The 57,671-nt window shown below is 70.5% G+C and carries 36 protein-coding genes (2 of these 36 cut by a window edge); 18 read left to right on the top strand and 18 right to left on the bottom strand.

Annotated elements, in window-relative coordinates; genetic code table 11:
* From KOI35_RS42865 to KOI35_RS42850, 4 genes are all read right to left on the bottom strand, one after another.
* The coding region annotated (locus KOI35_RS42865) for a WXG100 family type VII secretion target (protein WP_215795486.1) crosses the window boundary (this coding region is incomplete at its 3' end): on the bottom strand, positions 1-5,059 show 5,059 of its 5,066 nt. Its footprint begins 7 nt before the window's first position.
* 21 nt (positions 5,060-5,080) lie between these two features.
* Complete coding sequence (locus tag KOI35_RS42860; RefSeq protein WP_215795485.1) at positions 5,081-5,869, bottom strand: hypothetical protein; 789 nt, start codon at positions 5,867-5,869, stop codon at positions 5,081-5,083.
* 67 nt (positions 5,870-5,936) lie between these two features.
* The gene (locus KOI35_RS42855; protein WP_215795484.1) at positions 5,937-6,239 is read right to left on the bottom strand and encodes a WXG100 family type VII secretion target; all 303 of its coding nucleotides are present in this window, start codon (positions 6,237-6,239) and stop codon (positions 5,937-5,939) included.
* 29 nt (positions 6,240-6,268) lie between these two features.
* On the bottom strand, positions 6,269-6,589 hold the full coding sequence (locus KOI35_RS42850) for a WXG100 family type VII secretion target (protein WP_215795483.1): 321 nt from the start codon (positions 6,587-6,589) through the stop codon (positions 6,269-6,271).
* 292 nt (positions 6,590-6,881) lie between these two features.
* Between KOI35_RS42850 and KOI35_RS42845 the strand changes: the two genes are divergently transcribed.
* Both KOI35_RS42845 and KOI35_RS42840 read left to right on the top strand, forming a co-directional pair.
* Positions 6,882-7,298 carry a YbaB/EbfC family nucleoid-associated protein gene (locus KOI35_RS42845; protein ID WP_215795482.1) on the top strand — a complete coding sequence of 139 codons (417 nt, stop codon included), beginning with the start codon at positions 6,882-6,884 and terminating at the stop codon, positions 7,296-7,298.
* Positions 7,295-8,209, top strand: coding sequence for a hypothetical protein (locus tag KOI35_RS42840; RefSeq protein WP_215795481.1), 915 nt, complete (start codon positions 7,295-7,297; stop codon positions 8,207-8,209). The genes KOI35_RS42845 and KOI35_RS42840 overlap by 4 nt, the downstream gene beginning before the upstream one ends.
* Positions 8,210-8,341: 132 nt before the next feature.
* On the opposite strand, the gene KOI35_RS42835 is transcribed toward KOI35_RS42840, so the two are convergent.
* Both KOI35_RS42835 and KOI35_RS42830 read right to left on the bottom strand, forming a co-directional pair.
* Positions 8,342-8,659, bottom strand: coding sequence for a hypothetical protein (locus tag KOI35_RS42835; RefSeq protein ID WP_215795498.1), 318 nt, complete (start codon positions 8,657-8,659; stop codon positions 8,342-8,344).
* Positions 8,660-10,606: 1,947 nt separating this feature from the next.
* Complete coding sequence (locus KOI35_RS42830) at positions 10,607-11,737, bottom strand: hypothetical protein (RefSeq protein WP_215795480.1); 1,131 nt, start codon at positions 11,735-11,737, stop codon at positions 10,607-10,609.
* A 478-nt stretch (positions 11,738-12,215) separates the two neighbouring features.
* Here KOI35_RS42830 and KOI35_RS42825 point away from each other — a divergent pair, with 478 nt between their 5' ends.
* From KOI35_RS42825 to KOI35_RS42805, 5 genes are all read left to right on the top strand, one after another.
* Entirely contained in the window at positions 12,216-24,764 is a 12,549-nt protein-coding gene (locus KOI35_RS42825) for an aldo/keto reductase (protein ID WP_215795479.1), read from the top strand.
* A 58-nt stretch (positions 24,765-24,822) separates the two neighbouring features.
* Positions 24,823-25,878, top strand: a complete 1,056-nt coding sequence (locus KOI35_RS42820; RefSeq protein ID WP_215795478.1) for a hypothetical protein — start codon at positions 24,823-24,825, stop codon at positions 25,876-25,878.
* A gap of 1 nt (position 25,879) precedes the next feature.
* Positions 25,880-26,893 (top strand): hypothetical protein, encoded by a 1,014-nt coding sequence (locus tag KOI35_RS42815; protein ID WP_215795477.1) that lies wholly within the window; start codon positions 25,880-25,882, stop codon positions 26,891-26,893.
* Positions 26,890-27,774, top strand: coding sequence for a GlcNAc-transferase family protein (locus tag KOI35_RS42810; RefSeq protein ID WP_215795476.1), 885 nt, complete (start codon positions 26,890-26,892; stop codon positions 27,772-27,774). Before KOI35_RS42815 ends, KOI35_RS42810 begins: the two co-directional genes overlap by 4 nt.
* A 109-nt stretch (positions 27,775-27,883) precedes the next feature.
* Entirely contained in the window at positions 27,884-29,053 is a 1,170-nt protein-coding gene (locus tag KOI35_RS42805) for an AbfB domain-containing protein (protein WP_215795475.1), read from the top strand.
* Between the two features lie 255 nt (positions 29,054-29,308).
* Here KOI35_RS42805 and KOI35_RS42800 read toward each other — a convergent pair whose 3' ends face one another.
* From KOI35_RS42800 to KOI35_RS42790, 3 genes are read right to left on the bottom strand one after another with little or no spacing between them, the layout of a single operon-like run.
* Positions 29,309-30,070, bottom strand: coding sequence for an amino acid ABC transporter ATP-binding protein (locus KOI35_RS42800; protein WP_215795474.1), 762 nt, complete (start codon positions 30,068-30,070; stop codon positions 29,309-29,311).
* Between the two features lie 5 nt (positions 30,071-30,075).
* Positions 30,076-30,897, bottom strand: coding sequence for an amino acid ABC transporter permease (locus tag KOI35_RS42795; RefSeq protein ID WP_246614691.1), 822 nt, complete (start codon positions 30,895-30,897; stop codon positions 30,076-30,078).
* The gene (locus KOI35_RS42790; protein ID WP_215795473.1) at positions 30,870-31,676 is read right to left on the bottom strand and encodes a transporter substrate-binding domain-containing protein; all 807 of its coding nucleotides are present in this window, start codon (positions 31,674-31,676) and stop codon (positions 30,870-30,872) included. Before KOI35_RS42790 ends, KOI35_RS42795 begins: the two co-directional genes overlap by 28 nt.
* Before the next feature lie 304 nt (positions 31,677-31,980).
* Between KOI35_RS42790 and KOI35_RS42785 the strand changes: the two genes are divergently transcribed.
* Entirely contained in the window at positions 31,981-33,555 is a 1,575-nt protein-coding gene (locus KOI35_RS42785; protein ID WP_215795472.1) for a lysyl oxidase family protein, read from the top strand.
* Between the two features lie 8 nt (positions 33,556-33,563).
* Here the strand turns inward: KOI35_RS42785 and KOI35_RS42780 are convergent, their stop codons facing one another.
* Both KOI35_RS42780 and KOI35_RS42775 read right to left on the bottom strand, forming a co-directional pair.
* On the bottom strand, positions 33,564-35,033 hold the full coding sequence (locus tag KOI35_RS42780) for a GGDEF domain-containing protein (RefSeq protein ID WP_215795471.1): 1,470 nt from the start codon (positions 35,031-35,033) through the stop codon (positions 33,564-33,566).
* A 117-nt stretch (positions 35,034-35,150) separates the two neighbouring features.
* Positions 35,151-37,778 (bottom strand): patatin-like phospholipase family protein, encoded by a 2,628-nt coding sequence (locus KOI35_RS42775; protein WP_215795470.1) that lies wholly within the window; start codon positions 37,776-37,778, stop codon positions 35,151-35,153.
* A gap of 67 nt (positions 37,779-37,845) precedes the next feature.
* Between KOI35_RS42775 and KOI35_RS42770 the strand changes: the two genes are divergently transcribed.
* Together KOI35_RS42770 and KOI35_RS42765 are read left to right on the top strand one after the other, a co-directional pair.
* Complete coding sequence (locus KOI35_RS42770; RefSeq protein WP_215795469.1) at positions 37,846-40,356, top strand: tetratricopeptide repeat protein; 2,511 nt, start codon at positions 37,846-37,848, stop codon at positions 40,354-40,356.
* Positions 40,357-40,373: 17 nt separating this feature from the next.
* Positions 40,374-42,260: a phosphorylase family protein gene (locus KOI35_RS42765; RefSeq protein ID WP_215795468.1), complete on the top strand. Its 1,887-nt coding sequence runs from the start codon at positions 40,374-40,376 to the stop codon at positions 42,258-42,260.
* 55 nt (positions 42,261-42,315) lie between these two features.
* Here KOI35_RS42765 and KOI35_RS42760 read toward each other — a convergent pair whose 3' ends face one another.
* From KOI35_RS42760 to KOI35_RS42750, 3 genes are all read right to left on the bottom strand, one after another.
* Positions 42,316-43,512: an alpha/beta hydrolase family protein gene (locus tag KOI35_RS42760; protein ID WP_246614690.1), complete on the bottom strand. Its 1,197-nt coding sequence runs from the start codon at positions 43,510-43,512 to the stop codon at positions 42,316-42,318.
* 81 nt (positions 43,513-43,593) lie between these two features.
* A complete protein-coding gene (locus KOI35_RS42755; RefSeq protein WP_215795467.1) occupies positions 43,594-45,039 on the bottom strand; it encodes an RtcB family protein in 1,446 nt (481 codons plus the stop codon).
* 214 nt (positions 45,040-45,253) lie between these two features.
* Positions 45,254-45,694 (bottom strand): MarR family winged helix-turn-helix transcriptional regulator, encoded by a 441-nt coding sequence (locus KOI35_RS42750; protein ID WP_215795466.1) that lies wholly within the window; start codon positions 45,692-45,694, stop codon positions 45,254-45,256.
* An 83-nt stretch (positions 45,695-45,777) separates the two neighbouring features.
* On the opposite strand from KOI35_RS42750, the gene KOI35_RS42745 reads away from it, so the two are divergent.
* The 3 genes from KOI35_RS42745 to istB all read left to right on the top strand — a co-directional run bounded on the left by KOI35_RS42745 (position 45,778) and on the right by istB (position 49,273).
* The gene (locus KOI35_RS42745; RefSeq protein WP_215795465.1) at positions 45,778-46,869 is read left to right on the top strand and encodes an NAD(P)/FAD-dependent oxidoreductase; all 1,092 of its coding nucleotides are present in this window, start codon (positions 45,778-45,780) and stop codon (positions 46,867-46,869) included.
* Between the two features lie 383 nt (positions 46,870-47,252).
* Entirely contained in the window at positions 47,253-48,479 is a 1,227-nt protein-coding gene (gene istA, locus KOI35_RS42740; RefSeq protein ID WP_215795464.1) for an IS21 family transposase, read from the top strand.
* Entirely contained in the window at positions 48,479-49,273 is a 795-nt protein-coding gene (istB, locus tag KOI35_RS42735; protein WP_215795463.1) for an IS21-like element helper ATPase IstB, read from the top strand. The genes istA and istB overlap by 1 nt, the downstream gene beginning before the upstream one ends.
* Before the next feature lie 448 nt (positions 49,274-49,721).
* Here the strand turns inward: istB and KOI35_RS42730 are convergent, their stop codons facing one another.
* Both KOI35_RS42730 and KOI35_RS42725 read right to left on the bottom strand, forming a co-directional pair.
* Positions 49,722-50,372, bottom strand: a complete 651-nt coding sequence (locus KOI35_RS42730; RefSeq protein WP_215795462.1) for a transaldolase family protein — start codon at positions 50,370-50,372, stop codon at positions 49,722-49,724.
* Between the two features lie 20 nt (positions 50,373-50,392).
* Entirely contained in the window at positions 50,393-51,154 is a 762-nt protein-coding gene (locus KOI35_RS42725; protein WP_215795461.1) for an SDR family oxidoreductase, read from the bottom strand.
* Between the two features lie 88 nt (positions 51,155-51,242).
* Between KOI35_RS42725 and KOI35_RS42720 the strand changes: the two genes are divergently transcribed.
* The gene (locus KOI35_RS42720; protein WP_215795460.1) at positions 51,243-52,148 is read left to right on the top strand and encodes a sugar-binding transcriptional regulator; all 906 of its coding nucleotides are present in this window, start codon (positions 51,243-51,245) and stop codon (positions 52,146-52,148) included.
* Here KOI35_RS42720 and KOI35_RS42715 read toward each other — a convergent pair.
* On the bottom strand, positions 52,137-52,805 hold the full coding sequence (locus tag KOI35_RS42715) for a TetR/AcrR family transcriptional regulator (RefSeq protein ID WP_308121406.1): 669 nt from the start codon (positions 52,803-52,805) through the stop codon (positions 52,137-52,139). The two genes, KOI35_RS42720 and KOI35_RS42715, sit on opposite strands and share 12 nt — an antisense overlap.
* Positions 52,806-52,885: 80 nt before the next feature.
* On the opposite strand from KOI35_RS42715, the gene KOI35_RS42710 reads away from it, so the two are divergent.
* The 4 genes from KOI35_RS42710 to KOI35_RS42695 all read left to right on the top strand — a co-directional run bounded on the left by KOI35_RS42710 (position 52,886) and on the right by KOI35_RS42695 (position 56,890).
* Positions 52,886-53,797 (top strand): SDR family NAD(P)-dependent oxidoreductase, encoded by a 912-nt coding sequence (locus KOI35_RS42710; RefSeq protein ID WP_215795459.1) that lies wholly within the window; start codon positions 52,886-52,888, stop codon positions 53,795-53,797.
* Between the two features lie 19 nt (positions 53,798-53,816).
* The gene (locus KOI35_RS42705; RefSeq protein ID WP_215795458.1) at positions 53,817-54,842 is read left to right on the top strand and encodes a medium chain dehydrogenase/reductase family protein; all 1,026 of its coding nucleotides are present in this window, start codon (positions 53,817-53,819) and stop codon (positions 54,840-54,842) included.
* A gap of 10 nt (positions 54,843-54,852) precedes the next feature.
* Positions 54,853-55,461, top strand: a complete 609-nt coding sequence (locus KOI35_RS42700; protein ID WP_215795457.1) for a TetR/AcrR family transcriptional regulator — start codon at positions 54,853-54,855, stop codon at positions 55,459-55,461.
* Positions 55,462-55,558: 97 nt separating this feature from the next.
* Positions 55,559-56,890, top strand: a complete 1,332-nt coding sequence (locus tag KOI35_RS42695; RefSeq protein WP_246614712.1) for a M14 family zinc carboxypeptidase — start codon at positions 55,559-55,561, stop codon at positions 56,888-56,890.
* A gap of 60 nt (positions 56,891-56,950) precedes the next feature.
* Here the strand turns inward: KOI35_RS42695 and KOI35_RS42690 are convergent, their stop codons facing one another.
* A protein-coding gene (locus KOI35_RS42690) for an MFS transporter (protein WP_215795455.1) crosses the window boundary here: on the bottom strand, positions 56,951-57,671 show its 3' portion. 416 nt of this gene lie beyond the right edge of the window; only the last 721 of its 1,137 coding nucleotides appear in the window; its start codon lies off the right edge, out of view — the gene reads right to left on this strand; the stop codon is at positions 56,951-56,953.

Here is a 57,671-nt window from a genome sequence, read left to right as displayed (position 1 = left end):
GGATCGGTGCCTGAGACTCGGCCGAGATCGGTGCCTGAGGCTCAGCCGGGATCGGTGCCTGAGACTCGGCCGAGATCGGTGCCTGAGGCTCAGCCGGGATCGGTGCCTGAGACTCGGCCGGGGCAGGAGTCTGGGGACTAGTAGTGGTGGCCGTGTCGGAACCAGCCGAGGTGGGCGGCTCGGACCCCGCCGACGGCGACGCCTGGGGCTCGACCGAGACAGGCGCCTCATAACCAGCCGGGGCAGTCACCTGAGGCACGGACACGTCGGAACCGACCGGGGCCAGCGGCTCAGACCCCGCCGACGCCGACGCCTGGGGCTCAGCCGAGACAGGCCCCTCGTGACCAGCTGGAGCAGCCGGTTCGGTGGGCGCGCCCACTTCGGATCCCGTCGGCGCAGGCGAATCCGCTACGCCTGACACGGACGGCTCGGGGCCGGTCCCGGGAGGCGGCAGCGCCGAACCGTCCGAGGCCGCCGAACCGGAGGACACAGCCGGAGTATCGGCACCGGAGGGCTCAGGCGCCCACGACGCAAAGATGTTCTCCGGCGCGGGCGCAGCGGGCTGGCCAGGAGCCGTGAGGTCACCCGCCGGTTGTGAGGACTCACTTACGTCTGCAGGAGGCGCAGACTCGCCGACGTCCGCGGGATGTGAGGACTCACTTACGTCCACAGCCAGCGCAGGTCCAGCAGCATCCCCAAGAAGTGAGGACTCACTAACGTCCACAGCCAGCGCAGGTCCAGCAGCATCCCCAGGGAGCGAGGACTCACTAACGTACACAGCCAGCGCAGATCCACCGGCATCCCCGGGAAGTGAGGACTCACTTACGTCCGCGGGGAGGGCAGGCTCCCCGCCATGCGTCAGAAGCGAGGACTCGCTGGCGGACGTTGCGAGTGAGGACTCACTAACGAAGGACTCCGGGGCAACAGGGGCCGGCATTGCCGTCTCCGGGACTATGGGCGTTGAGGGTTGGGGCTCCGGCGCTGCGGGCGACACGTCTTGTGTGGGCTCGGCAAAGGTGGGCGGCGACCCGAAGTTGTCGGACGTGGACGGGACGGCCGTCACAGGGTCCGACACGACGAACCAGGAGTCAGATGTGGGCGGTGCGGGCTCTGCGCTCACACCGCCATAGGCCTGGCTGCCGTCCGGCGACTGTCCGAAACCCGCGCTGTCGAGGCCTGCGGGATCGCCCGGCTCAATACCGCCCGCTGCCGCCTCCAAGCCCACGCCGTCGACCGACCCGCTGCCAGCCGTGCCGTCCAGGCCTGCAGGATCGCCCGGCTCAATGCCGCCCGCTGCCGCGTCCAAGCTGACGCCGTCGACCGTCCCGCTGCCGGCCGTGCCGTCCAGGCCTGCGCCGCCGGTGGGGGTGCCTCCGGTCGACGCGGGATTGTCGGCGGCGGTAGTCGGCTGCCAGTCGGTGTTGTCGGCGTCGACCAGGCCGGATGCCTCGGAACGGTCGGGACCGCTCGGGTCGCCTGGGCCGGCTGTGCTGCCGGGGATGCCTGGCATTCCGGGCATCATCGGTGGCATGCCGGGACCGCTGGCCGGGGCTGGCGTGGTTCCGGTCGGCTCGGTTCCGGTGTCGGGCAGGTCGACCTCGTCGACCGGGTCCATCGAGGGGCCGTCGGTGACGCCGAAGTCGTTGCCACCCAGCCATTCCGGGACGGTCAGGCCGGCGCCGCCTGCTGCTGTACCGGCCGGTGCGGCCGGACTCTCCAACTGCGCCCCGGACGGGCTCCAATCGGCCCCGTCGGCTCCGATCAGGCCGCTGGCATCGGGTGTGTCCGGGATGCCGGGACCACCGCCCGCGCCCATAGGGCCGGCCCCTGGTCCTTGACTTGGCATCATCGGCATGCCGGCCGGCGGCACGCTCGAGGCCGGCCCGCCCGTTTCACCAGCTCCGGTCAGGTCAGAGCCGCCCTCCGGGGCGCCCGGCAGCTGAACGCCACCGTCGGGCACTTCAGCGCCACTGCCCCAACCACCCGACCCGTCACCGACGCCGCCGGGCACATCAACGCCACCCTCCGGAAGACCAGGCACAGAAACGCCATCGTCGGGAAGGCCCGGCACAGCCACGCCGCCCTCCGGAAGGCCCGGCGCCGAAACACCGCCGTCGGGCAGGCCTGGCACGTTCAAGCCGCCCTCGGGCAAGCCGGGGATATCGATACCGTTGTCCGAGATGCTCGGTCCGGAGCCGTCCCAGCTCGGCAGGTCCGGCGCGGTGATGCCGTTACCGGGCGAGGACGAGCCGGGGACCAGCAGGCCTGAGCCGCCGGCCTCGGTGCCGGACGGGGCGTTCGGCAGGTCGAGGTCTACGCCGGACGGCTTCCAGGTGTCGGCATCGCCGGACACCAGGCCCTGGGCGTCGGGGGAGTCGGGCAGCGCCGAACCGCCGCCCAAGCCACCGCCGCCGGTGCCGGGCATCCCGGGCATCATGGGGACGCCCGCGCCGGGGATCGCCGTGCCCGGGACCGTCGCTTCGCTCGACGAACCGGGGCCGGTCGGCAGCACCGGCTCGGTCAAGCCGACACCACCGGCGGAGGCGCCACCGGGCGCGGACGGGCTGTCCACACCGCCCGCTCCGGACGGATTCCAGTCGTCCGCGTCACCGGTGACGAGACCGCCGGCGTCGGGCGCGTCGGGAAGACCAATGCCGCCGCCCAGGCCGCCACCACCGGCACCGGCACCGGCACCGGGCATGCCGGGCATCATCGGGGCACCCGGCAAAGCCGTACCGCTCGGGGGTCCGGACACGGCCGGCAACTGCGGGTCGGTCAGGCCGAAACCACCGGCCGACGCACCGCCCGGCGCGGCCGGACCGTCGACACCGCCCGCACCGGACGGGCTCCAGTCGTTCGCGTCACCGGTGACAAGCCCGCCCGCATCCGGCGCGTCCGGAATGCCGACGCCGCCCGTGCCCAGACCACCGGCACCGGGCGCGCCGGGCATCATCGGCATGCCACCGCCCAGACCGGCCCCACCAGGCAACACACCCTGCGGCGCCTCCGGCGAACCCACCGACGGAACCGACGACTGCCAGTCACCCGAGTCACCGGTGACAAGACCACCGGCGTCCGGTGCATCCGGAATACCCACGCCGCCCGCGCCCAGACCACCGGCACCGGGCGCACCCGGCATCATCGGCATGCCACCGCCCAGACCGGCCCCACCAGGCAACACACCCTGCGGCGCCTCCGGCGAACCCACCGACGGAACCGACGACTGCCAATCACCCGAGTCACCGGTGACAAGACCACCGGCGTCCGGTGCATCCGGAATACCCACGCCGCCCGCGCCCAGACCACCGGCAGCGGGCGCACCCGGCATCATCGGCATGCCACCGCCCAGGCCGGCCCCACCGGGGAGCATGCCCTGCGGCGCTTCCGGCGAACCCACTGACGGGATCGACGACTGCCAGTCACCCGCGTCACCGGTGACAAGACCACCGGCGTCGGGCGAGTCCGGGATACCGGCGCCACCCGCGCCGAGACCGCCACCACCGGGAGCGCCCGGCATCATCGGCATGCCACCGCCCAGGCCGGCCCCTCCGGAACCGATGCCGCCGGGCGCGCTGGGCGATCCGATGATGGGGGCGGCGCCGTCCCAGTCGTTCTGGTCGCCTTCGAGGAGGCCGTTCGCGTCGGGGGCGTCGGGGATGCCCGAGGCGTTCAGGCCGCCGGCCCCGCCACCGGGGGCGCCGCCGATCGGCATGCCGCCGGGCGAGTTGAGGCCGGGAACGTCGACACCGGCACCGTTACCGCCCAGCCCGCCGGCCGTGGGTGGAGCGGGCACGGTCGGGGGCTCGACACTGCCGACGCCCCCGCCCGCACCGCCGGGCGTGCTGACCTGCGGCGGGACGACGGCTTTGTTCTGAGTACCGAGATTCTGCGTACCGAAGCCGCCCGCACCCGGAACGTTCGGCACCACGGGGGGCACGAACGAGCCGTTGCCACCGGAACCGTTCGCGCCGGGACCGTCCAGGCCGGGAAGACCGCCGCCAAGACCGCCAGGGCCACCACCCAGACCGCCACCGCCAGTCGGCAGTGACAAGCCGGTCGGCGGCGGGGTCACCTCGGGCGCGGTGAAGGCGTTCGTGGCCGGCCCGTTGCCGCCGCCCGGATTGAAGGCCGGCGTCGACACGTTCGGGGTGGACAGATTGGGCGTGGACAGGTTCGGCGTGGAGAGATTGGGGGTCGACAGGTTAGGCGTGGAGAGGTTGGGCGTCGAGATGTTCGGGGTGCTGATGTTCGGCGTACTGATGTTGGGTGTGCTGATGTTCGGGGTCGAGATGTTGGGCGGCGTGGTGATCGGCGGGGCGCTGAACGAGGGGCTGGTGAAGTTCGGCGTGGTGAAGTTGGGCGTGGTCAGCTCGGGGGTGCCGGTGCCGTCCGGTGGCACCACCGAGCTGTAGGTGAAGTCGTACTGCCCGGCCACCGTGCCGACGACCTGCGACATCTGGCGCGCCATCGGCTTCTCGAACTGGGTACCACTGATCGGCACCATCTTCCCGCTGCCGTCGCCGACGCCGTTCTGTGCGGCGATGCTGGCCCACGACGAGTCGAGGTAGTGCATGGTCTGCTGCGCCCACGACAGGTAGTTGGCGCTGGTGTAGAGCTGGTTCGGGATCGAGTTGATGTTGTTGGTGCCGGCCGCGCCCGCGATCCGCTCGGACTGGTTGCCCAGCCAGTCGGCGAAGTGCTGCATCTTGGCCAGGAAGGCCTCGGCGGCCTGGCCCTGCCACGCCCGGTCGGCACCGGCGACGGCGTCGGACTGACGGCGTACGAAATCCTCGAGGTAGGTCAGCGTCTCCTGGGCGCGCTGGAAGGCGACCGCGGCGTCCATCACCGACTGGGGGCTGACCAGGCTGGCCGCCTCGGTCTGGCCCGCCTCGGTGGCCAGCGCGGCGCCGCCGGTCACCGCGGCGAGGAGCTTGCGCCAGCCACGCTCCTCCTCGGCCCAGGCTTCGTAGTCGAGGAGGTTGCTGGTGTCGATGGTCTGAGGACGGAAGGTCGCTTCTTCCTCGGCTGAGTTCTGCCACGCTTCGTTGTCGTCCGACATGTCTCCGCCCTCAAAACCGTGTTACTGGTTTCCGCCGGTGGTGGTACCGCTGCTCTGCCCGTAGTCGGCCAAGCCGTCGATCTTGCCCCAGGCGTTGCCCATGTTGTCGCCGAGCTGGGTGGTTGTCATCTCGTTGAATTCCTCGGCGTTGTCGTAGCTGTCCGCGATCTTGAGGAGTCCCTCCTTGACCGCGAGCAGCGCCTCGTGCGAGGCGAGCAGCAGGCCCATGGCGTCGCCGCGCAGGCCGGCGTCGTTGGAGTTGACGCCCTCGATCTTCTGGCGCAGCACCTCGGCCTTGGCGAAACCACCGGGCAGCATGGCGATGTCGCCGAGCTGCTTGCGGGCGGTGAGGATGAGGTTGGAGCCGCCGTCGTCGAGCCCGACGATCGCGCCGATCTGGTTGGCCACGTGGCGCAGCGCCTCGGTGCTGACCGCCAGCTCCTGGTTGGGGTTGTTGCCGCCCGAGTACTCGGTGTCCTCCGGGTGCTCGAACGTGTTCTCCGGCATGTCGTACGGCGGGTTGTCCTCGTCGTACGGCGTGACCGTGACGTTGTCCTCCTGGGTGACGTCCTTGTTGTGCTGCTCGACGATGGCCTTCCACTCGTCGTGCTGGATGACGTCGTCGGTGTACCAGTCGACCAGCGCCTGCTCGTCGTCGTCCCAGTCGATGTCACCGTCGTAGTCGGTGCGCCAACGCTCGATGACCGAGCGGGCCCAGCCGTTCTCGAAGCCGTGCTCGGCGTCGTATTTGGGCAGGATGCCGACCGCGTCGACCGCCTCGGGGTTGGCATAGCTGAAGTCGATGCTCATCGGGCCGGTTTCCCTTCATCGGTGGAGGACGGCCGGCCGCCGAGACGACGGCCGGCGTACGCCGTGATCAGCCGCCGCGGACGTCGTTCCAGATCTGCGCGTGACGCTGCTCGGTGGTGCCGTAGTTGTCGGAGATCTGGAGCAGCGTGACCCGGGCCTGGTCCAGGTAGACGGTCATCTGGTCGGCCGACTGGTTCCAGGCCGCCTTCGACACGTAGTACTGCTGCTGGGCGGCACCGGTCCACTCGGCCAGGCTGGCCTCGACGGTCTGCTCCATCTGGGCCAGCGCCGACTTGATGCGCTGGTTGATGGCGTTCATGTCGTAGAGCACGGCGTCGGCCTGCTGGAAATTGAACGTGTAGTTCGACATCAAAACCTCCTTTGAGTACGCGAAAAAGGTCAGACGCCGGGAAGTGCGGCGCCGAACGAGTTGGCCGTGTTGGCCGCGTCGTCCTCGGCCTGGATGTAGCCCTTGGTGGTCACGCCCATCACGTCGAGCATGTTGATGAGCTCGTTGATGACCCGCTGGAAGGCGCCCTCCCAGCTGTCCATGGCCTGGTTGAAGCCGGCCGAGGCCTGACCCGTCCAGGACCCCTGCAGCGTGGCCATCTGGCTGTTCACGGCCTGCAGCGAGCCGGTGAACTCGGTGGCCTTGTCGGAGAACTCCTGGGCTGCACGCTGCATGCCCTCTTCGGTGGTTTGCACCTGTGGCATCGTCACGGCAGAAACTCCTCACGTCGGGTGCCGGTGGTCGGGTCGTGCACCCGGGCGGGGAACCACCACGCGGGCACAAGAGTTTTGAATCATCGGCCTCCTCCCCGGCAAGGACGGCACGTGACCGGATGTCCGAAAGACGGGCAAGAGTGCACTCGTTCGCCCGATCCGTGACCGGTCAGGGACGGGTAGGGAAAGGCGTCTGCACGAAAGTCCCCCGGAACCGTGACAAGTCTTCCGCGCCGCGAGCTCACCGATCTTCACTGAACGCCGACTCTTCGCCGGCGTGGAGGTGGGCATGGACTTCAACGAGCGCATCGAAAGCTTGTTCGAGGAGTACCAGCGTCAGCGCAACAGCCTCACCGAGATGCAGCAGAAGATGCGGGCGCTGACCGCCACCGCCACCTCACCCCGCCGTGAGGTGACCGTCACGGTCGGCCAGAACGGGGTGCTCACCGACATCAAGTTTCCGACCTCGGCCCACAAACGCCTCACGCCGGCCGACCTGACCGAGGTCATCCTGGCCGCGTACGGGGAAGCCAAAGAGGACGTGACGGGTCAGGCGGCGGCCGTGCTGGCCCCGATGCTGCCCGAGGGCACGGACGCGCGGGCACTTGTCGACGGTTCCGCGGGGACGGACGCCTATCTTCCGGCCGAGCCGAGGATGGCTACGAGCGTACGGGAAATGCTCGGTCTTGGTCGGACACCGCGATGACCCAGCCGCGGGGACGCCTTTACGTCAACCCGGACGGTGTCGTCTCGGTCGGTGACGCGTACGGCGAGCATGTGCAGATCTATGACACCTACCTGGCCAACCTGGTGTCGTTGCGCGAGCGCTACTCCAAGGCGTGGGGCAACGACGACATGGGGCAGCAGTTCTCGACCAAGTTCCTGGCCGGCCTGGACAACCTCGAAAGCCTGATCGGCGGGGTCAAGGGCACGTTGCAGTACACCGCGGAAGGGCTGCAGTCGTTCGGTAAGGCGTATGCGGAGGCGGACGAGAGCGCGAAAGAGGTCGGGCGGCAGATGCAGGGCGACTTCGAGGAGTCGTTCGCGCCGAAGGCCCGTCGTGCGGTGGCGGCCCCTCCTGCACCGGTCGAGGGTGCGGAGGGAGAACCCCTACAGGCTTTACGCCGTACGCGGGTAGCCGCTCTGCCTTTGGAAAGCTCGCCCGACGAGGGCCAACCCCTTATGCGCGCCATGCGGTCGACGCGGATGGCCGTCGAGGCGCCCGAACTGGAGCCCACGCACACTTTTGCGCGAAGTGTGCGTGCCGAGGCCGCCTCGCCCATGATGCCGGCCATTTCGAGCATGATGCTCAAACCCGAGTACACAACCGCGCTCGTCGGCGGTGAGGCGTTGCCGGAGGGTTACCGGTTGCAGGCCCTTAACCCCTTTCCCGACGGTACGACCCGTGTCGACGCCAACCTCTACGAGTCGATAACCCCTCTTTCCGGTACGACGGTGACCACGCCCGACGGTCAGCCGATCGAACCCGACGGACGGCAACTGTTCGTCGTCAAGGACAACCCGGCCGCCGACGCGACGCAGCCCGGATACCAGCCGCTGGTGCTGAGCTACGCGCCGGACGGGACCCCGAGCCCGCTGATTCCGGGCGATGCCTGACTTCCACATCCCCAACGACCCCGAGTGGCAGTGGGCGTACGACCTCATCCTGTACGGGGTCGGTGAGGAGTTCCCGGAGGCCGACCCGACCGCGTTGCGGGCCATGGGCGAGGAGCTGTACGGGTTCACCAGTCAGCTGCTGAACGGCCTGGGCGCCACCGCCAACCTCGGCAACGCGCTGAGCGGCAGCCTGAGCGGTCCCGCGGCGACGGCGTTCGCGCAGTTCCAGGGCGACATCACCAAGAACGTGCCGACCGGCGCGCAGATCTCCACCTCGCTCGGCGACGCCGCGTACAAGTTCGCCCTGGACTCGGAGTCGACCCAGTACAACATCGTCATCGCCGCGTTCACCCAGGTCGTCGAGATCGCGATCGCGATGTCCACCGGCTTCGGCGCGGCGGCGGTCCCCGGCCTGATCAAGATCGGCCAGGAGATCGTCAGCGCGCTCATCAACTTCCTGCGCTCCCGCCTGCAGAACATGCTCATGCGCATCATGTGGGAGGGCATCCAGGAGGGCCTCGAGGAGCTGTGGCAGAGCGCGGCGGCCCAGCTGATGCAGATCGCCGAGGGAAACCGCAAGGACGGCTTCGACTACAAGGACCTGGCGATGTCGTTCGCCGGCGGCGTCTTCATCGGCGCCGGCGTGGCCGGCATGCACCAGATCGGCGGCAAGTTCTACCCGAAGATCAACAAGAACGTCTACAGCCGGGAAACCCTGTCCGGCCTGTCGGAAACCCTGTTCGAGGGCCTGTTCTCGATGATGGTGGGCGGGGGCGGCTTCAACCCGTTCGCCACGTTCTCGTCCTCGATCATCGGCGGGATGGCCCACCATTACGCGACGGAGTTCGGCAATCAGTTCGGGCCGACGCCGGATCCGAGTGCGCTGAAGCCGCCGCCGGAGTTGAACACGGGTGCCGGGCCGGGCAGCCCGACGCCGAAGGGCATCGAGGGACCTGACGTTCCGTCCGGTGCGGGGCCGGTGGGTGCGGGACCGACCGGGGCAGGGCCCACGGGTGCAGGGCCGACCGGGGCAGGGCCGACCGGTGTCGGACCTGCGGGCCCTGCGCCGGTCGTAGCGAGCCCGAGCGGCACGACCGCGCCCAGCGGTCTCAACACTCCGCCCGGGAGTGTGCCGGGCGGAGCCCAGACGCCCGCATCCGGCACGTCCGGGTCGCCCGCACCCGGGCCTGCTTCGGCGCCCCCAGGCGCCACTCCAACGCCGTTCGCACCGGGAGCCGAGGCACCGTCGAACGTTGGTACGCCGGCCCCGATCACCGGCGACGCACCGGCACCGGCCGACGTGAACCCGCCACCTGTGGCACCCGGCACGAACCAGTCCGGTGTCAACTCGCCCGTTCCCGTCGGACCAGAGGCACCAAGCCCGAGCGGCGCAGGCTCACCCGCTCCGGTCGGCGGCAATCCGCCCGCTTCCATCAGCGACACAGCGAATCCGGCAACGCCTTCCCCCGTCGGCGCGGGCACTCCTCCCCCAGCCGGCGCGGGCACTTCTCCCCCGGTCGCCGTCGGCACAGCCAACCCGGCTCCCGTAGGCATACCCAACCCGGCCGACACCAGCACGCCAAGCCCGGCTGGAGCCAACGCATCCACCTCAGCGGCCGGCACACCCTCGCCAATCGACACCAACGCTCCGACACCTGCGGACGCAAACACCCCGGTCGGCGCTGCGGTCCCCAACGCACCGGCCCCTGCTGCGCCTGGCCCGCTCGATACCAACGCGCCTGGCCCAGCCGCTCCGGGTGCGTCCGGCCAGCAAGCCACCGGTGGTCCGGTCCCGGTGGGCAGCAATCCTTCCGGTCCGATCGGGACGAGCGGACCGGCAGCAGCCGCTCCCAACCTTCCTGGCCCAGTCACCGTCGATGGGCCAACTGCGAACGGCGCGACACCGCCGTCCGCTGTAAATGGGTCAGCCCCGATCGGCGGAAACACCTCTGTCGGCAGCGGAGCAGCAGCACCCACCACCGGCCCGACCCCAGCAACCGGCAACCCAGGACCACAGGGAACCAACGCCGGTATCAGCACCCCGCCGACCAGTCCTACGACACCGGGCCCTTCGACCAGTCCGGTCGGCCAGCCGACTGCCGTCTCCCCTCCTGCACCGGCGACCAGCCCCGTAGTAATCGGTGTAGAAGCTCCGACGGGCACACAGCCCGGAGCTCAACCCAGCCCGACCGGCGGCCTCCCCGGTTTCGACACACCGGCCCCAGCGGTCGCAGCCCCGAGCCCAGCCGTACCCCCAGCCGCGACCTCAGACCTGACCGTCGACGCGCCACTCCCCGGATCGTCCACCACGCCTTCGAGCGCATCCCCCGCGCTCACCCCGGACGCGTCCACAACCCAAGCCCCACCAACGAACGCACCCACCACTCCAACGCCGGTTCAGCCCAATGCCGCTCCCACCGCCCCGGCCGGGACCACCCCCACCTCGGACTCGCCGGCCACCGGCACACCCACGCCCGCGACCCCCAGCCCAGCCGCGCCGGCCACCGCCACCCCGAGTTCGAACACGCCCCAAGCCGGCCCCTCCGCCCCCGCAACACCAAGCACTGCGATGCCCGGCCCCGCGACTCCTGACCCGGCATCGCATACAACCGCCACCCCTGGCCCAGCCACGCCCAGCCCCGCGACAACCGACCTGGGATCGCCCACAACAGCAACTCCCAACCTGGTCACACCCGGCCCGGCAACGTCCAGCGCCGCAGCGCCCGATCCGGCGTCGACAACAGCCAACCCCGGCCCGGGCACACTCGACCTCGCAACACCCACTACCGTGATCTCCGACTCGGCATCGCTCAGCAGCGCTAGACCCAATGCCGGGACCTCCGATCCGGCATCGCCCAGCACAACACCCGACCCGGCGTCGTCCACAACGGCGAGCCCTGGCCCGGCCACCCCCAACCTCGCAACGAACAGCACCGCGACACCCAGCACCGCGACACCCAGCCCTAGCCCGGCCACACCGAACCCGGACACGGCCAATACCTCCGGCTCGGCTTCTCCGACGATCGCCTCTCCCTCACCGGCAGCGCTGACGAACCCAGCACCCGCCCCGAACTCGACGACCGATGCGACCGCAGCCCCACCGGCGCCGACGGCAACCACGGCCCCATCGGCTTCGCCGGTCGTGTTGCCGCCGTCCAGCAACTCGACCGCAAGCAGCCCGACGACAGGCAACACGACGGCGAGCAACCCGGCGAACAGCCCGATGGCGAGCAGCCCGACGGCGACTGGCACCCAGGCGACGGCATCGAATCCTGGCGACGCCCAAGTTCGGCAGCCCGGCCCCGACGGCACCCGCGCAGTGGACAACAACCCCTCCACTGCGCCATCGACACCGGTGTCACCGACCAACAACCTCGCCGTCGACGGGCCGACCAGCGACACCCGAACGGACACCAATCCCGTTCCGAGCGCGCAAACGCAGATCGCCGCCGACCCGGTCACCGCTCCAGCCGGCAACCCGAGCGCGGATACTGCCTCCGATACGGACACGACCACCAACACCGACACTCACGAAGACCTGGCCAACGACGCCGCCGCCGCAAACACAGTCACGGACACTCGCGCCGACACAACGACAGACCCCTCCGCAGGCACAGCGACAAACGCAGCCACAGAAACCCGCGCCGCCCCAACCGCAGAAGCAGGTACGGCCACCGACACCCGCGCGGACGCAACCACAGAAACCCGCGTGGACACGGCCACAAACACAAGCACGGCGTCCGAAACCGGAGTCACGGATACGGATGTCACCGGTGACTCGTCCACGGACACCAGTGACACGACCACAGGTGACACGAACACAAACACAAGCACGGCTTCCGAAACCGGTGTCACGGACACGGATGTCACCGGTGACTCGCCCACGGACACCAGTGACACGACCACAGGTGACACGGATACGGACACCGGTGACACGGCCACGGATCGGAGCGATACCGATTCCGATGTCGCGTCCGATGTGGACTCGGTCTTCGATGAGGACACCGTGTCGGACAGCGACTCCTTCTGGGACGAGCAACTGGGCCTCCCCGTTCACGACACGGCACCGACCCCGGACAAGGTGCCCGGCGGCCTGACACTGCTCGATTCCCAGGACAGCGCGGCCCAGGACGCCGCAACCAAGGTCCCGCCCCGGCCGGATCAGTTCCTGGTCTTCGCGCACGGCACCCCGGACGGCGTCGTGGTCGGCGGGAGACTCGTCACCGCACCGCAACTGGCGCAGATCGTTCACAACGATCCTGATTCGCGCGGCAAGAGGATCGTGCTCGTCTCGTGCGACACCGGCCGCGACCCGAACGGGTTCCCGGCCGAACTGGCCCGCGAGGTCGACCGTCTACGCCGCAACGAACCGGATTACACCGGTGACACGACCGTCACCGCGCCGAGCGACACCGCGTTCGTGACCCCGTACGGGAAAATCATCACCGCCTCGGTCACGGCCGGCGACCAGCTGAGGCCGGCGCAGTGGAACACGGTCACGCCGCAGGGGGTCACCGCCGAACCCGAGACCGAGACCGCCGACGACCTCGAGATGGCGGTGGCGTTCCCGTCCCAGGTGCCGCCCTTCGCGGGTGCGGGGCGGATCACCGACGACTACGACGTGCGGGCGGGGAAAGGCCCACCCTTCACCCGCACCATTCCCGAGCCGGAGATCGTCGACCGCGGACCCGATGTGGTGCCCAGGTTCGTCGTCCGCCGTCCCACGATTGCCGATCAGCATCCGCCGATCCGGGTGTCGCCGGACGGCACGATCGCCGTCAACGCGCATCCGGACGGGCGGAAGAACGAGTTCTACACGACGCCCAACCGTATTCCGGCGCTGAACGAACAACTTCGCGCAGCCAACAGTGCCGTCACCTTGACCGCAACGCCCGAGAACACCGTCACGGTCGACGGCAAAACGCTCGTCATGGTGCAACCGAGCTTCGACCGCGCGATGCCGTCGGTGTGCCGTGACTTCGCCGCCAACGTGCTCGGCGGCGATCCCAGCCACGTCGTGTTGCGCCCCGACGGGCAGCCGCCCAAGGCCGTGCCCGTGGTCGCCAACGACGGCATGGAAGTCACCGGTGTCTTCCACCTGGCCGAGGCCATGACCAAGAACGATTTTCCCCGTACGACCGGTCAGGCGCGCGACGTCATGGCCCGCGACACGCGCAACAACGGCCGGATGGACGGTGCGCCGCGTCCCGGGCGCGACTACGGGATGGCGGTCAACCAGGACCCGAAGATGGTCGAGTCGTCCCAGGCGCTCGGCATCAACCAGTTCGCTCGGGCGCAGGTCGGCGAGGGCTATCTGACCCAGTCGATCAGCGACCGTGGCAACGGCCGGGACGCCGCCTTCGACATTGACCATTCGCGCAACGGCACACCGGAAACGCGCACCGGCGCGTACGGCTATCACTTCGCCGGCGTCGTGGCCGAGAGCGCCGACGCGAAGGTGCATGTCACCCTCGAGAACTCGCGTCCCAACTCTAAAGTGGAGGATCTGGCGACGGAGGCGTTGCGGCGCAACGTCGAGCAGTTCGTGGCCGATCCGAGCAAGACGGATGACCGCTATCGGGCGGAGTTCGAGAAGCTGGCGCCCAAACTGAGCGATCCGAACGCGTTCGCTCAGTCGGCCACCATCGCGCGTCTGCAGCTGCTCAACGACTCCCCCGAGGTCATCAACAACGAGAACCTGTGGCATTTCCGGGCCTGGGGCGACACTCCGGAGCAGTCGCACTTCGCCGCGCAGCAGGAATCGCCGTCGTTCGTCAACCCGATGACGCTGGTGGTGGTCGGGGGCCATGCCGCCCGTACGGCGTCGGTCGACTTCACCGCCGGACAGCAGAACGTGGACCCGGAGACTCCGGCGATCCGTTCGTTCGTGCAGACCGCGGCCAAGGTGGCCGCATGGCGGGACGCGCAGGGCCTGACGCCGCCCGCGATCAGCGTGGAGGCCGGCGCGAACGGCCGCGGCCTGGTGCGCCTGATGCCCGACTCGATGCCCAACTCGCACGCGACCGCGATGGCCCAGCAGCGCGCCGACTCGGTCCGCAACGCGCTGCAGCAACAACTCGAGGCCAAGGGCGGTCCGGCCAACGACATCCCGATCCAGACGGGCACGCGCGGCCGCCAGCCGGCTCCCGACCCCGGCCCGAAGGAACACCGCCGCCGCCGTACGCTCGTCGACCTCGACACGTCCCCCGCCCGACGCTCCGCCCCGGCCAACACCAACCCACGCGGCACAGACACGCGCGGCACGCAGCCGAACAACACCAACACGAACACCGAAACGCGCAACCCCGCGGCGCCGAACGACCAAACGCGCAGCTTGCAAGCGCACGACGGCCAAACGCCCAGCGACGACACGCGCATCACGAGCACGCACGACGACCAAACGCGCAATCCAGGAGTGCGCGACGACCAAACGCGCAGCGAAGACACGCGCAACCAGGGCGCGCAGGACGACCAGACGCGCGACGCGAATGCGCGAGACGACCAAACGCGCAACCTGGGAACGCACGACGACCAAACGCGCGACGCGAATACGCGAGACGACCAAACGCGCAACCTGGGAACGCACGACGACCAAACGCGCGACGCAAATGCGCGAGACGACCAAACGCGCAACCTGGGAACGCACGACGACCAAACGCGCGACGCGAATACGCGAGACGACCAAACCGGTGACACGGAAACGCGCGATGCTGGAACGCGCGATGGGGCCGCTGGCCGGGAGCGACCAGGGCCGCGCGCGATCGAAGGGCCGTGGGCCGCGTTCGGGGTGGACGGTCGTACCGGGGCTCAGGTGCAGTCTGCGCTGGACAACGGGTTCCGCCGGTTTGATCTGGCGGAGAGCTACCGCAACACCGACGCCGTGGCCGATGTGCTCAGTGGTCCGGACGGGCCGTCGCGGGACGATGTGGAGCTCGTCTACAAGTTCGACGTACGGGAAAATGAAACGGCCGCGCAACTGAACGAGCGTCTCACGCAGGTGACCGATCAGTTCGGCGGGCGCCTCGACAGCGTGCTCATTCACAACATTGACGGCGGCACACCCGAAGCTACCCAGCGCGCCTGGGACGTGCTCGCCGAGCTGCAGGCGGACGGCCGGATCGACCGGATCGGTCTGGGAAATGTCCGCGACGAACATCTCGGCCAGCTGAACGCGCTCAACGAACGCGCCCCGGTCGGCATCCTGGAGAACTCGCTCGACAGCGTGCTGCGGGACACAGGCGTGCAGGACTTCGTCAACCAGGCCGCGCAGCCGCCGGAGGTGCACTACTACGGCGTACGGCGGCTGGCCTCGTCCATGGGACTGGACGGCCCGGCCGACCTGCGGGGACTGGCCAGCGCGGTGTCGACGTTCTACGGGGACGCGCCAACCCGCATGATCATGAGTAGTGGGAACCCGGAGCGGCAGGCGGAGAGCCGCAACGAGTTCGACTTGGCGCCCGAGCATCCCGATCATGACGGTGTCGACCAGTTCGACGCGCAGGTGAAGGTGTTCAACTGGCGGCAGCGGCCGACCGTCGCCACCACCAACGGTCCCGACGTCGAGCTAGCTCCGCCGTTGCGGCAATGGTTGAGCGATACGGTCACTGATTCCGAGCATGTGCGCGCACAGGTGACCGCCGACGCGCACGCACAGAACCGGCCGGTCGACTCCGACTTCATCGCGCAATGGCTGACCGATCAGGGGGTCATCGACGATCCGCAGACCCTGGATTCCGTACGGATCCCCGAGCGCCTCGGTCTCCGCAGCCAGCACGTGGACCGGCCGCTCGGCGCGGTGCTGAAGGACCTGCTGGGCAACACGAGCTGCGACTGGAAGGCGTCGATCGAGCTCACCCAGTTGACGCTCACCCCGGTCGACGCGTGGAACGACCTGTACCCGCATTTCGGCGAGATCGTGGTCGCACCGGAGACCACGGAGGAGCCCGGCCCGCAGACGTCGAGCTGGACCACCACCGACATCCCGCGCGAGGTGCACGAGAACCCGCCGAAGCCGAGGGACGTTCCGGCCGGCATCACCTTGCTCGATGATGACCAAACGCTCAATCGGGAGGCCGCGCGCAACTTCCCGCCGCGCGACGGTCAGTTCCTGGTGTTCGCCCACGGCACCCCGCGTGGCCTGGTCGCCGACGGCAAACTGGTCACCGCCCCGCAGCTGGCCGCGATGCTGCAGGACATCCCGGCTGCGCGGGGCCGGCAGATCGTGCTCATCTCGTGCGATACGGGCAGCGATCCGAACGGTTTCCCGGCCGAGCTGGCCCGTCAGGACGGCATCACGTCGGTGACGGCGCCCGACCGCACGGCATTCGTCACCCCGTCGGGTCGCGTGCTCACGACCGACGCGACCACGTTCGGCACGGACGGCCGTCCCCGCCCTGATCTCACGAGTCCGGGCCACTGGAACACTTTCACCGACACCACGACCGAGCCCGTCGAATCGACCACCTCCGACCTGCCCACGGCCGACACCATCCAGGAGAGCCTCGAGCGCGCGCAGGAGGCACGAGAAAGTGCCGACATGCGCCCGAGCGCCCCACCACCGACAGACGATGCCAGACCACCAGGAGGCGACCCGCCACCGGCCACCGAGCCGAACCGGAAGGACGACGCCCGTTACCGCAACGCCCCGCCGCGAGCCGCGACCGGCGAGTCGGACGGCCTCCGCTATGGCAACGCCCCGATCCGCTATCCGGCACCGAGCGCACCCGCTCAGACCCCACCGGCCCAGGCCCGCCCGCTGTTCACCGACGAGAACGGCACCACGGTCTTCGAGAACTCCCGGGGCACCCAGTTCTACCTGAGTCCGGAAACCGGCCGCTGGCAGTACTTCGACGACACCGCGGGCCAGTGGCACGACTACCGCCCCGGAGCCGGCACGGGCCAACTGGACACGCACGAGTCGGCGCCTCCGGCCGTCCAGGTGCCGGCCGGTCTGGCGCTGACCGACGGGCCGGTCGACCAGAGCATCGAGGCCCGCCCCGGCGAATACCTGGTGTTCGCCGACGGAACGCCCGACGGCGTCGTGGTCGACGGCAAAATCGTCACACCCGAGCAACTGGCCGCACGCATCAACGAGGATCCGCGCTCGCACGGCAAGCAGATTGTGCTGGTCGCACCGGGCACGGCCGCGAACGACTACGACGTACGACTCGCGCAACAACCGGGCATCACATCGGTCACCGCGCCCACGCAGACCCCGTGGACCACGCCGGGCGGCCGCGTCCTGAGCGTCTCGCCCGATCTGCGGCAGCCGGGCAGCTGGCGGCACACGAGCGGCCATCCCCCGATGAGTCGCACGGTGCCCGACTACGAGCTGCAGGCCGACCGGTCGCTCGACGGCGCCGTCGCGTTCACCCCGTTGAAGCGCACCATGAACGACGTCCTGTTCGACGCCAAACTGCGCTATGTCGACGAAGCGCGCACCTTCGAACAACGGCTTGGCGACTATCTGGCCGAACGCCCCGAGGTGAACACCGAGGTGGCCAAGGTGCTCGACAAGGCGTGGCAGGAGTTGCCGCGCCGGTTCAAGCCGCTGGTCGGCGAGCGCGATCCGAAACTGATCGGATCCGTCGGCGGCGATCACGCGTACGCGCAAAATCTCGAGGTTGTCCGCAACGGCACCCTGCGCGAGCGGATGACGCTGCTGTGGTCGATCGCGCGCAACGAGGCCCTGGCCGACAAGCTCGGCCCGATCGACCGGCATCCGGACATCGCCGCCGAGCGCGAGTTCCGCCGGCAGACTCCGGCCGACCGCGAGGGCCTCGAGGATCAACTGCGGACAGATCAAACCCCTTCCTCCGTACGCCCTCCGTTGAGCTCGCGGGAGCAGGCGCACGCGGTCGACGAGCAAGGTCGGCTGCGCTGGCGGGCGGCGGACAAGCAGATGCACATCGCGCTCACGGCCGGACTGCACCACAGCGCGGAACAGACCGGCGGACTGGTGCGCACCGGCACGTCCGGGTCGACCTATCTGGTGCTCGGGCTGGCCGACCGGATGCGTACGCAATGGGGTCTGGACGTTGATCTGCCGCTCCTGCAGCAGGCCTTGATCGCCTACCTGGTGCCCAACGAGGTCCACAGCGTGCACGAGGTGATGACCGCCGGGCAGTTGGTCGATCCGTCGCTCACTTACGACGACAGTTGGACAAGATATCGCTCACTTCCCGGTCTCACCGAGGACGAGCTGCGCGCCAACGTGGCCGTGGAGGGGCAGTTTCCGGACGAGCGTGCGTACTCCGAACTGCTCGCCCTGCCCAACAATCCGCAGAACACGTGGTCCGACCTGCTGGCGAAGTTCGAGAGCCTGGACGAGTTCTTCGACGAGGTGGACGACACGCCCGGCATGGACGACATCGTCGCCCGGCTGGAGAGCCTCGACGAGTTCTTCGACGAGGCGGATGACACGCCCGACACCATGAGCGACCTCGTCGCCAAGCTGGAGAGCCTCGACGCCTTCTTCGAGGAGGAGGAGTCTGCGGCCGAGACAGCTTTGATGACGCCGGCCGAGGTCGACGCCGCGTTCGACGAGCGGCTGCGCGAAGTGACTGTAGCGAACAATTCGCTCACCAACGCTCTCCCGCCGACGCCACCCGCCCGGCAACATCCGATCAGTTTGTTCGCCGCGCTCGGCCGCACCGAGGATGCCCTGGAGACGGCCGCCGACAACGTGAGCCGCGCCCGGGACCTGGTGATCGCGGCCGAGCAGCGGCATCCGGACACCGGCCGGCGGGTCGACAGCGGACTGCGCGCCGAGGCGGTCGCTCAGCTCAACGCCGCCCTGACCAACCAGCGGGCGGCCCGCGCGGCCAACCTCGCGACGCTCGACGCGTTGCGCACCGCGTTCGGCGACGGCCCTGCCCCGACCCCGCAGACCGAGCAGTCCACACAACAGGATCAGCCGACACCGCCGAAGCCGCGCGCGCAACAAAGCGCGCACCAAAACGCGCAACAGCGCGCACAGGAAAGCGCGCAACACGAGCAGTCGACGGACGCTGAGGAAGACGCGCAGGAAGAGGAAAACGCGCAGGAAGAGCAGGAGCAGCCCCCCGCCCGGCGTCCGCGGCAAAGGCCGGAGCAGGCGCCGCACCCGCTCGACGTGCCCGAGACCGTAGCCGAGGATCCCGACGCCGAAGCGGCCGCAGAAGCCGAAGCGGCCGCAGAAGCCGAAGCGGCTGCAGAAGCCGAGGCAGCCGCAGAAGCCGAAGCGGCTGCAGAAGCCGAGGCAGCCGCAGAAGCCGCCGAGAAGGCCGACACCCCGGTCAGCGTCCGCCGCGACCTGCCCGACTACCTGCGCGAGAGCCGCAGCTTGGGCCTGGCCAAGCAGCTCGGCCGCACCGAGAACGCCGACCTGCGCACCCCCCTGACCGAGCAGGGCGTAGACACCAAGACCGCCGAGCAGATCCAGCGCCTCGCCGAGAGCGGCGTAGCCCCGTTCCTGGGCGACGGCCGCCCGTTCGCGGTAGCCGTCGACGGTCGACCGGCCGAACTGGTCGTCCGCGCGGTCTTCGACTGGTACGGCATGACCGTCGGCGAGAAGGCCGCCAAACCCGGCAAGGTCGAGACCAAGACGAGCGCCAAGGACTCCCGCACCGCCACCGTGAAGCACGACGCCCAGCTGGAGCCGCGGGCCGCCTTCGCCGCGCTGCCCCCGCTGGTCGCGGACATCGGCGCGCAGTTCCCGGGCAGCGCCACCGAGACGCGGACGGCCGCCCACGACAACGAATTCACGCAGAAGTCCTCGGTCGAGGTCGACAACGGCGTCGACACCAAGGTTCCTGTTCGTTTCGTGCTCACCTTGCGCAATTCCGACGGCCAGATCGGCCGGCAGGTGAGCGAGGCGAACACTGCGATCCGCGTCCCGAAGGGTCTGACCGAGCCGATCGGCACCGCGACGCCCGCGACCGACCTGCCGACACGGTTCGGGGTCGAGAGCGCGACAGCGCGCCCAGCCGGACAGAACGACTTCTTCGACCAGGTCGCCACGATGCTGCCGCCGGGCGTGACCGCGATCGGCGCGCCCGGCCGCGAAACGCTCAAACAGTTCCTCGACGACGCGACGTTCACCGGCAAGCTGCCCACGATGGTCGCGCCGGACGGCGACCGGCATCCCGAGGCGGGCTGGATCACCTCGGATCCGCTGGTGCACGGCCCGAAGCACGGTCGCGACCGGCTGCACCGCTCCCGCGACGCCGTTGTCCAGATGCGGCTGGTCCCCCGGTTCGTCCAGGTGACCGACACCGTCCCCGAGGCCACCCACACCGACACGCAGACCCACAGCAGCGAGAGCAAGGACACCAACACCGCCGGCCGTACGGTCGGATTGTCGGGCGGTGTCGGAGCGGGCACCGAGACCGGGGTCGCCCGGTTCGCGATCGGGCCGCGCGGCGGGTTCAGCCACGCCACCGAGCACAGCCAGGAACACACGGCCAACACCACGTCGTCCGACACCACCAAGGTGACCGGGCCGGCCGCGCGCTACCAGGTCGTCTACGACCTCGAAGTGCGCACGCCCGGACAACCCGCGACCAAACTCGACGGCACGGTCGAGGGCATCCAGTGGGCGCGGCAGGACCGCATCGACCGGGCCGGACTGTCCGCGGACACCACGCCCGGATGGACGGGACTGCGCGGTACGGACCGCAAACTGTTCGCGCCCGCGCATGTCGAGCAGGGCACGTCGTTCGGCGGCACGATCGTGGACGACTTCAACAGCGGCGACCGCCTGTACGAGGCGGTGTCCCAGGCGCTGCGTACTGTGCCCGGCCGGCGCGACTACAAGGTGCTGTCGAACGCGTTCCTCGGCCAGTTCAACGATCCCGCGCTCACCGACGGCCTGACCGCGGGCGTGCAGGCCCTGATCGCGCGGGACACCCAGGCCCGCAACGCGCTCTCCGATCGGCAGCTCGCGATGCTGCTCGACCGCATCGTCGGGCCCGGCTTAGAGGTGCCGATCGTCAAGAACGGCCATCTGCACGACTATCACACCGTGGTGAAGGTGACCGGCCAGGTCGGCGCGCTCTCCGACGGTGGCGTGGTGGCCGGCACCAAGTTCGACAGCGGCAGCAAGCTCAAGACCAAGACGGGCACGCAGGCCGGCCGCAACCGCACCGACAAGGCCGAGTTCAGCATCGAGGGCCGCGTCTACGGCGCGCTCAGCAGCCTGTTCGGCACCCTGGCGTTCGGCCCGAAGGTCTCTCGCACCGGTACGGAGTCGCAAACGCTCGGCGTCACCCAGAGCGGCTCGCATACCCACGACCACGGTGCCACCCTGAAGGACGACGGGTCGATCGCCGACCAGCGGATGGTCGAGTTCCTGGCCCCGCTGACGCTGACCACCGAGGCCACCTCGTACAAGCGCCTGAACACCAGCGGGCGGCGGCTCACGCTGGGACTTCCGGGCCGCGACGTTCCCCGTACGGTAAATCCGCCGGTCGCCGCCGCACGGAGCCATCGCGTGGATGTTCGTTTGCTCGTGCCCGAACACCGTGTCACCACCACCCCGCCCCCGGCCGCACCGCCGACCGTGCCCGCGGCGAGCACACCGATCGCCCGGCCCGCTCCGGTCAGCCAGTTGCCCGGCGGATATTCGCGCGATCTCGACGGTAACCGCGTCGAGGCGTTCACCGCAGCCGCCGAACTGCAGGCCGCGGTCAAGCAGACTCTGGTCACCGCCTCGGGCGATCCCATCTTCGGCTTCCCCGACGGCAAGCTGTCGTCCGCGATCGCCGACGCGTTCTCGCCGGAGAGCCTGGGCGCCGATCCGCGCCTGTTCAGCCGCCCGGTGGTGCTCGACGGACTGACCCATCCGCGCCGGGTCGCCGACGTGCACGGCCGGGCCGGCGTACGGCTGCGCCCCTCGAACCCGCAGGTGCTGTCCGGCCGCGAGTTCGAGAAGACCAAGCGGAGCCTGGCCGTTGGCACCGCGGGCAAGCAGAGCCGCGGCACCCAGTGGGAGGCGTCCGTCTCGGCGACCGGCAGCGCCTCGCTCTCCGGGCTGACCGGGCGGGCCGGGCCGGGCGGGCTGCTGATGGCACAGTTCCAGCCGTTCGCCCGGCGCTGGGGCAAGGCCCGCGGCCAGGAACTGACCGGCAATTCCCGGGTGCGGCTGACCGGACGGCCGGAAAACCGTGTTCCCGTACGCCTCGACATCGACGCCGAAGTAATCGCGGAAACCCGCCGCCGCGGCAACATCGACCGCCTCGACGTGTTCTCGGACGACCGCGTGCACCGGGCCGGCAACCAGGTGAAGCTGCCCGGATCGGTCGTCATGTGGATGACCGAGGAGCAGGTGCACCGGCTGCGCGAGGCGGACCTCGACCGCGCCCACGCCGACCGGGATCAGGCGCTCGGCCAGGATCAGGTCGACGAGACCGCGCGTCTCGTGCAGGACCAGCGGAACGCGCTGCGGACGCTCGCCCGGCAGCAGGTGTTCGAGCGGGCCGCGGCCGACCCGGACACCCGCGACGACCTGCTGCGAGAGCAGCGGCGCACCTTCCGCGACCTGCGCTTCGCCCAGGAGCGGCAGCAGACCGAACTGCGCGACGTGCACACCGCCGCGCGCAACACGTTGCACGAAACCAAGCGCCAGGAGCTCCTCGACCTGGCCGCCCAACGCCCCACCCCCGCGCCGTCCGGCTCTACGCCCGCGCCCAGCTCTACGCCCGCGCCCACTGTCACCGGCCAGCAGCCAGCGGGGACGCCGCCGGACACCGCCGAGGGGCAGCCCGCGCCGGCCCTCGCCCCGCCGCCGGCCTCGATCGGGCTGGGCGGTGTCACCACCCCGATCGACCTCACCGACCGCATCCCGCACCTGCGGCGCCGGCTGGCCGAAACGCTGGGCGCCCAGGCGGCCGAGCGTTTGCTGCCCACTTCGCCGCTGCGCACACCGCACGACAATGCGCGAACCGTGCAGGAATTCCTGTCCGATCTCGACCGGCACCTGGCGACCGCGCTAAACGGCGGTCGCAGCCAGCCGTTGCGCCTGGAGGACCGGCTCAGCGGCCACACCTACTACCTGACCGTGCAGGCTCGCTTCTCCGACACGCCACAGTTCGCGGGCATCGAGCACGTCGATCAACTCGGCACGGCCGGCAAGGTGGTGCTGACGACGACGGACACGCGCACTTCGCAGCGGACGGCGTTCGGCATCACCGGCGCGGCCCGTGTTATGGGACTGTTCCGTGGGTCCGATCCGGCCGGCCCCGGCCACGGCGCGGCCACCGGCTCGCTCGCCGCCGGATTGCGCGCTACGGCCAACCTGTTCGGCCGCGACACCAAGCGTGTCGAAACGGCCAAGGTCACGCACAAACGAGCAGCCGCGGTCAAGGGACCGGTCGCGGCGTGGAACGGTGACGTCGAGTTCGACCTGACGATCAGCCGGGGCGAACGCCTCGGCAGCGGCAGCACGGAGACCGGCAGCCCGATCGTGGCCCGGGACGTGCAGGTGCGGCCGGTCAAACTGCACACCCTGGCCGGCGACACGCTGCCCCCGCCGGTCACCGGTGACGCGCGCCTGGGCATTGCCGACCCGTCCACCGCGCTCCCCCGCGCCCAGCGCACCGAGACCGCCCGGCAGAAGTGGCGGGACGCCCCCGGCCATCCGAGTCTGCCCGAGGCGGGCCGCTTCAACGTGGAGCACGTGCCGGCCGACATGAAGGATCTGCGTGCCGCCGCGGCCCGCGCGATCGCCGACTCCGGCGTCACCGTGGACTCCTCGACGATCGCCGCGTTGCGCGACGGCCTGAGCGCCGAAACGCTCAAGACCGCGCTGCCGGCGATGCTCAGTGGGACGTTCCGGGTGCCCCTGCCGGGCGGCGGTGACCGCACGCTGCACGTCGATGCGCGGCTCGTCCCGCACCCCCGGCTCGGCGGCGTGGACGCCCGCGTCGAACTGTCCGGCAGCGCGACCCACGACAACGAGACCAAGCGCGAGGAGACAACCGGCACCACGTATTCGGCCGGGGCGGTGCTGCCCGCGGCGGGCGGTGGCGTGGGCGCCCCGACGGGCAGCCGGCCCAACTTCGGCGCCATGAGCGCGTCGTCGCAGCGCGAACAGACCTTGTTCGAATCCACGGCGGCGCAGCAGCTCAAGACCGAGGCGACCACCGGCAAGACGTCCGCCGCGCAACAGACGACCGCCGAAGTGGCCGCCGAGACCGACAAGTTGACCCGCACTTATGCGTACGGGATGGAATTCCGTTTCGTCGTGACGTCGGAACCCACCCGCCGCGCGCCGATGGGCACCCGCTCCGGCGGCACGGAACTGCGCGTGCACGACGCGGTCGTCATCCGCCTGACCGACTCGGCCGCGCGCGACATGACCGGTGAGGACGTCCCGGCACCGCTGCGCGAAAGCGCCGAAAAACTGTCCGACGCGTCCAAGGCGTGGACCACGGCGGTGGCCGCGCGCGACGGACTGCGTGCGCAGGGTTCCGACCTGACCAGCGCCGATGCTTCCGTTGCCGAGGCCGAGCGGGCCTGGTGGGACGCGATCCGGGCCCATCAGCGGGCGCTTGCGGACCATCGCGCGGGGGTTTGAGGGCAGACCGGGCTTTCCGGCATCGATCATGCACGAACGAGCGTGGTCGAATGGCGCCATGGCTGAGTTCCGGACGGTGACCTACGGGGCGGAGTTCCACCGGCTGCTGCTGCGGGTGGCCGGATACGCGCCCGATGCCGACATGGCGGCGGCCCGCACCGCGCTGGCCGAGGGCCGGGTGGCCGACGTCGCCCGGGCGGTGGCCGCGATCGCCGCGGCGGCCGGGCTCGCCCCCACCGACGAGGAGTTCGCGCTGCTGGCCGCGGCCGAGCCGGATGCGGTGGCGGGGCTGTCGGAGACCCGGCCCGGTCAGTGGCCGATGCCCGCGGCCGACTTCCAGCCCGCCGTGGCCGATCCGGCGGTGTTCGCCCCGGAAGCCCCGCCGCCACTGCTCGACCTCACCGACGTGCCCTATTCGTTCACCGCCGCCGTCACCGATGCGACGGACGCGGCGGCCGTCGAGGCGATGACTCGCATTCCCGCCGTACGCGCGTTGTGGCGCGCCTGGCGTCTCAGCGACCCACGCGACACGCCGGTACGGGTGTTCGTGCTCGCCGCCGACGTCCCGCCCGACGATCTGCCGGTCGTGGCGGCGTTGCTGCAGCAAGAGACGGAATCCGCCGTCGAGGCCTATGCGCCGGGTGACGAGCTGCCCGCCTACCAGACACAGGCCCGGGGCGCCGCGGCTCTGTTGTGGACGGCCGAGGAGCCGTACAGCATCGGCATCGCCCGGGTGTTCGACGGCGTCGACCCGGTGACCGGGCCGTGGTTCGCGCCGGACCATCCGCTGCTCGACGACGCCGACCGTGAGCGTGTCGCCCGCTATCTGGAAGCGGGCCGGCCACTCCTGATGACGACGCAACGGATGGCCGACGTCGTCGACGCGGGCCGCGGCGCCGTGGTGCCCATGTCATACCGCACCGACGGCCGCTGGGTCTGGACAGACACGGTGTCGTATTACGTACGAACGCACGGCCTGGCACCCGACGCCGAGTTGCTCGACCATGTCCGTAGCCGTCAGTTCCGCGCACCCGCGATCGACGACGTGGCCGAGCACCGAACGCTCGCGGCCCTGTTCCGTCCGGCCGCCGCGAGCCCGGCCGGTGTGCGCTGAGATGACCGTCGCGTTCGTCCCCGCCCTGCCCGGCCGGCCCGCACCGGCGCCCGGACCGCTCGGGGCCGCCGGGCCACCGCCGGTCGCGCTTCCGGTGCCGCCGCTGCTCGACCTGACCGGCCAGACCCTCGACGACGAGACCGACCGGGCCGTCGTGTCCGCGGTGTCGGCCCAGCCCGGTGCGGTCGCGCTGTGGCGAGCCTGGCGTCTCTCCCCCACCGAAGCGCCGGCCCGACTGTTCATCGTCGAATCACACGGCCCGCCGCCGACGGCCACAAACGCGCAGACTGAGCAACCAACGCGCACCGAACCGCCCGTCCGGCCGCCAGCCACAAACGCGCAGAACGAGCAACCAACGCACACCGAACCGCCCGACCGGCCGCCAACCACAAACGCGCAGCCAACGCACACCGAACCGCCCGTCTCGCCGCCAGCCACAAACGCACAGAACGAGCAACCAACGCACACCGAACCACCCGTCCCGCCGCCAGCCACAAACGCGCAAGCGACGCGCAGCGAAGCGAAGGACGCACCGGAAGTTGTGTTCTATGCGCCTGGACACAAGCTGCCGGCGCACGTTCGGGCGGCGCGTAACGCGGGCGCATTGCTCTGGGCGGCCCGCGCCACGGAACCGATCCGGATCGCCCGGGTGTTCGACGAGGTCACCGCGGACGGTGCGACGTTCGCGGATGACCGGCTGCGGCTGAGCGGTGATGAGCGTGAGCGCGTGGCCGACTATCTGGACGGCGGCTCGGCCGTGCTCGGCACCGATGGGCGGCTGCCCGACGTGGTCGAACCGGGGTGCGGTGCCGTGGTGCCGATGAGCTATCGCACCGACGGGCGATGGCTGTGGACCGACTCGGTCGCGTACTACCTGCGGGCGTACGGGATCGCACCGGAACCGGACCTGCTCGCGCATGTTTTGAGCGAAGGCGGACGCCCGGTGGTCGATGCCGTCGACGAGCATCGGGCGCTGGCGGTGCTGTTCCAGTCGCAGGCGCTGGTGGCGCAGTGAGCATTTTTGTGTCGGTGGCGGCCTACCGCGACCCCGAACTCGTGCACACCGTGCTGGACTGCCTGGCCAAGGCGACCCGCCCGGACGACCTGCGGATCGTGGTCAACTGGCAGCACCTCGGCGACGAGGACGTCTCGGCCCTGGTCGCCGATCCGCGGGTCGAACTGCTCGAGTTCGATGCCGGGCAGAGCCTCGGGGCGTGCTGGGCCCGGGCCCAGGTGATGCGGCACTACCGGGGTGAGGACTGGTTCCTGCAGGTCGACAGTCACACCCGCTTCACCGAGGGCTGGGACGAGCGGCTGGTCGGGGTGGCCGCGGCCACCGGCGCGCCGAAGCCGGTCGTCACCTGCTATCCGCCCACCTACGAACCGGCGCACGAGTTCGCCGGCACCGGGGTGCCGACCGAGACGATGGTGACCGGCTGGTCGGGTGACGGTCTGCCCATCTTCGGTCAGCGCGAACTGAGCGTTCGTGACGGTCGGCCGGCGCCTGCACGGTTCGTCGCGGGCGGTTTTCTGTTCGCTGCGGGCAGTTTTGTGCACGAGGTGCCCTACGACCCCTACCTGTACTTCCACGGCGAGGAGCTCACGGTCTCGCTGCGCGCCTACACCTGGGGCTACGACCTGTTCCACCCGACCGAGGTGCTGGCCTGGCACTACTACATCCGTGAGGGCAGCCCCCGGCACTGGACCGACAACACGGCCTGGCTCGCCCGCGACAAGGCCAGCCGCCGGCGGGTCAACACGCTGCTCCGCTATCCCAACTACGGACGTTACGGGCTGGGCCGCGCCCGCCCGCTGTCCGACTACGCCACCTGGTCCGGCTGCAACTTCCAGCGCCGCACCTGGACCGACTGGGCGGCAATACCCGCGTCCGTATGACAGCCGCGGAACACGACCGTGTGAACAGAGACCGCGCGAACAGAGACCAACAGATTGACACATTTACATTGATGGAACGAACACGTAACTTGGGTGCCAGGAGGTACCGATGCGTGTATTCCGTTGGTGTGCGACAGTTCTGGCCCTTCTCCTGACCGCAACGATCACCCTCGTGACGCCCGCGCAGGCCGCGGTCACCGGCGGCGCCCGCATTCTGCCGCTGGGCGACTCGATCACCGACGGCTTCAACGTCCCGGGCGGCTACCGCATCAACCTGTGGCGCGCGCTCACCGGCGCCGGCCATCTGGTCGATTTCGTCGGCTCGCAGTCCAACGGACCGACCGACCTGCCCGACCGCGAGCACGAGGGCCACTCGGGCTGGCGGATCGACCAGGTCGACGCCCAGGCCACCGGCTGGGTGACCGCCACCGCGCCGCGCAGTGTGCTCGTTCACCTCGGAACGAACGACATCGTGCAGAATTACGACGTCGCCAACGCGCCGGCCCGGCTGTCCGCGCTGATCGACCGGATCCGGGCCGCCGCCCCGAACGCCGACGTCTTCGTCGCCTCGATCGTGCCGTTCAGCGACCCGGCCCGTGAGGCCGCGGCCAACAACTACAACGCGCGGATTCCCGGCATCGTCAGCGGCAAGGGCGCCAAGGTGCACTTCGTGGACATGCACGCCGCGCTCACCACCGCGCAACTCGCGGACGGCGTGCACCCCAACCGCGAGGGCTACGACCGGATGGCCGCCCGGTGGGCCGCCGCGCTCGCCTCGGTGCCCGGTTCGGCCGGTGACGACGGTGCCGCGACCACGCTGCCCACCGGGTTCCGGTCGTTGCGCGTGACCACGGGCGGCTACACCGACCGCTACGTGCGGCATCAGGGCGGGCTGGGCTTCACCGAGCACGTCGACGGCGGCAGCTCCGCGCTGCTCAAGCAGGACGCCACCTGGCAGATCGTGCCCGGCCTGGCCGGCGGCTGCTACAGCCTGCAGTCACGCAACTATCCGGGCTACTACCTGCGGCACCAGAATTCCCGCGTACGCATCAGCGCCGACGACGGCACCACGCTGATGCGCGCCGACGCCACGTGGTGCGCTCGCAGCGCCCCGGGCGGCGTACGGCTGGCGTCGTGGAACTTCCCCGGCTCATACCTGCGCCACTACGCGAGCGAGCTGTGGCTGGCCACCCCCGGCGGAGCGAACAGCTACGACAACGTCGCGAGCATCGCTCCGGACGTCACCTGGTCGATCGACGCGGCGTGGAGCGCGCCGTAAGAGTCGTCCACCGCGCACAGCACGCACGGACGACACGCGAACGCGGGAAGGCGCGGCCGACGGCGGCGCCACGCTGGCCCGGTCGCGGGAAGAGACGGCCGTCCACCGCGCAGCACGCACGGACGACACGCGAACGCGGGAAGGCGCGGCCAACGGCGGCGCCACGCTGGCCCGGTCGCGGGAAGAGACGGCCGTCCACCGCGCACAACCACAACGCGGCCGCCCACCGCGCACAACCACAACGCGAACGCGCGGTCAGGACAGCTCGTCCTCCCCGACCCGGGTCGGCTCGAGCACCCGGTGCAGGAACTCCCGCGTCCGGCCGAAGCGCGGACTCCCGAACACCTGCGCCGGCGGCCCCGACTCGACGATCACGCCGCCGTCCATGAAGACCACCCGGGAGGCGACCTCACGCGCGAACGCCATCTCGTGCGTCACCACCAGCATCGTCATCCCCGAGGAGGCCAGCCCACGCATGACCGCCAGCACCTCCCCCACCAGCTCCGGGTCGAGGGCACTGGTCGGCTCGTCGAACAGCATCAGCTGCGGATCCATGGCCAGCGACCGCGCTATCGCCACCCGCTGCTGCTGCCCGCCGGAGAGCTGCGCCGGATAGGCGTCGGCCTTGTCGGCCAGCCCGACCCTCTCGAGGTTCTCGGCCGCGATCCGGTCGGCCACAGCGCGCCCCCGCTTGAGGACGCGGCGCTGCGCGATCGTGACATTTTCCCGCACGGTCAGGTGGCCGAACAGGTTGAACTGCTGGAACACCATGCCGATCCCGCGGCGTACGGCGTCGATGTCGCAGTCAGGGTCGGTCACCTCGACGCCGGCCACCCGGATGGTGCCCGCGCTCGGTTCTTCGAGCAGGTTCACGCAGCGCAGCAGCGTCGACTTGCCCGAGCCGGACGGGCCGATCACGCAGACCACCTCGCCCGTCTCGACGGACAGGTCGATGCCGCGCAGCACCTCCAGCGGGCCGAACGACTTGTGCAGGCCGTCGATCTCGATCGTGGACACCGCGGTCACCTCTCCCTCGCGGCCCGGCGCTCCAGCCCGCGCACCACCTGCGACAGCGGCAACGTGATGACCAGGTAGAGCAGCCCGGCCACCACCAGCGGCGTCGGGTTGACCCGCTGGTTGAGCGCGTCACCGGCAAATTTGGTCAGTTCGATGGTGGATGCCGTGACGCCTAGGACGTACACCAGGGAGGTGTCTTTGGTCAGCAGAATGATCTCGTTGGTCAACGGCGGGATCACGATGCGGAAGGCCTGCGGCAGCACGATCGACACCATCGCGCGCGAGTGCGACATGCCGAGCGTGCGGGCCGCCTCGAGCTGGCCCTTGGGGACGGCCTGGATGCCCGCGCGCAGGGTCTCGGCCATGTAGGCGGAGGCGGTCAGGCCGAGGCCGAGGGTGACCGATCCGTAGACGCCGCCCGGGATCTCGCGGTCGGGGAAGGCCAGCGGCACGCCGTACCCGACCATGAAGAGCACAAGCAGCGAGGGCAGACCGCGGAACAGTTCGATGTACGCGGTGGCGAACCATCGGTACGGCAGAATCGTCGACAGCCGCATCAGCGCCAGCACGAGCCCGCCGACCAGGCCGAACACGAACGCCAGCAGCGTGTAGAGGATCGTGTTGCGCAGCGCGACGGTGATCGCCTCGGGGAACATGCTGCGGGCGACGTCGAGCCGGAAGAACGCGTCGGACAGCCGGCCCCAGTCGGCGGCGGCCAGCACGGTCGCGATGACCAGCGCGAAGACGACGTAGCCGGCGACGCGGAAGATCCGTCGTCGCCGGCGCGGGGAGAGTTTCATCAACTGGCCGGCTTGGCGCCGATCCATTCCGCATAGATCTTGTCGTACGTGCCGTCGGTGCGCGCCGCCGCGATCGCGTCGTTGACCGCCTTGAGCAGCGTCGCGTTGCCCTTCTTGACCGCGAACCCGTACTGCTCGCCGGTGTCGAAGCCGGCCGTCACGACCGCCTGGCCGGGGTTCTCCTTGATGTATTCGTTCCACACCGGCAGGTCGCCCACGGCCGCCGCCACCTGGTTGGTCGCCAGGGCCTGCTGGAGCGCGGCCAGGTCTTTGTAGGCCACCACCTCGAGGTCGAGGTTCTTCTCCTTGACCTGGGCCTTGATGTAGTCGTCGCCGGTGGTGCCGCCCTGCACGCCGATCCGCCGGCCTTTGAGCTCCTCGAGCGTCTTGACCTCTTTGCCGGCCAGCGTGTTGAGCGCCTGGGTGGCGTCGAAGTAGGGCTCGGAGAAGTCGAGCACCTGCTTGCGCTCGTCGGTGATGGTCATGCCGGCCGCGGCCACGTCGCACTTGCCCGAGTTGAGGTCGGCGCCCGACTTGATGCCCTCGAACGGCGTGTCCACGATCGACTGGGTCACCCCGAGCCTGGTCGCGACCAGGTCGATCAGCGCGACGTCGAAGCCCACGACCTTGCCGCTCGCGTCCTTCGACTGGAACGGCGCGTAGGGCAGATGGGTGCAGGTGGTCAGTGTGCCCGACTTGACCAGGGCCACGCCGCTCTCGGTTGTGCCACCGGTGTCATCCTTGGCGCAGCCGGCGACGGCCAGCACGACGACGGCGGCCAGCGCGGCATATCTCCCCGTTCTCATCCGCCCACACTAATCCACTGTTATCAATCTCCATAGCAGATAAAAACCATAGAAGATCCAGGCTTTCCCGTACGGATCCACGCGCGACCCGCCACCCGAAGCGCATCCGACTTTCGGCCGATGCCCCGCGAACCTCCGATTCGGCCACAAGTCGTAATTCCTCCCGGGTTCGTGCCATCGCATAGGAACCTCACAGGATCCATACATCTGACTCCTTAGATGTGTTTCGCGGTGGCGCCGCTCGAGGGGTGCCACCGCGAAGCAGCGGTCGCCCCCACGGCGACCGCCCGACCGGAAGGACCCCATGACGGATCCGCTGAAGAAGCGCCGCCGCCGCTCACGTCTGATGACGTACGGAGCCGTGGCCGCCGCGCTGGCGCTGACCGCCGCGGGCGTGGGCGTGGCCCAGGCCGCCGCCACCCCGCCGCCGGTGTCGTTCGTCGCCGCCACCGGGCAGGTGACCGCCGAGCGGTACAACTACGACGGCGACGTCTACTTCTCGTTCGACCTCGGCCTGCACGTGATCGCGGGCAAGGACCCGCTGGAGATCTGGGCCAAGCGCACCGGCTACGACAAGCCGATCGTGGCCGAGCAGACCGTGGTCAAGAACGGCAAGAAGAAGAAGGTCGCGCTGCCGGCCGGGCTGGTCACCGACTTCACCGGTCTCAAGGACTTCACCACGATCAGCATCGCCGACTCGACCGGCAAGGTCGTCACCGAGTACAAGACGCCGTTCTGCGGCAACACCTGGTCGTCGGCGCGCACCCGGCCCGACGCCCCGGCCACCAACCCCTACCCGACCAGCTGCGGCGGCTACAACCCGTTCACGCTGGGCGCGGTCTGGGGCGTGCAGGCCGGCTGGGACGCCGCCGTGCAGGACCAGCCGGACCAGGACGGCAGCTTCGACCTGCCGGTCGGCAAGTACACCGCCACCGCGACGGTCAACCCGGCCTACCGGTCGCTGCTCGGCATCCCGGCCGATCAGGGCACGGCCAAGGTCGAGGTGGACGTGGTCGACGCCGAGATCGACCGGGCCGGACTGGCCCGGGTCAAGGCGGCCGACGCCGGTCCCGCGGTGACCGAGGACGAGCACTCGAAGCACGACGCCGAGGGCGACGCGAGCAAGCAGGTCTCCTCGTACGTGAAGGAGCTGCGCGCCCCCGCCAAGCGGCCCACCCCGCTGGCGGCGACCCCGAAGGGCGGCCCGCGCCCCGACCTGCGTTCGCTCCCGGCCTGGGAGATCGCGCTGTCGCAGGAGGACGGCAAGACGTACGTGAACTTCGGCGCCACGGTCTGGAACGCCGGCACCTCGCCGCTGCTGGTCGACGGCTTCCGCCGCAGTGGCACCGAGCTGATGGACGCGTACCAGTACTTCTTCGACGCCAAGGGCAACCAAGTCGGCAGCCGTCCGGCCGGCACCATGGAGTGGGACGCGCGCGAGGGTCACAAGCACTGGCACTTCACCGACTTCGCGCAGTACAACCTGCTCGACTCGACCCAGAAGCTCGCCGTGCGCAGTGGCAAGGAGGCGTTCTGCCTGGCCAACACGGACGCGGTCGACTTCACCATCCCGAACGCGAAGTGGCGCCCGGACAACACCGACCTCTCGACCTCGTGCGGCGCGAACACTGTCGTCGCCGTCCGTGAGGTGCTCGACATCGGCAACGGCGACACCTACAGCCAGTACCGGCCGGGCCAGTCGTTCGAGATCACCGATCTGCCCAACGGCACCTACTACATCCAGGTGCTGGCCAACCCGGAGAACAAGCTGGCCGAGCTCGACACCACCAACAACTCGGCGCTGCGCGAGATCATCCTGGGCGGCACGCCCGAGGAGCGCACCCTGACGGTTCCGCCGGTGCACGGCATCCCCGGCTGACCTCGGAGCTAGCGGAGCGCGGCCGGCGAGGCGGCCAGGCGGAAGGCACCTTTGCCGGACACCTTGGCCTCGTACATCGCCTCGTCGGCCGCGTTCAGCACCACCGACGCGTCCTGGCCCGCGCGTGATGCCGACGCCACCCCGACGCTGGCCCGGACCCGGACCAGGTCACCACCGGCCAACCGGCACGGCTCGCCCACGGCCCGCACGATCCGGTCGGCCACCTCTTCGAGCCGGCCCGGGAGCGGGTCCTCGATCAGCACGGCGAATTCGTCACCCCCGAGGCGGGCCACCAGATCCTCCGCCCGTACGGCGGAAAGAAGTCGCCCGGCCGTCTGGGTCAGAACGGCGTCACCGGCCGCATGCCCGTAGGAGTCGTTGACGGGTTTGAAGTCGTCGAGATCGATCAGCAGGACGCCGACCGGGTCGCCGTCGCGACGCAGGGCCGCGCCGACCCGATCGAGGAACAGCGCCCGATTGCCGAGGCCGGTCAGGCTGTCGGTGAACGCCATCGTGTGCAGGCGCTCGGTCAGGGCGTCGCGCTGCCGGAGCAGGGCCGCGTTGTCGACGAACGCGGTGAGCTGACGGGCCACCACGATGCCGGTGATCGCGGCGACGCCGGCCACCGCGATCCAGGCCCGCGGGTCGAGCCCGCGCACGGCCAGCGTGACGACGAGCAGGACGAAGGTCGCGAGCAGGGCCACGTACGGAAGCAGGCTGAACGGCCGCCGGGCCCGCGGGCTCCGGCTGACGGTGGCCGACCGCCGCTGCTCCCACGCCGCGAACATCAGCAGCGCGTGCGAGCAGACGGTCATCGCGAAGATGACGCCGGGCCGTCCCGCGTGCACCAGCTGCGGACCGAGAGCACGGGACACGGCCTCCACACCCGCGGCGAGCGGACCGATGGTGCCGATGTGCCAGCGGAACGGCGCCACTCCGGCCAGGAACAGCCGCGCCACCGCGAAGGCGGCCAGCATCGCCATCACCGGGGCCAGGGCCTGGGTCAGTCCGCCGTCGCCCATGGTCCAGTACAGCCCGTACGACCCGGCCGCCACCACGACCGTGGCCAGGTCGAGCAGATAGCACAGCCGCTCGCGGGCCGACCGGTGCGGAATCGGATAGGTGAGCACGACGAGGGTGATGACCGCCGAGCCGAGCAGCAGGGCGACCGTGCGAGCGACTCCCGTGCCGGTCAGCGAGGCCAGCGAATAGGGCGCGACCACGGCGCCGGCCAGCTGGGCCCACTCCCCCGCCGCGAAGATGCCGGCGCCGAGCCCGAGAACCGTCCAGAACCGGCGCCGCGGATCGGCCCGCTCCATCCGCCGAGCGGCCCGGAACGAGTGGTACGACATCCCCGACGCGAACAGGGCGACGGCCAGCCAGCAGCTGAGCACCTGAAACCGCAACCCGGCGGTGGTCGAGAGATACCAGCCGCACAGGGCCGGCACGACCACGACGGGAAGCTTCAGCCGATTCATATCCCCTCTGTAATCGGCTGTGGCGGGCCCGAACTGAGAACTTAGGCTCCGCCTGTGCGGGGTGCCGCGTGGGCGAGGCTGGACCGAGCGCTTGTCACCGCGTACGGGAAAAGGAAGTCACATCGGTGGGGTCTGTCGCAGGGACGGATGGGGCGTGGGACTGTCGCGGAGAATCGCATCCCGGCCGGACGGGGCGGAGGCGGCGCAGTCGGTCAGGCCGGCGAGATCGCGGAGCAACTGCTCGGCGGCGGCCCAGAACAGGGGGTCGTCGGGGCGGTACCAGTTGATGCCCTCGCTGTACGGGTCCCAGGCGTACGTGTCTTCGAGCTTGTTCAGGAACTCGTCGGCGCCGGTGAGGATCTCCTGGTAGCTGGGCAGCCCGGCCCGGACGTCGTCGCGCAGGTGCTGGGCGTTGCCGAGGGCGGTCCGCAGGCGCAGCCACAGATAGCGTTTCATCTGGGTGTCGTCGTCGAACCGGCGCCGCAGCCGGGCCCCGGCGAACGCGCCGCGCAGGGCCAGCGACGCGATCACCTCGCGCGACATGTAGAGGTTGGTGCCGCCCTCGTTGCCGCGCTGCCGGACCCAGGCCACCCGGCCCCGGTAGCCGGGCATGCCGGTCTGCATGGTGTCCCGCCACGACCGCGAGGTGCCGACCACGGCCGACACGAACGAGGTCGCGGCCGGCCGGATCTCGCTCGACGGGGCCCGCATGGCCTGCCAGTCCTGCGGCAGCCAGACGTCCTGGTGCGGGTGGCCCTCGGGGTGCGGGCCGAGGTTGAGCCCGAAGGTGGGCCAGTTCGGCAGCAGCAGGTCGAACAGGTGCACCGGGAAGTTGGAGGTGATGCCGCCGTCGGAGAACCACAGCTCCTCGGCCAGGGCGGTGCGTTCGGGCCAGCGCAGGCCGGCCGTCCCGGCGCGCAGGAGCCGGCCGAAGTCGTCGCGCACCTCGGTCGGCTGGACCAGGCGGTAGAGCCGGACCGCCTTGAACAGGCCGGGCAGCGCGACGCTGAGCCGCACGGCGAAGGCCACCGGCAGGTTCCACGGGTCGGGCAGCCGGTGCAGCCGCAGCGGCCCGCCTTCGATGCTCTGACAACCCTGGGCCTGCGGGTCGCGCAGGGCGGCGAGAACGTCGTCGTCGACCAGGTCCTGCAGGTCCTCCAGGCAGAGGTAGAGCTGTTCGCCGTCCGGGTCGTCGGGGTCGAGCGGGTCGAGCGGGAACCGGTACGGGCGCTGGCGGGTGAGGTCGGTGGTGATGAGTTCCAGGTTGACCGACCGGCGGCGCGGGTCGCCGGCCATGCCGCGGATCTGTTCGGTCCGCTCGAGCCAGTCGAGCCGGGCCGCCTCGGCGTCGCGGGCCCGGGGCCGCCAGCCGGTGGGTTCGAATCCGGGGCCCTGCCACAGATGCCCGAACCGCAGGACCTCGCCCTCTCCGAGCCCGGCCAGTTGCCGCAGGGCCTGACCGAGCCACGGCAGGAGGGCGGGGTCGACGGTGGGCCGGGGTGCCCCGGCGAGCCATTCGGGCAGCGACCGGTGGGTGCGCGGCGACGCCCCGGCGACCAGGCCGACGCCGATCTCGCGGGCCTCGGCCTGGAACCGGAACACGCCGATGCCGACGACCACGACGATCCCCGAGCTCAGGGCGAGACCGACCAGCACGCCGGCCGTCCAGTGCCACAGCCCGAGCCGGGCCAGCACCAGCGGCGCGCCGAACAGGACCAGCGCCACGATCACCCGGCCCGGCCCCGACCGGCCGCGGTCGACGGCGCTGGTCACCTTGGCCAGCCGCTCGAGCCAGTCCGGAATCTTCTCGGGGCGGACCAGCGGGGTCCGGATCAGCGGCAGCAGCACCAGCACCCCGGCCACGAACACGAAGAAGAGGCTGAGATCGCTGACCGCCCAGAAGACGGCATGGCGGGGGGACCGGCCGAGCGGCGGCCACGAACCGATCCGGACGCTGAGGGCCGCGGTCACCGCGAGTCCGCCGACCACGAGCAGTGTGAGCGCGAGCCTCGACCATTTCCCGAACGCCATCAGCGCGATCAGCGGCACCGCCCACAACCGGTTCCGCATGACCGCGGTGACCAGGGCGAACAGGTGCCGTTGGCGCGGCGCCGGGCGGAACAGTTGCGCGAGCCGGTATTCGTCGTGCTGATGCGGCGCGTACTGCGGGCCGACCTGGCACACCCAGCCCACCATGTCGGCCAGTCCGGCAAAACCGGAGCGGACCTTTCCCGTACGGGCGTCGTCGCTCGTCAAAGCGCCGTCCGGTTCCGCCGGTGGATAGCTGCGCCCGATCTCGGCCGCCGCCGCCGTCGCCGCCGCGATGGCCCCGGCCGACGCCCCGCCCACGTTGCGCAGCCGCCGGGTGGTGGCGATCTCGCACACGGCCAGCGGATAGACCACGCCCGAGGTGGTGCCGCCGCGCATCGTCAGGTCGACGCTCGTCCGGCAGTACAGCCGTCGCTCGTCCTCGGTCATCCGGCTGTCCTGGGCCAGCGCGTCGTGCGGCGTCTCCCAGACCACCGAGGACGCCGCACCCAGTTGCCGATAGGTCTCCGGATTCGCGTACCCACCGACCCGTACGGCCGGCGGGTCGCTCCACACCCAGTTCCGGCCGTCCTCGGTGGCGTCGACCGAACTGAAGCCGTCCGGCAGATAGTCATGACGCATCAAGGTCCCGGGCCGGCTCGTGAAGAGGAGATCGTCGAGGGCCCGGAGCGCTTCGCGGGAACTGGGCACAGCCATGTCCCCAGCGTGAGCACCCCGGAGCCGCCGCGGTAGCAGCCTGTCGGCAACCCGCTACAGTGCGGCCGTGGACATCGGACGGCAGTCGCGCTCCCTGTTCCGCGCGTGGTCGGCATCGGATCGGGCCGCCGGACGAGCGCTGCTCGACGGCGTCGAGGTGCCCGCACCGATCGCGTTACGCAGTCGCTACCGGCACCTGCACGACACCTCGGCGCCGGACGGGCCGCTCTCGCCCGGGCTCGACGAGACGGGCTGGCAGGCCGTGTTCGACCTGGAGACCGCGGGCGATCTGGCCGTACAGTCGGGCCGGCTCGACCGGGCCGCCGAGGTGTTCGCCGAACTGGCCGGGCTGGAGACCACGGCCCGGCACCGGGTGGTGCTGGTGCACGCCCGGATCGGCGCGGGCGACGTGGCGCGAGCACGCGATCTGATCGACGAGGCGATTTCCGCGTACGAGGAAGCTCTGTCGATCGCGGTCAGCGACGGTTACCGGTTCGGGGAGTTGCGGGCGTGCGTGCCGCTGGGCTACCTCGCGCTCGCCTACTCGTCGGGGGCGACCGCCGAAGAGAGGTTCCGGCGGGCCGAGACGCTCGCGGCCGAGCTCGGTGATCCCCTGTACGGTGCGAACGCCGCTCTCGGCCTGGCCGAATGCGCCGAACGCGGGCGTGACCTGGACGGCGCGATCGCCGGGGCGCTGGCCGCCCGGAACGGGTTCGCCGAAGTCGGCTCGCCGATCGGCCGGGCCAACGCCGCCCACCGGGCGGGCGCGCTGCTGCACCGGGCTCGACGGCTCGACGAGGCGGCACCCCTTCTCGAAGAGGCGCACGGCCTCTACCTCGAGATCGGCGATCCGGTCGGGCTCAGCAACACGCTCAGCGGTCTCGGCGACCTCTATCTGGACCGCCGCGAGTTCGAGGTGGCCGAGCGGTGGTTCGGTGAGGGCCTGCGCCAGGCCGAGTCGGCGGGACTCCGCCGGGCCCGCGCGCACGCCCTGCAGGACATGGCCCGGCTCTCCCGGGGCCGGGGTGACTGGCCCCGGGCGATCACCGAGTTCGGGCGGGCGCTGGCGGCCTACCGCGAGATCGACGACATCGGCGGGGTCTGGCACGCTCTCGACAAGACGGCCGAGGGACAGGCCGAACTCGGGCTCACGGCCGACGCCGTGCACACCCGGATGGAGGCGATCCTCTCGATCGAGGAGTTCCGGGCCGGGCACCGCGACGAACAGTCCCAGCGGGAGTATCGGGACCGGTTCGGCCTCGCCTATTCGCGGGCGCTGGCCGCCGCGGTCGCGGCCGGCGACGCGGCCGCCTTCGTGGTGGTGGCCGACTGCCTGGCCGGGCGCCGGTTGGCCGGTCTGATCGAGCACGGCGCCCCGGACGGTCCGGCCGCCGGGCTCGACCTGTTGCAAGGTCTGCTCGTACGGGCCGACCAGCGGCTGGTCAGCCACCGGCACGACCGCGACACCACGGTCGAGAGCACCCGGGAGCAGCGGATCCGCCTGCTCGGCGCGTTCGGTGTCCGGCACGGCCTGGCCGAGCCGGCGAAGGCGTCACTCGACGATCAACTGGCGGCGGTCTATCTGCCGCCCGAACGCGACGGCGGCCCTTTGCTGGCCGCGGTCGCTGACGAGGCGTACCTGCTGGAGATTCTGGCCGACCCGGCCCAGCCCGATCTGGTCCGATGGCTGTGGCGGCGCCCCGGCCACGCCCCGGCGATGGGCTCGAGCGCGCTGGACCAGCCGGCCAGAAGCGTTCTGGCTGCGCTCACCGACGCCGGCGAGCGGGCTGCCCTCTCCATCGAGGATCTCGCCCCACTCGCCGCCGTGGTCCCGGCCGGGTTGCGGGCCGCGCTGCTCGACGACCCCGACCCGGCGCTGCTCATCGTTCCGATCGGCGAGTGGTGGATGGTGCCGTGGAGCGCCCTCCCGCTCGATGACGAGGTCGTGCTGGGTGAGCGCGCCCGGTACGCGGTGTGCCCGTCCCTGACGGTCCAGCGCGGCGTCACGGCCCGGCGGACACCGGCGAGCGGGACCACGGCCGACGTCTGGCGGAGCCCGTTCGTGTCGAGTCACGACCTCAGCCGCGTCGGCCCCGAGCGCCTCGAGCTGCGCCCGCTGGCCACGTCGAGCGCGGCCCGGGAACGGCTCCGCGACGGCGGCGAGCTGATGGTGGTGATCGGCCACGGCCGCCCGGCCCCCGGTCTGGGTCATTACCTCGAGCTCGACCGCGACGACTGGCTGACCCCGGCCGACCTGATCGGAGCGTCCACGCCGCGGCGGCTGGCCCTGGTCGCGTGCGAGGCGGCCTCGATCGAGGGACGGCGCCCGAGCGACCCGGTGAGCCTGGCCACCCTGGCCCTGGCCGCGCGCTCGGACGAGGTGCTGGCCACGCTGGGCGAGCTGAGCGACACCGAACCGGCGGCCCGCTACGTCGACGACATCATCAGCGCAATGGCCGGCTCACCTCTCCCCGAGGCCCTGCGCCGCGCCACCCGCACCCTGCTGGCCACCCCCGGCCTGCGGTACGAACCGCTGGTCACCTGGGCGCCACTGGTCGCGATCGGCACCGTGCGGTAGTTGGCTATCGTGGCCCGATGGCCGACATCGCGGTGGTCCTCGACCTCTACACCGAGGAACCGGTGCTGGGTGACCTGCGCCCGCTGCACGAGACCGCGATCGAGTTCGGCCGCCCGGTGCTCGTCCCGGCCCAGCTGTCCGAGCTGGATCCGGTGCACCGTCGGCGCACCGATCTCGACCGGGTCCGGCTGTACCGGCTGCGCTTCCCGTTCGACCTGCGGCCGCCCCGGCGCAACCGACGCTTCGACGCGGTGACGATCGAGTTCGCGTTCGCCGACCAGCGGGTGATCGCCCTGGGCACCGAACTGTCCACGCCGGCCGGCGGCGAGACGAGCAACCTGCGGGGCATCGGCCGCAGCACCGTCGAGCTCGACCTCGAGCCCGCCGTTGCGGACACCGGGCTGCGCCCCCGCCACCGGGCGCTGGATATCCTGGTCGAGGCGCCGGCCGAGGTAGCCAAGATCCACATCGGGCTGCGCGCCGAGTTGACCGTCGCCCGGATCCTCGGGGCGTTTTCCGTACGCCGGGCCGCCAGCCGGCATCCGCAGCAGCTCGTGCTCAGCACAGGGCCGGCCGAGCAGGAGTGGAACGAAGCCTTGAAGTCCGTCGACGTCCTCGTCATCGCCGCGCTCCCGATGGAATACGACGCGGCCCGATCGGCCGGCAACGGCGTCGAGCCCGGAGGCTGGCGTGCACAGGCGGTCGACGACCAGACCCCGTACGAAACAGGGGAAATTCACACCCCCGACGGCGGCCGGCTGACCGTGGCCCTGGCCCGGCCGGTCGAGATGGGCGGACGCCGGACCGGCACTTTCGTGACCCGCCTGACCGAGCACCTGCGCCCCACCTGCCTGGCCATGAGCGGCGTCTGCGCCGGCAACCCGGCCGACACGGCTCCCGGCGACGTCGTGATCGCCACCCCGGTCTACCAGTACGACGAGGGCAAACAGTCGGGAAGCAGCTTCTTCGGCGCGCACCAGCAGTACACGCTGAGCGACCCGTGGGTACGCACCGCCCAGGGCTTCCAGCCCGCAGGCCTCCCCAGCCATGGCGACGCGACACCGGACGAGGCCACCATCTGGGTGCTGGAACGTCTCTACCAGGGGCAAGATCCGATCAAGCATCCGGCGCGCGACCGCTACTTCCCGCGCGGCACCTGGCGGGAACGCTCGGTGCGGATCGAGTCGGACGGCCTGATCGCCTGGACCGACGACGGCTGGACCCTCACCACCGCCGGCACCGCCAAGATCAGGCGCACCCTCGCGGACGACGTGGACGGCCCCGACCGGCTGCCCTTCGCCGTGCTGACCGGCCCGATGGCCAGCGGCAACGCCGTCGTTCAAGACCACACGGTCTGGGACCGCCTCAAGGGCATGGGCGCCCGCAAGATCCTTGCCCTCGAGATGGAGGCAGCCACCCTGGCCACGGTGGCCGCCGGCAGTTCGGTGCCACACTGGCTGGTCGCCAAGGGCGTGATGGACCACGCCGACTTCGCCAAGGACGACCGTTTCAAGCGTTTCGCCGCGATCGCCTCCGCCGAGGTGCTGTTCGCGCTGCTCACCCAACTGATCCGGCCGCGCGCCGGGCAGCCGGCACTGGGCGTCCAGGCCGCGGCTGAGGTTCAGCCTGCGATCACCGAGAAGCCGGCGTCCGCCGCCGAGCCGGCGCCCGCCTCGAAGCGTCCCGGCGAGATCAAGCTCGAGTTCGTCCGCCGGCTGGGCTCCGACTGGCGCGATCTGGCCGACTACGTCGACGTGCCGTCGTACAAGCAGGCCCAGTTCACCCCGGGCGACGAGCCCCGCGCACTGTGGGAGTGGCTGGAGTCCCGGCAGCGCCTGGCCGAGTTGCCGGCCGCGCTGGTCAAGATCGGCCGCCCCGACCTGGCCGATCTGCTGCGCTCCTGAGCCGGGAGCTCGGGCCACCGGGCCCGAGCTCTTTCGTGAGGCGACGGCACACGGGCTAGACGCTCAGCTGGAGGAACCACCGAGTGATGGCCGGAACCCCGAGCACCTCGGACCCTTCGTGGACGAAGCCGTTGTAGTCCCGGTTCACCCCGAGATCCACCTTCGGCGCGGGCAGGGTGCTCCGGCAGTGGTCCGTGTTGGCATTGACCGCTTCCTCGTCACCCGGGCTGTAGTAGAGCCGCACCGGCATCCGCGGCGTCCAGTCGGTGCACACGCTGTCCACCTCGGCCAGCGCCCGCGCGAACCGCCCGGTCGGGTGCAGCAGCATCGCCTTGCCCCGCGGCGTCAGCAGCTCGTCGATCGTGGCCGGCAGCGCCCCGATCACCTCCTGCCCGGTGTGCGTGCCGTCGAACAGCGCGGGCAGTCCCACGTACGGCTTCCGGAACACGTCCCCCGGCGCCGGGTAGATGTCGTGCAACCGGTCGAACGCCACCAGCAGATACGTGGTGTACGCACTGGCCAGCACCGGATGCACCTCCGGGGTGAACAGCGCCGGGATCTCGGCCCGCCGGAAGTCGTACGCCCCGCTGATCGGCGCCACCGCCGCCGCCCGGAACCAGGGGTCCGCTCCCGACTGCAACGCCTGGGCCAACCCGAGCGCGGCCGATGCCCCCTGCGAGAAGCCGGAGGCATAAACGTCCCGGGTCAAAACCTTTCCCTCCGTACGGGCGAAGTCGCGCGCCGCCCGAAGCAGGTCGAGCGACGCCGTGGTCTCCGACGGCACGTCCATCCACGGGTGCACACCCGGCCCCACCCCGAGGCCCAGATAGTCGGGCGCGACCGCCGCGAACCCGGCCGACGCGAACGTCAGCGCCGGCCCGATCAGGAAGACGTCTTCCGACGTGGACGGCGCGTCCCCCTTGAAGATCTCGGTACCGTGCCCGAACGAAACTGTGGACAGCTTCCGCCGGTCGTTGATCGGCAACGCGACCAGCCCACTGGCCGTGGTCGGGGCTCCGGAGGCGTCCGTCGTGCGATAGACGAGCCGCCACGTCCGTACGCCGAAATGGTTGGTTCCCGGGTCGAACTTGTCCGCGGTGAGCGCGGCATCCACGTCGCTCCGGGTCGGATAGGTACGCAGGGCGGTGGCCGAGACCAACTGTCCCGTCACCGCCGTGGCCGGTGTTGCGGCCACCACGAGCGAGGATGCGATGAGCGCCCCCGCGATGCTCAGACTCAGCAGTTTCCTCATGCGTCCGACGCTAGGGATTCAGCGGCGCCGAATCAGTCCGGCCTTCCCCCGTCTTGTTGGTGGTGTTGTCTCCACCTGGGGTCAGCCCTTCACCGTCAGGATCGGCTGCAGCTCGGCGACCGGTTGCGCCACCCCGGCCGTCCGGAGGCTGTCGACCACCGGGCCGACTTCCTTGTACGCCCACGGCGCCTCCTGCTTGAGGTCGCGCCGCCACGCCGTGATGATGTCGTGCCGCCGGGCCACGGCCGGATCGCGATGGTTGAGCGGCGTCACCACCCGGAAGTCGCGGAGGAACGCGTCCAGCTCGGCGTCGCTCCCCTTGGACGCGGCCCCGCGAGGGATGCTGCGGCCCGCGCCGTGGCAGGCGCTGCCCAGCGCGCGTGTGTTGCCGAGCCCGCGCAACAGATAGCTGGGCGCCCCCATCGATCCGGGCACGATGACCGGTTCGTCGGCGCCGGCCGGTGTCGCGCCCTTGCGGTGCAGCACCGAACCGTCGGCCTCCGGCCACATCAGGTTGTGCGGCGCGTCGTAGATCAGCCGCGAACCGAGGTCACCGACCGCCCCGGTCAGCCCGGTCCGCATCATCGAGGCCAGGAAGAACCGGTTGCCGAGGGCGAAGTTGGCCGCGTTGGCGAAGGCGGTCAGATAGCGTTCGCGCCCGGCCGCTCCCGGCTCGTCGAGCAGCATCGGCAGGATCTTGTTGGACGGCAGCGGCACCGATCGGGGCCAGGCGGCCCGGGCCAGGTCGCGTCCGGTGGCGTTGGCCTGGTGGCCGAGCGTGAGAGAACCACTGTGGACCATCACCACGACCCGGCCCGGCGCGAGCCCCCATTCGTACGCGGCCGCACCGTCGTGCACGGCCGAGACGTACTGCAGCTCGGCGAAGTGGTTGCCCCCGCCCACGCTGCCGATGATGGAGTCGTAACTCGTCCCGCCGCCGCTGGTGATCCAGTCCGAGAACGCCGCCGCCGAATCGACCGGATATCCCTCCGTGTGCAGACGTCCGCTGTCATCGGGGACGCCCTCTGCCAGAAGCCCGGGCAGCCCGAAGCGCAGAAGCCCCTCGCGGTGGGCCGGGGTGAGCCCGATCCGGCGGCCGCCCTCGAAGAACAGGTGACGCAGGCGCCGCTCCAAATCGTCGAGATGCGGGCGCACCTGATCGACGGTCAGCGAGGTGACCTCGACCCGCATCCCGCAGTTGATGTCGTTGCCGACCGCCTGCGGCACCAGCGCACCCACGGTCCGCAGCACCGTGCCGATCGGGATGCCGGCTCCCTTGTGGAAGTCCGGGGTGCCCACCACCCGGTCGATGCGCGGCTCGAAATCCAGTCCGGGAGTGGCCGCGCCCAGCTCGCGGAGCGTCCGGTTCGTCTCCAGCACGGTGAGCAGCTCGTCGACCGCCGCCGGCTCGATCGGCACGTCGGGCCCGGCGCAGATCTCCACCGGCACGCCCTCGGGATTGGGCAGCGTGAGCCACGCCTCGTCGGTACGGACGAGACGCCGATCGGTTCGCTTGGCATGGCGCACGAGAAGGCACTCTAGGGGTCATAGCCCACCGGCGCAGGTGAGTTTCGCGGCCTTCGCCGGTATACGTCGGCGAGCCACTTCGCCGTCGGGGAGGAACCTCTTCGCGGCCGAGGTGCGATCCGCGTTCCGCCCGGGATGGCCCGGGCTCACACCTGGATGGCGACCTCCCGGCGTTGCAGCTCGCTGCGCGCCGTCCAGCCGGGCCAGATGAGCGTCAACCGAGGCGATCCACGGTCCGGCGGCTCCACTCGTGCAGGGCGTCCGCCTGGCCGGGGGTCAGCGTCTCGAAGAAGTAGCGCCGGATGTTCTCGCCGTGCCCCCGGATCGCTTCCTCGGCGGCGCGCCGACCGGCCGCGGTCAAGCCGATCGCGGCCCGCCGGCCGTTGGACTCGTGGTCGGTGCGGGTCACCAGGTCGCGGTTCTCCATGCGGGTCAACTGGTGCGCGACCCGGCTCTTGTCCCAGTCGAGCGACTCGGCCAGCTCGCCGACCCGCATCGGCCCGCCCGGCGCCTGGTGAAGGGTCACGAGCACGCTGAACTCGGCCTTGGAGATCCCGAACTCACGCTGCAGATCCCGGTCCAGCTCGCGGTTGAGCGCGCGTTGCGCCTGCATCCACACGTGCCAGAGCGCCCACTGTTCCGGTTCCAGCGTCATGCCGGCCAGACTATAAAACGAGGAGTTGACGTGACAACTTGTCGAGCTAGAGTTGTCACGTCAACTCTGCCCGGGAGGCACACATGGATCCCACCGTGGTGATCGTCGGCGGCGGCTACGGCGGCACGCTGGCCGCCAAGGAACTGGACGCACACGCCGACGTCGTCCTCATCGACCCGCGCGAGGGTTTCGTCAACGCCGCCGCGTCACTGCGCGCATTGACCCGTCCGGAGTGGGCTTCTCATGCCTTCTTCCCGTACGGGAAACTGCTCGCTCGTGGCCGTTTCCTCCGTGACCGCGCAGTCTCCGTCGACCCGGCCGGTGTCACACTCGCGTCCGGCACCCAGCTCCGGGCCGATTTTCTGGTGCTGGCCACCGGTTCCGGCTACCCCTACCCCGCCAAACCGCGCCCCGATTCGACCACGATCGCTCAGCAACTGGACGACCTGCGCGCGACACACAAGAAGTTGTCCGCCGCCGGCCGTGTGCTGATTGCCGGCGCCGGCCCGGTCGGCCTGGAACTAGCCGGCGAGATCACGGCCGCCTGGCCGGACAAGGGCGTGACCGTCATCGACCGCTCCGGACAACTGCTCCCCGGCTTCCTGCCCGAAGTGCGCAACAGCCTGCACCGCCAACTGGCCGAACGCGGCATCGAACTCCGGCTCGGCACCGGCCTGACCGCGCTGCCGCCCGCGGACGTCTCCCCGTTCACGGTCACCACCGACCAGGGCGAGCAGCTCACCGCCGACATCTGGTTCCGGGCGTTCGGCGTCCAAATCAACACCGGTTTCCTGTACGACGGACGCCTCACCCCGCTCACCGACCAGGCCACGATCCCGGTGACCGAGCACCTGAACGTCCGCGGCTACGACCACGTCTACGCCCTCGGCGACGTCACCGACCTGCCCGACCCCAAGATGGCTTCCTACGCCATGGAACACGCCCTGATCGTGGCCGCGAACATCCGCGCCCAGATCGCCGGCGCCGCTCCTGAGGCGGTCCACACCCCCACGCCCGTACGGCGAATCCTGTTGCCCTTAGGCCCACACGCGGGCGTCGGCCAGCTCCCGACCCCCGACGGTCCCGCCGCCGCGAGCGTGGAGACGGTCCACAAACGCAAGGGCGCCGACCTGTTCACGGCCCGCTTCGCCGCCCGCTTCCGCCGCGACGAGTAACGAGCAGCCTGTCGCCCGCACGCAACGAGCAACGAGCAGCTTGCGGTCCGCACGCAACGAGCAACTTGCCGGCCGCACGCAACGAGCATCGAGCAACGAGCAGCTTGCGGTCCGCATGCGACGAACAACGAGCAACTCGCGGTCCGCACGCAACGAACAACGAGCAGCCCGTGAGCCACACGCGACGAACAACGAGCAACTTGCCGGCCGCACACAACGAACAACGAGCAACTCGCGGGCCGCACACAACGAACAACGAGCAGCCCGTGAGCCACACGCGACGAACAACGAGCAACTTGCGGTCCGCACGCGACTGTAAGCGACGCGTGAAAACTGACCCCCTAGCGACGTCCGAATATTGACCCCCTCCTGAAGATCAGGAGGTGTTGAACGTGGAGGACTGGGCGGAGATCCGTCGGCTTCACTGGGCAGAGGGCGTGCCGATCAAGGTGATCGCCAGGAGGCTCAGGATCTCGAAGAACACGGTGCGTAAGGCGTTGGCGGCGGCGCAGCCGCCGTCGTATCGCCGTGCGGCGAAGGGTTCGATCGTGGATGCGGTCGAGCCGCAGATCCGGTTGTTGCTGGCCCAGACGCCGTCGATGCCGGCAACAGTGATCGCGGAGCGGATCGGCTGGGACCGGTCGTTAACGGTGCTCAAAGACCGGGTGCGGGAGCTGCGGCCGTTGTTTGTGCCGCCGGACCCGGCGCAGCGCACCGAGTATCTGCCGGGCGAGCTCGCGCAGTGCGATCTGTGGTTCCCACCGGCTGATGTTCCGTTGGGATTCGGCCAGCAGGGCCGGCCGCCGGTGCTGGTGATGGTCTGCGGCTACTCGCGCTGGTTGTCCGCGACGATGATCCCGACCCGGCAGGCCCCGGATCTGCTCGACGGTCACTGGCAGCTGTTGTCGAAGCTGCGGGCGGCGCCGCGAGCGCTGGTCTGGGACAACGAAGCCGCGGTCGGGCAGTGGCGGGCCGGGCGGCCGCAGCTGACCGAGACGATGAACGCGTTCCGCGGCAGCCTCGGTATCCGGGTGATCCAGTGCCGGCCGGCTGATCCGGAAGCCAAAGGCCTGGTCGAGCGGGCCAACGGCTATCTGGAGACGTCGTTTCTGCCTGGCCGCCGGTTCACCTCGCCGCAGGACTTCAACGCCCAGCTCGAGCAGTGGCTGATCCTGGCGAACAACCGGATCCACCGCACCTTGCAGGCCCGTCCGGCCGACCGGATCGACGCGGACCGGCAGGCGATGGTCGGCCTGCCGCCGGTCGAGCCGGTGGTCGGCTGGCGGCTGACCACCCGCCTGCCCCGCGATCACTACGTCCGCGTCGACGCCAACGACTACTCGGTGCACCCGTCCGCGGTCGGCCGGCGCGTCGAGATCCGCGCGGACACCGACCAGGTCGAAGTCGTCTGCGACGGCCGTCCCGTCGCCGCCCACAGCCGTTGCTGGGCGGCGCATCAAAGCATCACCGACCCGATGCACCGCGACGCCGCGACTCTGCTGCGGGCCGCGCACCGCCTCGCCGTCAAGACTCCGGTCCGCACCGAGGTCGAAGCGCGGGACCTGGCCGATTACGACCGCATGTTCGGTCTCGACAGCGAGGTGGCCTGATGACCGCCAAGACCACCGGCAGCCGCAACGTCGCCTCGGAGATCGCGTTTCTGACCCGGGCGTTGAAGGCACCATCTTTGGCCGCGTCCGTCGAACGGCTGGCCGAACGGGCCCGGGCCGAGTCCTGGACCCACGAAGAGTTCCTGGCCGCCTGCCTGCAACGCGAAGTCGCCGCCCGCGAATCCCACGGCGGTGAAGGCCGCATCCGGGCCGCCCGGTTCCCGGCCCGCAAGAGTTTGGAAGAGTTCGACTACGAGCATCAGCGGTCGTTGAAACGCGACCAGATCGCGCATCTGGGAACCCTGGACTTCGTCACCGGCCGCGAGAACGTGGTCTTCCTCGGCCCACCCGGGACCGGCAAAACACACCTGTCCATCGGGCTGGGGATCCGGGCCTGCCAGGCCGGGCACCGGGTCGCGTTCGCCACCGCAGCGCAATGGGTGGCCCGCCTGGCCGACGCCCACAACGCCGGACGACTACAGGACGAGCTGGTCAAACTCGGCCGAGTCCCGCTCCTGATCATCGACGAGGTCGGCTACATCCCGTTCGAACCCGAAGCGGCGAACCTGTTCTTCCAGCTCGTCTCGGCCCGCTACGAACGCGCCTCGCTGATCGTCACCAGCAACAAACCATTCGGCCGCTGGGGCGAGGTCTTCGGCGACGACGTCGTCGCCGCAGCCATGATCGACCGGCTCGTCCACCACGCCGAAGTCATCTCGATGAAGGGCGACAGCTACCGGCTCAAAGACCGCGACCTCGGCCGCGTCCCCGCGGCCGGCAAAACCAACGACTAACCAACCCGGCGAGGGGGTCAGTTTTCATCCGTCGCCAGGGGGTCAGATTTCAGCCGCCGTTGACAGCGACGAACAACGAGCAGCTTGTGAGCTGCGCGCAATGAGCAACGAGCAGCCCGTGAGCCACACGCGACGAACAACGAGCAGCTTGCGGTCCGCACGCGACGAACAACGAGCAACTCGCGGGCCGAACGCAACGAACAACGAGCAACTTGCGGGCCGCACGTAACGAGCAACGAGCAACGAGCAGCTTGCGAGCCGCACACGACCAGCAACGAACAACTTGCGAGCCGCACACGACCAGCAACGAACAACTTGCGAGCCGCACACGACCAGCAACGAACAACTTGCGAGCCGCACACGACCAGCAACGAACAACTTGCGAGCCGCACACGACCGGCAACGAGCAACTTGCGGGCCGCGCGTGACGGCGTACGGGGAAACGGGTTTAGGAAGTTGCCGTCACTGCCTGCTCGAAAGTCTGGACCGCCTCGGCGGTCAGCTCGTCGGCGAAGAACTGCTCGGCGATCGCCGGCGCCATCGTGAAACAGTCGACGCCGCGCCGGGCCAGAGTCACGATGGCCGCGGTGTCGGGGATGCTGGCCAGCAGGATCCGGGTCGCGCTCCCGGTGGCCGCCAGCAGCTCCCGCATGGCGACGATCTCGCCGATCCCGTCGCGACCGGCCGCGTTGAGCCGGCGCAGATACGGCGCGATATAGGTCGCACCCGCGGCCGCCGCCACCACCGCCTGCGCCGGGTCGTAGACCGCGGTGAGCAGCGTCGGCACCCCGTCGGCCGCAAGTTGGGCGCAGGCCGCGGAACCGGCACGGGAGGCCACCAGCTTGACCACGACCCGGTCACCCAGGTCGCGCAGTTCCTGTCCGCGCTTGACCAGGGTCGCCGTGTCCTCGCCCCAGGCCTGGAAGAAGACCTCGCGGGCGCCGGCGGCGGTGGCCCACCGATAGATGTCCGGGATGTCGGCCACACCGACGACGGCCCGCTGCAGGATGGTCGGGTTGGTCGTGACGCCGGCGAAGAGGCCGGTGGCCAGCAGATCCTCGGCGGCGGCCCGGTCGGCGGTGTCGAGATAAAGGTGCACGGAAATCCTTTCGAAAAAAGTCAGGAGAACCAGACGCCGCCGTCGACGACGATCGACTGGCCGGTGACGTAGCCGGCGTCGGGCGAGGCCAGGAACGAGACGACTCCGGCCACGTCGTCCGGGGTCTCGAGGCGGCCGAGCGGAATCTTGTCGACCCAGCCGGCCAGTTCGGAGCCGGGGGCGGTGCCGCGGCGGGCCGTGACCGCGTCGTCGATGGCGTCCCACATCGGCGTGTGCACGACGCCCGGGCTGTAGACGTTCACGGTGATGCCGTGCTCGCCGAGCTCTTGCGCGGCGGCCTGGCTGAGTCCGCGTACGGCGAACTTGGACGCCGAGTACGCGCCCTGCCACTTGCCGGCGCGATGGGCGGCCACCGAGGCGGCACCGATCAACCGGCCGCCGCGGCCCTGGGCGATCATCTGCCGGGCCGCCGCCTGGTAGCAGTGGAAGACCCCGGCGACGTTGACGTCCATGACGCGCTGCCACTGGGCCGCGGTCGTGTCGACCAGCGGGGCGGTGACGGCGATGCCGGCGTTGGCGACCATCACGTCCAGTCCGCCGAACCGGTCGACGTGCTGCTGCACGGCGGCGTCGACCGCGGCCGCGTCGGTGACGTCCAGCTCGAGGGGCAGACCGTTCAGTTCCTCGGCCAGCCGATCGAGGGCATCCCGTGCGGACGGCAGATCGGCCACCGAGACGGCCAGCCCGTCGGCGGCCAGGCGTACGGCGATGGCCCGGCCGATCCCGCCCGCGGCGCCGGTAACCAGAGCGGAGCGAGTCACGGTCTCCCCCAGTCCGCGCTCATATGAGCGCTATGCTGCTCGGATGAGCCCTCATGGTCCCTCCACTCGTGAAGCCCGTCAACCGGGGATGGAGCACCTGGTCGCCGGTCTGGCCGCCCGGCGGTTCTATCTGGACGGGCGCACGAAGAAGCAGATCGGCGACGAACTGGGCATCTCCCGGTTCAAGGTGGCCCGGCTGCTCGACCAGGCTCTCCGCGACGGCATCGTCCGGATCGAGATCGACGTGCCGCCCGAGATCGACCTGGAGTTGTCCGAGCGGTTGGCCGCGCGTTACGGGCTGCGGCAGGCGATCGTCGTCCGGGCCGCCGACCGCCGCCAGTTGGCCCGGGTGTGTGCCGCCGTGCTGGCCCAGCGCCTCTCGGACGACGACGTGCTCGGTGTCTCGTGGGGCCAGACCCTGCACGCGCTCACCGACGTGCTCCCGCGCCTCCCCCGGGCCGCGGTGGTGCAGATGGTCGGCAGCATCCCGGCCGCCGACCTGCAGGTGACCTCGCTCGAGCTGCTGAAACGGCTGGGCGAGAGCACCGGCGGCCCGGTCCTCGGGCTGCACGCCCCGATGATCGTCGACTCGCCGCAGATCGCCGCGTCGTTGCGCTCGGCCGACTACGTCGCCTCGACGGTGGCCGCGTTCCCGAGCATCACCTGCGCGATCGTCGGGGTCGGCAGTTGGCGCCCGCACGGTTCGTCGGTCCGCGCCGCGCTCCCGCCGGCTCTGGCCGCCCGGCTCGACGCCGAGGGCGCGGTGGCCGACATCTGCTCGACGGTCCTGAACGCGGCGGGCGAACCGGTCGGCGGCACCACCGTGGCCGACCTCAGCATCGCCATCACGACCGACCAGCTGCGCGCCATCCCCGACGTCATGGCCATCGCGGGCGGCGCCGGCAAGGCCACGGCGATCGCCGCCGCCATCAAGGCGGGGCTGCTGCACCGGCTCATCACCGACACCTCGGCGGCCCAGGCCCTAACGGGGTAGCACCCCCAGCAGGGTGGCGGTCAGAGCCAGCCGCAGCCCGTCCTCCAGCGGCATGTGGAAGCGGGCCAGCTCGGGCTCGGCCTCGTACGCCGCCCGCAGGCTGGGCGGGGGCGTGCTGTAGGCCGACAGCGCACCGGCCATGGCCAGGGTGTGCAGGCCGAAGAGGGCGGCGTTCGCCCCGATCTCGGGCAGGTGCTTCTCGAGCAGCGCGGCCATGTCGGCCAGGCGGCCGAGGGAGGCGCGCTTGTAGCGGGCGACGACCTCGACCGAGACGTTGTGCTCGAGCACGCCGCCCTGCGCGCCGAACAGGTCGCACAGCACCATCCGATCGGCCAGCGAACGGCTGAGGATCTCGGCCACCGCCGTCGCCCGCTCGGCCATCGGCCCCTTCGCGTCGACGCCGGCGGCGAAATCGGCGGCCAGTTCGGTCAGCCACTCCCCCAGGAACTGGTCGAGCAGTTCGAGCAGCACCGCCTCGCGCGACTCGAAGTAGCGCAGCACGTTCGGCTTGGCCAGCCCGACCCGGCGGCTCAGTTCGTTCAGCGTGACCGCGGCCACCGGCATCTCGTCGAGCATCGCCGATGCCATGTCGAGGATCGCCTGCCGGCGGATCTCCCGCTGCTCCTCGGTGCGTGCCCGCTGGAATGTCACGCTCACCACCCTAGCGTAAATACCGCCGGTACGTTAACGTCGTCGCTACAAGATACCTCCGGTACTTAATCGAGCAGGGAGCTGACATGAGCGACAAGTGGACGACGGCGAACATCCCCGGCCAGCAGGGACGGGTCGCCGTGGTGACCGGGGCCAACACCGGCCTGGGATTCGAGACGGCCAAGGCGCTGGCCGAGCGCGGAGCGTCGGTGGTGCTCGGCGTCCGCGACGTCGCCAAGGGCAAGCAGGCCGCCGCCCGGATGAGCGGAGACGTGACCGTCCAGGCCCTCGACCTGACCTCGCTCGACTCGGTCCGGACCGCCGCCGCGGCGCTGCACGACCGGCTCGACCACATCGACCTGCTGATCAACAACGCCGGCGTGATGTACAACCCGAAGCAGACCACCCACGACGGCTTCGAGATGCAGTTCGGCACCAACCACCTGGGCCACTTCGCGCTCACCGGCCTACTGCTGGACCGGATGCTGCCGGTGCCCGGCTCCCGCGTGGTGACGGTCAGCAGCACCGGCCACCGCATCCGGGCCGACATCCACTTCGACGACCTGCAGTGGGAGCACTCGTACAGCCGGGTCGGCGCCTACGGCCAGTCCAAATTGGCCAACCTGATGTTCACGTACGAACTCCAGCGTCGCCTGTCCACTCACGGCACCACGGCGGCCCTGGCCGCGCATCCCGGCGTCTCCAGCACTGAACTGGCCCGCAACACCCCGGCCGCCCTGCGTCTCCCGATCACCTGGCTGGCCCCGCTGATCACCCAGACGCCGGCCATGGGCGCGCTGCCCACCCTGCGCGCCGCCACCGACCCCGCGGCGTTGGGCGGGCAGTACTACGGCCCGGGCGGACGCAACGAGATCAAGGGCCATCCCCGCCTGGTCACGTCCAGCCCCGCGTCCTACGAGGTGGCCGTCCAGCAGCGGCTGTGGGCCGTCTCCGAGGAACTCACCGGGGTGACTTTCCCGCTTGCGTTGGTAGGTTAACGGCCGTAACCTTACGCCTGTGAACATAAGCGAGACCACCGAAGTCGTCCTGCCGGGAGTCGTCGAGCCGAGCGGTTTGGAACTGCGTACCCGGGAGCTGCCCCCACCCGGTCCGGGCCAGGCCCTGGTCGCCGTCGAGGCGAGCGGCGTGTCGTTCGCCGAGCAGGCGATGCGCCGGGGCCGCTACCCCGGGCAGCCGAAGTTCCCGTTCGTCCCGGGCTACGACGTGGTCGGCACCGTCGCGAGCGTCGGACCCGGCGCCGACCCGGCCCTGGTCGGCCGGCGCGTCGCGGCCATCACGAAGACCGGCGGCTGGGCCACCCACGTCCTGCTCGCCGCGGGCGACCTGGTGCCCGTCCCGGCCGGGCTCGACCCGGGCGACGCCGAGACCGTGGTCGTCAACGGCGTCACCGCCTGGCAGATGCTGCACCGCCGGGCCCGGGTCCGGCCCGGCGCGACGATCCTGGTGCACGGGGCCAACGGCGGGGTCGGCACCACCCTGGCCCAGCTCGCCCGGCTCGACGACATCCGGGTCATCGGCACGGCCAACCCCCGTCACCACGACGCCCTGCGCGCGCTCGGCGTCATCCCGCTCGACCACGCCGACCCCGCGCTCGCCGACCGCATCCGCGAGCTGGCCCCCGGCGGGGTCGACGCCGCCTTCGACAACCTGGGCGGCGACCATCTGCGCCGCGCCTGGCACCTGACCGCTCGCGGCGGAAGCGTGGTCTGCTACTCCATCGCCGCCCACCAGAGCGGCCCGATGGTGCCGGCGTTCCTGGTCACGCTGGCCCGCCTCGCGATCTGGAACGCACTGCCCAACGGCAAGCAGGCATCCTTCTACGACCTCTGGTCGGGCAAGAAAGACATCGAGAGCTTCCGTTCCCGTACGCGGGAAGACCTCACCGCCGTGCTCGATCTGCTCGCCGCGGGCCGGATCACCGCCCAGGTCGCCGCCCGTGTACCGCTGACCGACATCGGAGAGGCGATGACACTCGCCGAAGCACGCACGGTTCCCGGCAAGGTCGTCGTGGTCCCTGCGTAGGGTCACCGGCATGGAGACCACCGGCGCACGCACCCGCAACCGGCGCGGCGAGGGCGCCCGCCTGCGCGACGACATCCTGGCCGCCGCCACCGCCGTGCTCGACGAGACCGGCGACGGCCAGGCGGTGACGCTGCGCGCGGTGGCCCGCCGGGCCGGCATCTCGGCGCCCTCGATCTATCCGCACTTCCCCGACCGCGACGCGATCCTGCTCGCCCTGGTCCGAGATGCCTTCGCCGAGCTCACCGCCCAGCTCCGCGCCGCCGCACCGAGCCTGCCCGCGGTGTGCGACGCCTACCTGGCCTTCGCCGCGGCCCGCCCGCACCGATACCGGCTCATGTTCGGCGGCGTCTACGACGCGGCTCCCGCCGTCCACGCCGGATCGTTGCCGGCCGAGGAGGCCACCGCGCTCGGCCGCGACGCGCTCACCGTCTTCGTCGAGGCCATCGACGCCTGCGTCCGGTCCGGCCGGTCCACCAGCACCGACCCGTACGCCGACGCCATCGCCCTGTGGCTGGGCCTGCACGGGCTGGCCCACCAGCGCAGCGTGCTGTCCGAGTTCCCGTGGCCGGCCGACATCACCGACCGCCTGATCCACTCGCTGGCCCACCTGGAGGTATGACCTCGTCGGCATGTTGACGATCACCCTGACATCGATGATCGTGCATGAGTAGCGGCCCGGCGCACGGTGACGCCGGCCATTGCTTCCCGAGGTGCCGATGCTCAGCTTCCGCAGGTTTCTCGCCGCCGGAACGGCCACCCTGCTCGCCCTGCTCGTGGCCCCGCCCGGCCGGGCCACGGCGGCCGCGCCCGAGCCGGCCTACTACGACGTCACGTCGACGTCGACCTTCACGACCACGGCCGGCCTGGCCGCCGACCTCACCCGACGCGGCTACGACGTGCTGGAAGGCCCGCTGACCCGGGCGGTGCCGATCCTGGCCACCGCGGCCGAGGCGCAGCGCCTGCGGGCCCGCGGGCTGTCGGTGCGCTACGCCGGCCCGCTGCACCAGCCGGTGGCGACGACGTGGCTGGCCGCCGCCAACACCTACTACGGCGGCTACCACACCACGGCCGGACACGAGGCGCACAACCAGGCGGTGGTCGCCGCCCACCCGGACACCGCGGTCCTGCGCACGATCGGCCAGTCGTGGCTGAAGACCCAGGGCACCGGCGGCCACGACATCCAGGCCCTGTGCATCACGAAGATCAGAGCCGGTGACTGCGCGACGACCACCACCGGCACGAAGCCGAAGTTCACCCTGATGGCCCAGATGCACGCCCGGGAACTCGCCACCGGCGAACTCGCCTACATGTGGATCGACTATCTGGTGAACAACTACGGCAAGGTCGCCGCCGTGACCACGCTGATGGACACCACCGAACTGTGGGTCATCCCGATCGCCAACCCCGACGGCGTCGACATCGTCTCGTCCAACTCGACCCGGCCGATCTCGCAGCGCAAGAACGCCCACACCAACGGATGCTCCGGCACCGGCAAGGGCGTCGACCTCAATCGCAACTCGAGCTACCACTGGGACGTCAACCAGGGCACCAGATGCTCCGAGACCTACCCTGGTGCGAGCGCGGCCAGCGAACCCGAGACCCGCGGCATCCAGAGCTTCCTGAGCAGCATCTACCGCGACACCAAGCCGGCCGCTGACTTCTCCCCCGCGACCACGGGCACCACCGGCACGTTCCTCACGCTGCACAGCTATTCCGAGCTCAACATTTTCCCGTACGGGTGGACCAACAACCTCGCGCCCAACAACGCCGACCTCAGGACGATCGCCAACGCCATGGCCAAGGCCAACAAATACGACGTGGTCCACGGCGACGGCGGCCTGAACTACTTCGCCCCCGGGGCCACCGACGACTGGATCTACGGCACGCTGGGCGTCCCCGGCTACACCATCGAGGTCGGCCCGAGCGGGTCCTCCTGCGGCGGCTTCTTCCCGCAGTACTCCTGCATGTCGACGTTCTGGAACCTCAACCTGCCCGCCTTCATGGCCCTGGCCACCGCGGCGGCCCGCCCCTACCCGACCGGAAAGTAGTCAGTGCAGACTGCTCACGCCCGCTTCCACCAGGGGCGTGAGCCGGGGCAACTGTTCCGGTCAGCTGCTGTCCTCGTTCCTCATCCCCGCCTCCGCAACCCCGGCACGCAGCCCGGCCAGGGCGACGACGGTGACGACCGCACTGGCCGCGAACACCGCCCCGTAACCCAGCCGGGTCGCCGAACCGAGGCCGATCAGGGGGCCGGCCGCGATGGCACCGAGGCGGCGTGTGTTCGTGTAGAGGCCGGCGGCCAGCCCCGGCCTCGGAATGATCTGCTGGAACAGCGTCAGCCCGACCCCGGCCACGGTCGCGAAGAACCAGGCGTTGAGCAGTTGCAGTCCGAGCAGCCACACCACTCCCCCGGCGAACGCCATCGCGACGTAGTAGACGATCCCCGCCACACACCCCGACACCAGCAGCACCCGCCCCGGCACGCGACCGGTCAGCCGCCCGATCAGCAGCAGCGCCGGAATCTCCAGCCCCGCCGCCACGCCGAGCGCGATGCCCGCCCACACCACATCGAGCCCGAGCCGCCCGGTCACGTACAGGCTCATCACCGACACGGTCGCACTGTTGGTCGCCTGCAAAGCGATGAACACCACGACCACCACCGCGACCTGCCCCCGCCGAACTGGTGCCACCTCCGCGGCCCGGTCACCCTCGGCAACGACCGCTGCATGCCGCATGAGCGCGGTCGTACCGATGTTGAACAACGCCACCACCGCGATCGCCGCCAGAACCGCCCGCGGCCCGAACCCGCCGATCAACAGAGCGGCCAAT

This window comes from Paractinoplanes bogorensis, from assembly GCF_018829635.1.
GTDB classification, from domain to species: Bacteria; Actinomycetota; Actinomycetes; order Mycobacteriales; family Micromonosporaceae; genus Actinoplanes; species Actinoplanes bogorensis.
This window is presented reverse-complemented; position numbering and strand designations above follow the sequence as displayed.

Excerpts from the sequence above, each read along its gene's own strand:
- KOI35_RS42840 (WP_215795481.1), top strand. The coding sequence starts at position 7,295 with ATGACCCAGCCGCGGGGACGCCTTTACGTCAACCCGGACGGTGTCGTC.
- KOI35_RS42745 (WP_215795465.1), top strand. The coding sequence starts at position 45,778 with ATGGATCCCACCGTGGTGATCGTCGGCGGCGGCTACGGCGGCACGCTG.
- KOI35_RS42700 (WP_215795457.1), top strand. The coding sequence starts at position 54,853 with ATGGAGACCACCGGCGCACGCACCCGCAACCGGCGCGGCGAGGGCGCC.
- KOI35_RS42845 (WP_215795482.1), top strand. The coding sequence starts at position 6,882 with ATGGACTTCAACGAGCGCATCGAAAGCTTGTTCGAGGAGTACCAGCGT.
- KOI35_RS42720 (WP_215795460.1), top strand. The coding sequence starts at position 51,243 with ATGGAGCACCTGGTCGCCGGTCTGGCCGCCCGGCGGTTCTATCTGGAC.
- KOI35_RS42820 (WP_215795478.1), top strand. The coding sequence starts at position 24,823 with ATGGCTGAGTTCCGGACGGTGACCTACGGGGCGGAGTTCCACCGGCTG.
- KOI35_RS42855 (WP_215795484.1), bottom strand. The coding sequence starts at position 6,239 with ATGTCGAACTACACGTTCAATTTCCAGCAGGCCGACGCCGTGCTCTAC.
- istB (WP_215795463.1), top strand. The coding sequence starts at position 48,479 with ATGACCGCCAAGACCACCGGCAGCCGCAACGTCGCCTCGGAGATCGCG.
- KOI35_RS42775 (WP_215795470.1), bottom strand. The coding sequence starts at position 37,778 with ATGGCTGTGCCCAGTTCCCGCGAAGCGCTCCGGGCCCTCGACGATCTC.
- KOI35_RS42780 (WP_215795471.1), bottom strand. The coding sequence starts at position 35,033 with ATGAATCGGCTGAAGCTTCCCGTCGTGGTCGTGCCGGCCCTGTGCGGC.
- KOI35_RS42815 (WP_215795477.1), top strand. The coding sequence starts at position 25,880 with ATGACCGTCGCGTTCGTCCCCGCCCTGCCCGGCCGGCCCGCACCGGCG.
- KOI35_RS42795 (WP_246614691.1), bottom strand. The coding sequence starts at position 30,897 with ATGGATCGGCGCCAAGCCGGCCAGTTGATGAAACTCTCCCCGCGCCGG.
- KOI35_RS42785 (WP_215795472.1), top strand. The coding sequence starts at position 31,981 with ATGACGGATCCGCTGAAGAAGCGCCGCCGCCGCTCACGTCTGATGACG.
- KOI35_RS42750 (WP_215795466.1), bottom strand. The coding sequence starts at position 45,694 with ATGACGCTGGAACCGGAACAGTGGGCGCTCTGGCACGTGTGGATGCAG.
- KOI35_RS42790 (WP_215795473.1), bottom strand. The coding sequence starts at position 31,676 with ATGAGAACGGGGAGATATGCCGCGCTGGCCGCCGTCGTCGTGCTGGCC.
- KOI35_RS42695 (WP_246614712.1), top strand. The coding sequence starts at position 55,559 with ATGCTCAGCTTCCGCAGGTTTCTCGCCGCCGGAACGGCCACCCTGCTC.
- KOI35_RS42805 (WP_215795475.1), top strand. The coding sequence starts at position 27,884 with ATGCGTGTATTCCGTTGGTGTGCGACAGTTCTGGCCCTTCTCCTGACC.
- KOI35_RS42835 (WP_215795498.1), bottom strand. The coding sequence starts at position 8,659 with ATGAGCGCGCTGACGATCTCCTGGCCGATCTTGATCAGGCCGGGGACC.
- KOI35_RS42710 (WP_215795459.1), top strand. The coding sequence starts at position 52,886 with ATGAGCGACAAGTGGACGACGGCGAACATCCCCGGCCAGCAGGGACGG.
- KOI35_RS42765 (WP_215795468.1), top strand. The coding sequence starts at position 40,374 with ATGGCCGACATCGCGGTGGTCCTCGACCTCTACACCGAGGAACCGGTG.
- KOI35_RS42860 (WP_215795485.1), bottom strand. The coding sequence starts at position 5,869 with ATGAGCATCGACTTCAGCTATGCCAACCCCGAGGCGGTCGACGCGGTC.
- KOI35_RS42760 (WP_246614690.1), bottom strand. The coding sequence starts at position 43,512 with ATGAGGAAACTGCTGAGTCTGAGCATCGCGGGGGCGCTCATCGCATCC.